We start from the raw sequence: 42,082 nt of genomic DNA on the forward strand, positions 1-42,082 counted from the left end.
CCCGATCGAGACTCCCGTTCGAAACGCATCCCTCAAGATCGGAACGACAACAGCCTCTGAGTGAACGGTCTTTGCCCGGGGGACCCCCTCCTACTTCCGGATCAGCTCGCCTCGGCAGCAGCCCAGCACGTCCGCACGAGGAGGAGTGATTGCCTCGCTCCCCGGTGACCTCGTCGGCAGCCTGGCGAACGGGCGTCGACGATGATCACTGCGGTCCGTCCCCGGTGAAGGAACCGCGTCACCGCACCGTGCTGACCAGAGGCTCCAGCAACTCCAGCGCTTCCTCCCAGCGGAAGCGATCCGCCGCGCCACCGGCCCTCGGCCGGTGCGGTTCGCACGAGCCGATCAGGACGCCCATCCCCTGCAGACGGTCCAGGCTCTGCTGGTAGGCAGGGTGGGCGGCCTGGGCTGAGTTCAGGTAGGGCAGTGCCACGGTCGGGATGCCCATGCCGTACGCCTCGCACAGGATGCCCAGGGCGAGGGTGTCTGAGATCCCGGCGGCCCACTTGTTGATCGTGTTGAACGTGGCGGGAGCGACGGCGATCGCGTCCGCCGGAGGCAGGGGGCGCGGGTCTCCCGGTGATCGCCAGGCGGAGCGGATCGGGTAGCCGGTCTGTGCCTCGATCGCCTTGGCGTCGATGAAGCCGAGTCCCTGCGGTGTGGCGATGGCGCCGACGTCCCAGTGCGCCTCCTGTGCGGTGGTGATGAGCTTGCCGACGTCACGGGCAACACCTGCCGCGCACACGACGACGTACAGGAAGGGCTTCTTGTCCGGAGCGGTCGGCTCGGTCACGCGGGGACTCCCAGTTGGCGGCTGAAGTGGTGCAGTTCCGGCAGGGTACGACGGCGGTCGCGGGCGGCCATGTCGGCGACCAGGTTGCGGACGTCGGGACGGCGGATGTCCTGGGCTGCGGCGTGCTGCTGCTGCTGGTAGCTGGCCGGGGCGCCGCAGGTCGTGAGGAAGACGAGCTTGCCGAAGGTCATGCCGTCTCAAAACCTGATCTTCAGACGCCGTGTCGTCGGGGCAAGTCCGCCCGCGCTGCAGGCTGCTCTACGGGAGGGGACACGCTGGAGGTGGCCTTGGCAAACCGGGCCTGGCGCGAACCCATGCGCTCGTACTCGCGGCAGAGCCCGGACCGTGGGGACGGCCCGTGAGGTGATGCGGCCCCTACCGTGCCGCGCGCCCGTCGAAGCAGCCGCTTCCGGTTGCGGCCGACGTACGGTTGAAGTACCGAGGGCACCACGCACTCCGGCCGCCCCGCCGGGTCGTCCTCGGCGAGAGACGAACCCCGGGCCGCCCCAGTGGTCGGCGCGGAGACGGGTCGGCATCATGTCCGCCGCGGTCGAAGCAACTCCGCGCAAGCTCATCATGGCAGGGGCCGCGCTGAACACCCGTGCAGGTCCGCAACCCCGCCGAGGGGAGGCGTGATGGCCTTTGCCCGGCTGGACATCCATCGGCGGAACCGAGGAGAGCGGACGCTCGTCACGCTTGCCGGCGACATCGGGCCGGCCACGACGCCGCTGCTGCGGGCCGCAGTGGAGCAGTGTCTGCTGGACGGTGTCACCGTGATCGACATCGATATGACCACGGTCGGCTCCTGCGACGCCAGGGGCTTGGACGTCCTCCTGTCGGCATCACGGCGCGCGAGCCGGGTCCACGCTCGCCTGCGGCTGCACCATCCGTGCGCGCAGATCACCCGGCTCCTCGATACCACCGGATCGACTTCGCTGCTCCTTACGGCCCCCGTGAGTCCCGTGCCGCCCGCCGCATCCGGCGACCTCATGAGTACCGCGACGCGGGCGCCCGAGGACCCCGCTCGTCGGCCGGATCAGCCGGTCCTCAGGGACGGGATCCGCCTTCGACGGCTGACCCGCTGGCAGGCAGAAGACATGCGCGAGGACATCGCGGACCTGGCTGCGGAGTCCGTCGCGGGCACCGCCGGCGAGGCGTACCACGACCGTGGAGACTTCCTGCACCGCTTGGCGGTCACCGCCCACCGCCCTGGCTTCGCCCTGCTGGTCGCAGAAACGACGGTGCTGATCGGTTGCGCCTTCGGTTATCCGGTGGACCCTGACGGCTCCGACCGCCGGTGGTTCGACGGAACGCTCCAGGAGATCATCCAGCGGCTCACCTCCCGCGCACGGTTCGTCGTCCTCACCCAGGTCGTGGCCCATCCGCACGCTCAGCACCGTGATATCGCCCGCCGCCTGCAACAGCGTCTGCTCACAGACCTGCGGTCCTCCCTCGGGGTCACCCTGCTGCATCCTGCCGACCAGGCAGGACAAGCCGCCTTCTCGTCCTGGGGCTGGCAGAACATGGGCGAGGTGGTCGGGCTGCCCGGCCCCGTCGCCCCCTGTGTGTTGACCCTGTCTTCCGAAGGGCAGCCCTCGGCACGCCGATGATTCGGCAGAGGAGCGATGAGCCGGCGGTCGTACGCGGCCCGGGCCGCCACGCCACGCGTCGTCCGCCGTACGGACGTGTCTCGACGCGATGGCTGCGCGCCACGCCGCCCGCCACAGCCGGGAGTAGCCTGACAGGTACCGAGAACTGTCGGGCGCACGACCACGGCGGCGCCGTTCCCGGCGAGTGACAGACACGGGCAGCCGGAAACCGCCCGGATCGGGATCGCACGATGAACGCCATCACCAAGTCCGCCAAAGGTACGGCCCCAGGTGACGGACACTCCTACCGGATGCCCTTGCCCCGGCTGCGCCTCACGCCGGATGTCAGCCATGGCCCGCTGGACGGCGCATGGTGGCCGCGCTGCGACGCACTGGAACTGGAGCTGCCCGCGCTGGTCGGCTCCTTGGATCCGAGCATCGGCACCATCACGCGCGTGACCGTGGGTACCGCCGCCTGGCCAGATGCCCCGCAGGAGGTGATGGCACCGGGGCATGTGATCGAGGTGGCCCTGAGCAACGGGGCGGCCGAGATGCATGCCATCACCGTGGACTGCGGCACCGTGGGGCGCTGGGAACTGCTCGTGGTCCCACCGGACGAACCGGCCGGAACGGCAGCCCTGCTGCTGACCGCCGCCTCCGACCCCGAGAACCCCTTGTCCGCCCCGCGCCTGCTGGCACTCGCCGAGAGCGGCCTCGACGGACAGGACACATGGGAGTCGGAAGGAGGAGCCGGACCCAGGTAAGCAGCCCGACCCGGCCTGCCACGCGTACCCGGCGGGCCCGGGCGTCCACGACCCCGTGATGGAGCCATGGCACCGACAGATCCCTTGTCATACCGGCCCGCCCCTGACCATGGCGGGTGAGGGGATGACGGCAGGACGGCGCGCGGACCGCTCCGAGAGCTTCGGAGAAGCTCTCCTCGGAGAGATCCTCGACAGCGCGCACGAATTGCCGCCCCATCTCATCGGGCCCCTGATCGCTGACGTGGTGGACCGGCTCGGTGGCCGCCGACCGCAGGTGCTGTTGCAGGACTACGGCCAGCTGCTGCTCGTACCGCTGCCCGGTGAGGGCCTCACGGGCGGGGAACCTCAGGTGATCGACGACTCCGAGGCGGGCCGCTGCTTCCTCGACGCGGTCCCCGTGGAGGTGCCCCGGGAGGACGGCGTCCGGGTCCACCTGCCCCTGCTGGACGGCGGTGACCAGGTGGGGGTCATGGCCGTGACGCTGGACAGCGTCGACGACCACGACCGCCGCCTGCTGCTCAGAATCTCCGGCCTGGTGGCCGACCTGCTGGTGACCAAGCACGGCTACTCCGACCTGTTCTTCGGCGTCCGACGCGGTGAGGCGATGAGCGTCGCCGCGGAGATCCAGTGGTCCCTGTTGCCACCGCTGGCGATGATCATGCCCCGGGTGGCCGTGGCCGGGATCCTGGAACCCGCCTACGACGTGGGCGGTGACAGCTTCGATTATGCGCTCAACGACGACGTCCTCCACGTGGCCATGATCGACGCGATGGGCCACGGACTGGACGCGGCCACGATGGCCACCGTGGCCATCGGCGCCTACCGCCACGCCCGCCGGGCCGGCATCGGACTGCCGGAGATCTACGACTTCATGGACCGCGCCGTGGCAGAGCAGTTCGGTCCCGAGCACTTCGTCACCGCACAGATGATGCAGCTGGACACGACGACGGGACGGGTGCAGTGGATCAACGCCGGGCACCCGTCGCCGATCCTCGTCCGCGACCACCGCGTCGCACAGCGTCTGGTCGCCCCGACGACCCTTCCCGTCGGCCTGGGTGGTTCGGTGCCTCGGATCAGCGAGCTGGGGCTGGTGCGCGGGGATCGCGTCCTCTGTTTCACCGACGGAGTGGTCGAGGAGCACAAGAGCGGTGGGGAGGAGTTTGGGGAGGACCAGCTGATCGACTGCGTGAACCAACTGGAGAGGACCGGGCGCGGCATCCGGGCGGTGACGCGATCCCTGTCCCACACGCTCAAGCAGGCGAGGGGCGGGCGGACCAGCGATGACGCGACCCTGCTCATGGTGGAGTGGCGCGGCTGACCTCTCACTCCCGCCGTCCGACACCGTTGTGCCGGCCGCGCCCGGCGGCGACGGCCCGTCAGCCCGAAGGACGGGAGCTCCCGGCACGCGCTGACACTGCCGGGAGATCACCCGGCCGGTACTCCACTCCATGTGGCCACTGCTCCGCGCCGCAGCGAAACGCGGAGTAGTGTGGACAGTACCGAGGGCATTTCGCACACCGGCTTCCACGCCGGGTCGTCCCCGGCGAAAGATGAAACCCGGGCCGCCGCAGAGGCGGCCCGGAGACGGGTCCGCATCATGTCGGCGACCTTGTACTCCACTCTGCCGCACCCCGAGTCCGTCGCAGCCCCGGCCGCGCGTCTCGCACTGAAGACCGAGAGCCCCTCCCGCGGACTCCTGGACGGAGCCTGGTGGCCCCGCTCCCGTGATCTGCTGAGCGAACTGCCGGCACTCACCGACGTGTTGGATCCCCTGTGGGGCCGCATCACCCGCATCGCCGTAAACCCGGAACACTGGCCGGTCATCCCCCGCACGGTTCCCGTGGACGGCCACATCGTCAAGGTCGGCTGGTTCACCCCGGAGATCGACCCGCACAAGCTGCTGCTGCTCTCCTACGGCACCGGCCGCTGGGATCTCCTGGTCATCCCGCCCGAGACCGGGGCGGAGTCTGCGGCCCGGCTGATGGCTGCCGCGTCCGACCACGACGGCCCGCCCCTGACCGCGAGCGCGCTCATCGCCGCGGACGAGGCCCGGCACGGCGTCTTGGCGGCCGACCAGCCACTGGACCCGGGCGAGGCATGGGAGTACGAGGGCGGCGCCTCCGCGGTGTCCGTAGCCGTTCCCCCGCAGACCGGTCCGCCCGGCCGGGCCAGCCGGCTGATCATCGGTATGTGAGGTGGCCGCCATGAACGCCTTCCTGACAGCCGCCGCTTTCGTGGTCCTCATCGCAGCGGCGGCGTACGTGATCCACCGGCTCGGCCTCCAGCACGCCGACAGGATCGCCGCGTACCGGTACAGCACCCCCCGGCCCGGCCGCCGCGGCCGCTGCCTGCCGCAGCCGTACCGGGCACCACGAGTGAGCATCCGGGCGCCCCACCGGCCGCCCGGCCGCGCCTCGGTACCGTCGGCTCAGTCCGCGGCGACGCGTGCCCGGGGTGTACACCCGGGCCCCGGACCGGGCGGGAAGCGGCCGGGACCCGTGGACCGAGGCATCTGAGCATCCGAACCGAGGCGTCATGACTCTTCCGCAGCTGAACATCTACCGGCACGACCGGGACAGGCGGGCACTGGTCACCCTGGCCGGTGTGATCGACCCCGCCACCGCGCCCCAGGTGCGCGCCGCTCTGGAGCGGTGCCTGCAGGACGGCATCACCCTCATCGACGTCGATCTGACCACCGTCGACCGCTGTGACAGCAGCGGCCTGCGCGTCTTCCTCGACGTGTCACGGCACGCCGCCGAGACCCACGCGTCCCTGCGGCTGCACCACCCCTCCCCGCAGACCGAACGACTGCTCATGGACACGGGCTCCGACCGTCTGCTCCGTACGACGAGGCCAGGAGGGGCGCGGCCTCAGCGGGCCGGGCGCCGAGGAGATCGCCACACGGAGCGGGCCGCCAGGTAGAGCAGATCGGCGATGAGGAGCAGTACACCGGCGGACGTCAGATAGAGCATGCCGTCGACGCCCGCCCCGATGGCGATCAGAGCGATTCCGGCGACGAGCAGGGTCAGGAACAGGACCATGCGGAATGCCTCCCTGGAGAGAACCGCGGCGTAGATGCCTTAGGGGCAGTCGTGAAGACCTGCCCTGCGAGCCAGACCGGGTCCCCCGTTGGGAGTCAGGCCCTGTGGATCTCAGCCGACGCGTCGTGCGCGGTGGCGGACTTCCTTGAGTCGGACCTTCGAGGGGAGGCGGTCCAAGCCGGCCGAGTCCCGCGCGTGCGTGAGTGTTTCCCGGCTCAGTCGCCCCAGAGTCCACGCTGGATCCGCATGAGGCTCCAGCAACAGCCGCACGCGCGCAGCCGGAGCGGAGCTTCGGCCCGTCAGCCGTGCATGCGCCCCCGAGACCCCGTCCAGGGCCTGCGCCTCTTCCTCGATCACGTCCTCCAGTGTGCCGCCGTCGAGCCGGGCCGCCGCCCCGTCCCCGCTGTCGACGAGGACGCCGCCCAGGCGGCGCCTGCGCTGTGCGAGGAGCCACCACAGCAGCAGGACCAGCAGCACCGCGAGCACCGCGATGACGGTCGGCCACCACCAGCCTTCCTCCCGCCACCGGGTGCGTCCCTCGGTGCCCAGCACCACGTCGTCCGGCCCGCGGAAGGGCCACCAGCCCGGCATGCCGAAGTCCCAGCGGCGCGGCAGGTCCAGCCCGCCCAGCAGCACGCCGCCGCCCAGAGCGAACAGTCCAAGGCCGAGAAGCCCCAGCAGCACCCGGTTCACCGTCCTGAGCATCAGGATCACCTCAGCCCTTCTTCGGACGCCGGACGCGCACGGTCAGCGTGGGTTGCCGGGCGAGTCCCAAGGACGTCACGGCTTGGCCCAGCTCGCTGTCCAGGTCCGCGCGGACGTCCTCGAGTTCGCGGAAATGGGCGCGCGCCCGGGCTTTGACCTTCCGGCGGCCGACAGCGACGCGTGCCGACTGGACACCGGGCACCTGCACGGCCCGGTCGCGCAGAACCAGGGCGGCCGCGCGGCGGTCGAGCCCGGCGCGGACCTCCCCTGTCCCAGGGATACCGGTGGGCTGGCGCATGGGCAGCAGCCTGCGCAGTCCCGGCGTCACCGCCAGCAGGAACAGCCACAGGCCGAGGGCCATCGCCACTGCGGCCCCGACGATCACCCAGATGTCATCCAGTGGCCGTGTGGCCAGTTCCTCGGCGAGCCGCAGCCGCCAGCGCATCGCAGACCGACCTGCCCGGACCGAGACCACGTCGTACAGGAGCAATCCGATGGCCGCGGCGGACAGCAGGGCCACCACGGCCGCGGGAATCCGCCGCGTTGACCAGAAACGGCGCGCCGACCGGCCTGGTTCATCGATCGCCGCCGTCGCGCCCGAGCCCGCCCCCGGGGTGCCGTCGGCGGACGGAGCTGCCTGTCCGGGTTCGGGGGGAAGGTCGCTGTCACCGGTCGGCTGCCGCCAGGTGTTCGCGCTCATCTCACCCTCTCCTGGTCCGTGTGGCGCGTATGCACCGAGTGCAGCCTCTCGACCGACACCGCAAGGTCGGACACCTCCATGCCGGCCCATGTCCTGAGCCGTTCGGTAACCTCCCGACGCACTGCGGCGCACTGCGCCCCGATGTCGGACGGATAGCCGAGCTCGACGGTGATGCGCATCCGTGCCTCGCCGAGCGCCGCCTGCCGTCCGCCGACAGCCTCGGCGCCTCGTCCTGCGGTATCCCGCTCCGGTGCCCGCCGCACGGAAGTGGTCACGCGTGGCATCCGGCGGCCGGGTGGTACGTGGTCGACCGAGTCGGTGAACCGGCTCAGCGCCTCGCGCGCCACGTGGGAAGCGATCTTCGCAACGACCCGGTCGGCGATGGTGATCGCACCACGCTCCCCACGGGGAATGCCCGGACGCCGATTGGCTTCACCGGTCACTGCCGCCAGTCTCCCCGTGCCCGTCGCCGGTCATCTCGGATCCGCTCCTGCCGGTCCCGGCGGCGGACGAAGTCGCCCGGTTCGAGATCGCCTTCCATGAACCGCCCGACCACGAGTCCGACGACACCCAGCCCCAGCACCAGCAGGAAAGCCCAGAAGTCACCGAAATACGCGGCGAAACCCAGCGCCATCCCGGCCATCAAGCCCACCACAGCCCTGCTCATGACGCGCTCCTTCACTCAAGCGGACTGCACCGCCCCGGCTACTGGATCCGCTGCCGCTCCTCCCCTTCGTCCTCATCGTCGGGGAGCTTCACATCGCTGACCATGATGTTGACTTCCACAACTTCCCGCCCCGCCATCCGCTCCACCGCGGCAATCACGTTCTCCCGCACCTCACCGGCCACGTCCGTGATGGAGACGCCGTAATCGACGACGATCTCCAGATCGATGGCCGCCTGCTTCTCTCCGACCTCGACACTGACCCCGCGCGTGGCGGACTTGCCACTGCCGGCACCGGGCATCCGCTCCCGCATGGATCCCATTGAGCGCGCGAATCCGCTGCCCAGGGCATAGACGCCGCGCACCTCGCGAGCCGCCATTCCGGCGATCTTCTCCACCACCACATCGGCGACCGTCGTCCGGCCACGAGAAGCGGGAGCGCCACTGCGCCTTGCGCCGGTGATCTCGGTCTCGGTCATCGGGATATTCCTCCCTCAAGGGCCCATCTAGCCCTCTTTTCTGCACTTATATTCACATTAGAGCGCATTGCCCGAATCTGACACTGCGCCTGCGCGAGGCTCGGACAAGTCGCCTGAGAGAGGGTGCGAGGCCAGTGAAGACCGAAGCAGGGACGCAGGCGGTACGGCACCAGTTCGGCCTGGGCCGACTGCTCCCGCTGGGCGGGCCCGCCGACGGGGCATGGATCACCGAGCAAGCGGCCATCCAGGCCCTCAGGCGGGCCGCGAACGAGATTCCCGGTGTGCGGCTGGAGTCTGTGCGCATCGGGCCGGCGCCGCTCGAATCCGTGTCCGAGCCGGCCGTCCGTCCGCCGGCCAGCGCGCTGCCGCCGAGCCCGCTCAGGATCAAAGCCGCCTTCTCGGCACCACTCGGGGAGCCACTGCCCGAAACCGCCGACCAGTTGAGGAGCAGACTGCTGGACGCGGCCGCTCGACGGCTCGGCCTGGCGACCGTGGCAGCCGACCTGCGCGTCACGGATCTCCATGAGGTCCCGCAGACAGGTCCAGAGACGCGGACCGCTGCGGGATCCATGACGCGCACGCCGCAAAGCACAGCCGTGGCAAGGACCGCGGCCGCACGCAGCTCGCTCCCCGTGACCGGGGCGGGCTCCCCGCGACGGCCCGTCGGGGATCTGGCGGACGTCGCAGCGGGTGTTCCGGGCGTCGCCGGCCTCACCACCGTGCTGGGGAGCCGCCCGGTCAGGATGGAGGACCATGCCGACCCACCCGGCCGGCGTGTCGAGGTCCACCTCGCGGTCGCCCCCGGACACCATCCCCTGGAAGTCGCGCGCGCCGTCCGGGCCGCCGTGGCCAAGGCGGCGACCACCGACGCCCCGGGCCCGGTCACCGTTGCCGTCCTCATCACCGAGACAGCGGCTTGACCGGCCAGGCGTGGAGCACTCATCAGCGATCAGCAGATCCGCTTCACCGGCTGGAGTCGGTTCTGTCTGCCGACATGCACGCGGACCGCTCCGGAGGCCCCGTCTGACACGGTGTGAGACGCCTGCGGCGGGGTACCCGCTAGAAACAGAGGGTCTGCGCAGCAGCCGCTGACGGATGAAGCAGACGCCTCCCAGCTCCGTGGTCGTGTGATGTGTCCCGCAACCACGGAGGACGACAAGCCCTGCCTGCGGCCCGGTCCAGCGGCTCCCGGGGCGGCGCCGGGCCACTCGGCCCTTCTTCGGAGAGAGTTTCACCATCATGAGCAGTAACACCGCGGTCCGCCCCCCGCCCTCGGAGGCGTCCGGAAGTGACTTCGCCCGCCTGTCGAAAAAGATCGCCGCCGCCGGGCTGCTGGGGCGCCGTCCCGGCTACTACGCGCTGCGGACCACGGTGGTGGCCGGGCTCTACGTCAGTGGGTGGGCCGCCGTCGCGCTCATCGGCGACAGTTGGTGGACTCTGGCGGTCGCCGCGTTCCTTGGCGTTGTCTTCGGCCAGGTCGCCCTGCTCGCCCATGACGCGGCGCACCGCCAGGTGTTCCGCCGGCGGCGGGCCAGCGAGGTGTCCGGACGGATCGCCGGTGCCGGTATCGGGATGGGCTACGGCTGGTGGCAGGACAAGCACACCCGCCACCACGCCAACCCCAACCACGAGGAACTCGACCCCGACCTCGACCCCGACCTGCTGGTCTGGTCCCAGGACCAGGCGCGGGCGGCCAAGGGGCTCCCCCGCCTGATCGGCCGCTGGCAGGCGTTCCTGTTCTTCCCGCTCCTGACCCTGGAGGGCTTCAACCTGCACGTGTCGAGCGTGAAGGCACTGGCCAATCGTTCGCTGAAGCACCGCACGCTCGACGGCGTCCTGCTGTTCACGCACTTCGTGCTCTACCTGACCGTGCTGCTGTGGCTGCTGCCGCCCGGCATGGCGATCGCCTTCCTCGCCGTCCACCAGTGCCTGTTCGGCGTCTACCTGGGCTCCCTCTTCGCGCCCAACCACAAGGGCATGCCGATCCTGGCAGGCGAGGACCGCCCGGACTTCCTCCGTCGCCAGGTGCTCACCTCACGCAACGTGCGCGGCGGCATGCTCACCGACATCGCACTGGGCGGGCTGAACCACCAGATCGAGCACCACCTGTTCCCCAGCATGCCCAGCCCCAACCTGCGCAGGGCCCGGACCATCGTGCGGCGCCACTGCCAGGAACTGGGTGTGGACTACGTGGAAACCGGGTTGGTCGCCTCCTACCGGTTGGCCCTCGCCAGTCTCCACCGTGCCGGAGCACCGCTCCGGCAGGCACGTGTCCCCATCTGAGAGACCCTGCCGGAGCCGTCGGAGGCCGTGATGTGGCCACCGTCGACACGCCCCGGTCCGCGCGGAGCACCGCGAAGAGCACGACGGCTGCAGTGGCGCGGCTGACCTCGCCCGCCGTCCGACACCGTTGCGCCGTCGAGCCCGGCGGTGATCCGTCAGCCCGGCGAACCGCGCCCGCTCCCGGTGTCGATGAGGATCTGTTCCGCCTGGCTGATGTTGTCCGCCCGGACCGCCTGGGCCATCGCGGTGCGGGCGGCGTCCGGTGCCGTGTCCGGCGGGACCACCAGGAGCGAGAAGATGTCCCGGTCGCCCCGGGTGATCAGGACCGTGTCGTCACCGACCGGGAAGGAATCGATGTGCACCACGCGGTCGTCCACGAGGATGCGCGTCGGGAGACCTTCCCAAGCTGCGGTGTCCAGCCCCACCCGGGTCACGGGGCCGAGGTGGGCGATGAGGGCACTCAGCAGCGCGGGCAGCTCGGCGCCCATGTCGCGCGAGCGCGGCCACCACGCACCATCGAGGACACCTTCACGTGATGCGGTCGTCTCCAGCCGGAGAAGCGCACAACCCGGCCGCACGGCCTCGTGGACACCGCTGGGCAGACGCCGGGGAACAGGAGGTGTATCCGAGCTGGTCATGAGGACCACCCGTCTGTAGGGCAGGTGCGACAACGGGACCGCCTCGCACCTGCCACGCTACTCTTGGTGCCACGCGCGCCGACGTCTCCGAAATCGCCCTCTACCGACCGGCCCCAGCCGGAACGGATCCAGCACACATGAGGCCGGGAAACCCCGCGAACACACGAGAACTACAGAGGAGTGTTTTCCCAGGCCAGGCGACCTGAAGCGAGCGTTTCAGCAGGTCGCAGGCCCGTTCGGAGAAAACTCCTAAAGCGGGTGTCGCAGGTTCGAATCCTGCCGGGGGCACCATGCCTGAACAGGCACGGAGCATCGAACAGCCCCCTCGGAGTGATCTCCGAGGGGGCTGTTTCATGCCTGGTGGGGACACGGCGTGTGTGCCGTATGTGTGCTGCCTCCCGCCGCAGGCCGGCGACGGTCCGGCTATGCGGCGGGCGCCTCGTCTGCGGCTTCGGGTGCGGCCTCCGCGGGGCCGACCATGGGATGGGCTTCCGCTCCCGGGCGTTCGGCTTAAGCCGGAACACCACATACGAGTTGATCAGGTCCGGCGAGTTCCCGGTACCCGTGCACCCGCACGGCAAGGGCAAGCGCAGGGTGCTGACTTCGGAGCTGTGGGAGGCGCTGGGGGTGCGACCGCCGGAGTAGCCATACCTCGGCGTTTGAAGCCTGCGTCCTCAGCGCAGTCTTCTCACGGTGAGCGCCGGCGGGGAAGCGGTGGGGGATGGCCAGGTCGACAAGGGTGCAGCGGGCCTTGCCCGGACACCCTGTACGCGAAGAAATACGTCCTGGGGCGCGCCGTCCGGACTGGACGCGAGCCGCGGGGCTTGCGGTGGCGTGCGGCAGCGTCGTCCTGGTGACCCTCGTTGTCGTGGTGGCCCCCCGGTACTTGCTGAGTTGGGATGCCCCCTCCACGCCCACTGCGGACCGGGCCAAGGCCATCAACGACATCCGTACGACGCTACTCCAGGGCCTGGCCGGCATCGCCCTGCTGGTCGGCGCGTTCTTCACCTGGCGTCAACTACAGGTCAGCGGCCAAGGACAGATCACCCAGCGCTTCACCGCCGCGGTGGAGCAGTTGGGCAGCCCCAGCCCGGAAGTGCGAGAGCAGCGCCGCAACCTCGTTCAGCTCGTCGTGCGCGAGGTGCGCGTTGGACCGGCGACCGTACGGGGCTCGCGGAAGTTCGACGAGGCCCGCTTCGAGATCTTCTGGCGATGGAAGTGACAACTGGCAAACGGATCAGCGAGGTTCGAGGTGTCAGGCAAGACACTCTCTGTTCGGACATTTGTTTGCACTGACGAGTAACCACGAATACGCTGACGATCTCGCTCTCTGTGGAAGACCTCGTCACCGCTCGTGGTGCGTCCTGGTGACGCTCCCGCAGAAGGCGGTCGGGGCGCAGGGGGGCCGAGACTGCGCCATGGCTCAAGGGGAGGAGCATGAACCGGCGCGACTCGTCGCGGACGGACAGACGGACCGACGGGGACGGGGTGAACCCGGCGACGGACGTCGATCCACCAGGCGAGGACGACTGGCTCGATGGGGAGATCCTCAAGGTCTTGATGGGGGGCGGACGTCGAGTTCGAGCCCGAGGATTTGGGGCTAACATGTGTCGAGGAAGAGTAGAGCCGACTGAGCAAGTCCATTTAGACACGAGCCCTGGCCGTCAACGATAGGCGGCCGGGGCTCACTCGCTTCAACTCCCCGCCGAACAGGGGCAATCCCGGCAACCCGCCACCGAATCACACTTGACGGTCAAGATCGACTGACAATAGTATTTAGTCATCACCTCACAGGAACCCACCCTGCGAGACCGAGAGTGCGAGGAGTCAGCGACATGAACGTCACCGAGGCGAGCATCGAGGTCACCGCGTCGACCGCCTGGTCGTCGCCGTCGACCCGGCCGTCACGACAACGGACACCGCGGACCTGACCGCCTTCACGGTGGCCGGCCGTTCCTACCCACTGGAGCAGATGTACGGCGACCGCCGCCCCCGCGGCTATGTCGTCCACGCCGAGCAGGACCGCCACACCCCTACGGCCGCGATGCGCCGCGCCGCTGCGCTGTACCACGAGCACCAGGCGGACTGCGTGGTCATCGAGGCGAACAACGGCGGCGACTACCTCCCTGCCCTCCTCGCGGAGGTCGACCCGACGGTCCCCTGCCGCGTCGTCCACGCCACCCGCGGGAAGCGCGCCCGCGCGGCTCCGGTCGCGATGCTGTACGAGCAGTCCCGCATCAGCCACGCAGGCTCGCCGCGCACGTTCGCCGTTCTGGAGGAGCAGATGACGACGTACGTCGGTGCATCCGAGGCCGAGGAAAAGTCCCCGGACCTGCTCGACTCCTGCGTCTGGGCGCTGACGGATCTCTTCCTCGACGCCTCGGTGCAAGGCCCACCATCACGACCGGCCGACGGACGTCTCACCGGGCGACGGTAGGGTTGGCTGACCAGCCCCTTCCGCACTCGCGAGTGGTCACAGCTCAGGTACGAACAGAGTGAGCCTCAGCAGCGCGGCGACAGCCAACACCGTTGGGATGGCGTACCACCACTTGCGTAGCCACGCGGCCTTGACGAACACCCACGTCAGCAGCGCCGTGATGACGGACAGGACCAAAGCCAGACCAGAGGCGAAGTTCGAGTGGGCGACAGTCTCGCTGTCCCAGGGGCCAGCGGGCCTGGCCATGTACGCGATAAATGTGACGTAGAGCGCCAGCAGATGCCCCAGGGTCAGGACCAGTCCGCATGCCGCAGAGCCGATCCGGGCCAGAGCGCTCGGTTCCTTGCCTGCCGGTGCCTGGGAAGTCGAAGGGTGGGCGTAGCGGCTCACCGCAGGGCCTCCTTGGCGTCGTCCAGCCGCCGGTCGAAGCCCCGACCATATGCCTGGGCGTTCGGGTCCTCGTAGTAGGGGCCGCCGTTGTAGCGGGCGGCAAGCTCCTGCATCTGCTCGCGAGTCATCTGTTCCGGGGGTACATCGGCGAAGCCGCTCTCCGCCTTGAGCTGGGCAAGGTACTCCGAGGCGACGAAGATGTTCTGGGCAGGATCCTTGATCGCGCCCACGACCTGGTCCCGCTGCGCGTCCGTGAGGTGGTGCGGGTCATAGCCGAGCACCTCGGCGGCACGACGGACCTGGATGGACAGGGGTCCCATCGACGTCTCGTCTGGGTCCTTGGCGAACGGAAGGACCTTGCGGCCTTCGTACGCCAGATCGTCCGCGACGCCGGGATCGCCCATGACCTCCTGCCAGGCGATGCCGGCAACCATCTCGGGAGGCAGGCCCGCGTCGTGTGCGGCGGCCTTGATGAGTTCCCTGTTGGCTGAGATGAACTCGCGGCGCCCTTCGTCGGAGTTCGACGGCAGCCAGTAGTTGTTTCCGTGCCCCTCCGGCAGGCTGTCGACGCGCATCTTGATCCGGTACAGGGTTTCGGTAATCAGCACGTCCTCGCCCACGGTGGGGATGGGCATCGCGTCCACCTTCGGACCCGAACCGGGAAGCTGCGCATAGGGGTTGTCGCTCGCCTGCCGAGCCTCGGCCTGCAACGGCCCCAGGTTCTTCAGGAGCTGTTCCGGATCAGCAATGGGGCTCACGAAGTCGGGCAGGGACCGGTAGGCCGCCTTGACCTCGGCGATACACGTCTCGCGCGCTTCGGACTCCACGCGCAGGGCGTCACCGTAGTGGTCCTTGGTCTGGTGGTAGTAGCGCTCGGCGTCCTCGCGGATCGCGTCGACGTCGACGCCCAGTTCCGCGAACCAGTCCATTACGCCGGTGGTGGCCCGCAGATCCTCCCACTGCCGCAGGGGCTCGGCGGCGCGCGCGGTCGGTGTGATGGCCGTGGCCTCCTTGGACATCACCTCCGACAGCTTGGTCTCGGTGTGCTTGCCGCTCTTGTAGTGGCTCTTGGCCGTGGTGACCGCCTCGGCGTACGCCGTGAGTGCGCTCGCCACCTTGCGGAAGGCGTCCGACAGTGCGTCGGTGAGATCCCTCGCCTCGCTCAGCCGCTTGGCGTAGAGGTCGCGTGCCTCGCTCTGCCAGTCCACCTTCACCGCCTTGCGGAAGGCGTCGTCCGTAGTGTCAATCAACTTGTGTAGACGCGAGAACTCAGCTCCGCTCCGCCCGATGAGCGCCGGGTTGGCATCCTCCAGGAACTTGACGTCCTCGCGGTAGGCCACAGCAGATCACCGGTCCCCGGCTTCGATGTAACGCCCCGATACCAGCACGGAGTTCAACTTCCCGCGCACCACGTCGTCGTAGTCCGCGTATGCGTTGTTCGCGGACTTCAGCTTGCTGGACAGCGCCGCCAGCAGCACGACCGCGTCGGTGTACTGGTCCTGGGCGTAGCGAGCGAAGGTGTCGACGCTGGAGGCGACGTCGGGATGGGAACGGGGTGCACGGCACATGGCCGCGTTCTCGCCGTCCATCCGCCCCTCGTACAGGACTCCTGCGATCTCCAGCAGCAGATGCGAGCTTCCGTCGATGGAGTCCGCACTCACGGAGAACCCGTCTCCGTGGCCACCCGAACCCGTGGAGGAGCCACCGCCTCCGTCAGGCACCACCTGGTTCAGTTGCATGTGCGCCGATTGCTGCTGCCGGGCAAGTGCATCTGCCTTGAGCTGGCCCCATTCCTCTTCCCACGACACCATGCCCGTCCCCCGTCCGGTTGTCGCAATTGCTCGAGCACACGTGCTCATCACCCACAAGTGTGCCATGAACAGGCAAAGAACGATCAAGGCGGAGAGAACTGCCGGCCGTCAACTGGCCTGACTGCCACGAGATTCACGAGCCTCACATCTGACCATCACTTAGGCTGCGCCGCCCCGCAAACGGATCAAGGCCAGGAGAAGTGCGGATGCGGCGATGGCAGAAGCTCCTCATCGACACGTGGGGAGGGCTGGAGTACAAGCCCGCCGTCCGAGCGGCTGCCGACGGCAGGTCGGCGCTGCTGCCTGGGGTTACGGGCACCTCGTGGGTGCCAGTGGCGGATCGACGTCGCCTTGCCGCGTATACGGTGCTCGCGGCCTACGACACCAACCAGGCCACAGCCCTGCTCGGCGAGGACGGCGACGACCGGCGTGAGTACGGCGATGCCGCCCTCGTCGTCGACCAGACGCTGAGCCACCTGCTCGGTGAGACCCAGCAGATAGTGGTCGACGGCTCTGAGGACGACACGCTGGCGCAGGAGCGAGAGGCGCTGCTGCGGGAGTGGGCGCAGAAGGAACAGCTGCGGATGAGCATGCAGTACGCAGAACGCACCGCCGTACTGCTCGGTGACACCGTCTACCTGCTCGCCTGGTCCCGAGCGAAAGGCCGGCCCGTGCTGAAGACGATCGACCCCGGTTTCTACTTCCCCGTCCTGCCGGACGGAGCGCTCGATGGCGACGAGTACCCACAGCGCGTCCACCTGGCCTGGGAGGTGCCGGAGAATGCGGCCACCGGGCAGAAGGGGAGCCTGCGCCGTGTGACGTACGAACTCCGGCCCATCGGCGACGGCAGCACGCGGCGGACCTACCCGTGGTCGAACCAGCCGACCACCGTCACCTGCTACCTCACCGACGCCGAATGGGACCTTGACCAGGTAGACCGGACCGGCGACATCGACGCCCTCTCCCTGTCCCGCGCCCGCTTCCGCACGAACGCCGACGGCCAGATCCTCAACCGCCTCGACCTCCAACTGGACTTCATCCCGCTCGTCCACGTCCCCAACACGATCAACGGTGCCGAACACTACGGCCAGTCCAGCCTGCTGTCCGCCGCGCAGTTGCTCGACGACCTCCCAGAGCGCTGTCGGGCATGGGGCCGGCCGTCCGGGCCCGAACGCGGGCCATCACCCGGCATCACGCCATGCTCCTGCGGGTCCGCATCCAGAAGAACGCCTCCGGGCGACCAGGGCCGAACGTCGTCACCGGGCAGTACCGGGCATCGTGGGACGTGAAGGTGACCGTGGCCGGAGGGCAGGTGAGCGCCATGGTGTTCACCAACGCTCCGCAGTCGCGTCGTCTGGAGTACGGCTTCGTCGGTGTCGACCGGCTGGGTCGCCAGTACCGGCAGCCGCCGTACCCGCACATCGAGCCGGCCTTTTCCGGCAGACCGAACCCGGCTTCCTGGAGGCCCTGCGGAGCGGAGCGCTGCCACGATGAGCCCTCCTCGACTGCCACTGACCCGGGCGCTCATCGACGTGCTCACTACCGGGACCGGGCGGCCCTGCGGGCTCACCGTCCTGCCACGCGCGACGGACGGTGGGCCCGCGGCGTTCCCGTACCTGATCCTCGACAGCCTGCCCGGCGAGTTCTCCGGCCCGTCGTTCGCCAACTGGCACGCGGACGCGACGTGGACGTACCAGGCGACCAGCGTCGGCGAACGGGCGGACCAGGTTCAGTGGCTCGGTGACCGGGTCCGTGCCGCGCTCTTCGACCGTACGCCGGGCGGCTGGCGTACGGACATCCCGATCGCCGGAATGCGCGTCATCGACCGGGAACTGACCTACGACGCCGACGGAGATCCAGTTGACGGTTCGCAGGGCAGTATCGTTACCTACGTGCAGCGGTTCACGATCACAGTGACGCCCGCCGCCTGATCCCTTTCGATCTACGACACCTCACCAAGATTCTCTGGTTGACGAAGGTCGCCTCCGCCGACCTCATCCCGACCCGCGCGGAGATCTCGGCACCGAACGCCACCGACCTGACCGAGGCGATCAGCGACGTCGACGGCTGGTCGTTGACGAACGAGGCGATCGAGACGCCGGACTGGGCCTCGACCTTCTCGTCCTCCATCCCGGGCAACGACAAGGCCGAGAACTCCTCGATCACCTTCTACGAGGACCAGCTCAGCGACACTATCGAGACGCTGCTGCCCAAGGGCGCTGTCGGCTTCGTCGTCTTCCTGCGCAAGGGCGACATCCCCGGGTCGAAGTCGATGGACACCTTCCCGGTCCAGGTGGCGTCCCGCACCGCGCAGTACAACGCCGGCAACGAGGCCGCGAAGTTCCAGGCCGTCTTCTCCATCACCTCTCCGCCGGCGCTCGACGCCGCCGTCCCGGCCGCCGCCTCTGCATCGTCCTCCTCCTCGTCCTCGTCCGGAGGCAGCTGATGGCCGCCGGAAAGGCCCAGGGCGCGGTGACGTGGGAGCAGAAGATGGAGCGGCTGCGCCGCCGCTCGCTGCCAGAGCGCGTTCTGCAGATCTGCGACGACGCAGCGCTGCGGGCAGAGTACGACGAGGCCAGACGAGCCGCCGACCGCGCGCGGATCCTGGCCGAGAGCGACGCGGACAACAGCGTTCTCGCCGAGCGAGCGGCGGAGGCGAGGCGGCGGTACGACGCCGCGGCCAAGGCTCTGCGCGCGGCCTCGATCTACCTCACCTTCCGCGCTCTGCCGCGCCCGGTCCTCGAGGAGCTCCTCCACGCGCATCCGCCCACCGATGAACAGGCCGCCGACGGGGCGGCGTTCAATCCCGACACCTTCCCCGCCGCGCTCATCGCGGCGTCGTCTACGGACGGCATGACCGAGGCCGAGGCCCGCGAGCTGCTGGACGCCTGGTCGGCCCCGGACGCGAACCCCCTGTGGGAGGTCGCCTGGGAGGTGCAGCAGGAGGCCCGTACCGACCAGGCCGATCTGGGAAAAGGCTGAAGGCCGACCTGCGTCTGCGGGCCGAGCTGGAGCTGTGCGAGCAGTACGGCATCCCGCACTCGCAGTTCCTCGGCGGGGACGGCCGCTGGAGCGACCTCGACCTGGCCAAGGCCCTGGCCTGGCAGCAGTGGCAGCGCACGGTGTGCCCGGACTGCCGTACCCGGCTCGACGAGTGGAATCCGTCCGAGGGCGGGCACCGGCACGCGTATGTCACGGACACCTTGCGCTGCCCGGGCTGCGAGCTGATCGCCCAGGAGCGCGATCAGGTGCCCGAAGGGCGGGCCGGTTACGGCATCAAGATCACGCTCCTGCCCCGGTCGGCCTACGAGGCGGTCCAGCGCGGCGGTTCGTCCGGGCGAACCGCCCTGGCGAACGGACGGTGAGCCGTCAGGATGGCCACGTACAACCTCACCGTCCAGCTGACGGCACAGGCCAACAGCCTGATCTCCGGGCTGCGTTCGGCCGCCGACGCTGCCCAGGACCTGGGCCGCCGCACCCGCGAACTCGATCGCCGCCTCGACACACTGGACGCCTCCAGCCGACGCACCGCCCGCCAGATCAACACCCTCGGCGCCCAGGCCCGTACCGCCGCCACCCGACTCGGCACCCTCAGCGCGCGCGGCGGCCAAACCGGCCGCGGCCTGCGTCGGGCGGGCGACGACGCCGGCACGCTGGAGCGCTCCCTCAGGAGCGTCGGCCGCCAGGCCACCACCCTCACCCGCCTCCTTGCCGGAGGCGCCCTCCTCCTCGGCACCGGCCAGCTCGTTGAGGAGGGCAACCGCTACCAGCGTCAGATGAACACCTTCCAGGCGGTGACCGGCGCCACCGCTGGGCAGATGCAGCGCGCCGCCTGGATGGCCAACCGGCTCGGCAACGACCTCACCCTGCCCACCACCACCGCGGCCGACGCCGCCGAGGCCATGGTCGAGCTGGCGAAGGCGGGCTTCCGCACCGACCAGGCCGTCACCGCCACCCGCGCCTGCCTCCAGCTCGCCTCCGCCGCCAACGTCAGCGCGGCCGACTCGGCCCGCTACCTCGGCGACATCATGGATCAGTTCGGACTCGGCGCCGACCAGGCGGCGCGCGCCTCCGACATCCTGGCCGCCACCGCGAACAACGCGTCCGGCGGCATCATCGACATCTACTACGCAATGCGGTACGCCGGGCCGGTCGCCGCCGGCCTCGGTGTGAGCATGGAGGACGCGGCCAGCGCGGTCGGCATGCTCGGCAAGGCCGGCATCCTCGGCCAGACGGCTGGCACCGCGCTGCACGGCATGATGGCCAACCTCGCCGCGCCCACCAAGGAGATGCGCGACGGCCTGCAGGCCCTGGGCATCGAGGCGCTTGGGACGCGCAGGGCCGGTTCAAGAGCCTGCGGTACGTCATCGAGGAGCTGAGCCACGCCCAGCACGAGATGTCCCAGCAGGACTTCACCGCCGCGGTGAAGAAGGCGATGGGCAAGCCCGCCATGTCGGGCGCCATCGCGCTGGCCCACCAGGGCACCGAGTCCTTCGACGCGCTCAGCCAGGCCGTACGGGAGAGTGGCGCTGCCGCGCAGATCACCGCCGCCCGCGGACAAGGGCTCGCGAGCGCGATGACACTGCTGCGCAAGCAGACCCAGCAGAGCGGACTCGCGCTGTACGACGCCATGGCGCCGGGCCTGGAGTACGTCACCCGGCTCCTGACGCGCGGCATGTCCGGCGCGACGCCGTACCTCGTCGCCGCGATCGAGTACGGGCGTGACCTGGCCACCCTCTACGGCCCGGAGCTCAAGGACAGCGCGCGCAGCGGTCTCGGCGAGCTGATCGACGAGGCCGAACAGCTCCTCGGCCCGCTCCAGGCCCTCGGCGAGCACGGCCTGGCCGCCGGGCTGAACCTCCTCATCAACGCTGCCCGCGCCCTCGGCGAGGTCCTCGGCAACGCCGCCGAGGGCGCCGCACCCGTCGCCTCCGCGCTCGGTCTGCTGGGCGACGAGGCCGGCGGAGCCAGCAACAGCCTCGACATCCTCGTCACGACCGCCGACCTCGCCATGTCCGCGGTCGCCGGGCTGTCCGCCGTACTCGTCCCGGTGGGTGAGGTGATCGGGCCCCTGGTGCGGGCGTTCGGGTCGCTGCCCGGGCCCGTACAGACGGCGATCGCCGCCATGTTCCTCGCCCGGCGCCTCACGCCGATGCTGGGCGGGCTCCCCTCGACCGTGAGCGGTCGGCTGACCGGAGCCTGGCAGGGCTTCGGCGCGCAGATGCAGGTGCAGCAGAACCTGGCCGCGCGGGCCGGGGTGTCACTGTCGCGGTACGCGGCGGCGTTCGCCGTACTGGAGACGCGGATCCCTGTGGTGGGTCAGATGGCCGCCGCCTTCCGCAGCGCCCAGGGCCCGACGTCCGGTTTCGCCGGCACGCTCAACGGCGCAGCGCGTGCAGCCGGGGCCGGGCTCCTCGGCGCCGGCCGCGGGCTGGTGGCGTTCATGGCGGCCCATGGGGTGCCGCCATGGTCGCCGCCACCAGGCTGTCGCCGACGCACACGACGACGTCTGGCAGACCAACGAGTTCGGCGACACCTGGCAGGGCTACGACGTCCTGGGACGCAGGGCGCAGGACGCCGCCGATGCCCTGGACGGCGTCAAGGGCGAGATGGAAGAGTCCGTCCAGCGCGCCAAGGACCTCGCCGAGGCGCAGGGCGCCACCGGGCAGGGCGTCACCGCCTACGGCAACCTCAAGGCTGCCGTCGGTGCCTTGGCCGACCGGACAGCAGACGCTGACCAGCGCACTCGCGCCCTGAAGGACGCCCTCGACCTCCTCTCCGGCGGCAGCATCTCCCTCCAGGCCGCCGAGGCCCGTGTCAACAGCGCGGTCCTCGACGTGAACGAGGCTCTGGCCGACGGGATCGACAAGGCTGACGGCTACGGCAAGGCCCTGCTGAACAACAACGGCACCCTGAACACCGCCACCCGCAACGGCCAGCAGCTTTATCAGTCCTTTACCTCGCTGAGCGACGCTGCCGCCGACGCGTCGGTCTCCGCGTACGCCCTCGCCCAGCAGAACGGCCAGCCGCTCACCGAGTCCCTGTCCGCCGCCCGCGCGCAGATGACGAAGGCGAGGGCGGCCGCGGTCGAGGCGGCCCAGGGCTATGGGCTGACGCGCGCGCAGGCCCAAGCGGTGGCCGACAGTCTCGGCCTGCTGCCGGCGAAGGTCTCGCTCCTGCTGGAAACGGAAGGCATGGACTCCACGCTGGCGATCTCCTCGCCGTCCAAGCCGAGTTCGACCGCGTCCCGAAGAAGACCACGATCGAGGTGGACTCCCTCAGTACGGAGGCGCAGAAGGACCTCAAGGACCTGGGCTACAAGGTCGAGACCATCCCGGGCACCCGTCAGATCAGGATCACGGCTCCGACGAAGGACGCCCGCGGTGCGCTCCAAGCGCTCATCGCCGACGCCGACGCCGAACACGGCAACACCCTGTCCGAGCGCGTCCGCGTGTGGTTCCGCGTCCACACCCGCCCGGGCCGCGCCGTCTTCGCCATCGCCTGGGTCGGCTTCGCCACCTGGTTTCTCGTCCACATCCTGAACTGAGCCCTGCGGGGTGGGACCGTTCCACTTCTGCACGACGGTGGCTGTCACTACCTGCCGTTAGGTTGACGGCATGGTGACGACGATCTCCGAACTGCAGCAGCTCTGCGCCGAGCAGGGGCGTCGCTCTCCCCGCACTGCGCCAAGCCGCGGCCGCGGCCGACGGAACACCGGTGTACGCCGGCGAGATCACCGGAACCGACGCCTTCCGTCTGTGGTACGACCTGCGGGCGCTCCAGGGCCGCAGCGGATGGTGGCCTGTGTTGGCAGGAGAGCCCGAGCACCTGCACAACGTCTTCGTGGGCCTGGAACCGGACTTCGCGCCGACGGAGAGGCAGACCGACGACCGTCCGCTGGACGGCCGCGACCTGCTTGCCCACTGGGCCCGTGAGGCCGAGGGCCATCTGTGCGGTCCGGATGAGCGGACCCGGCCCGGTGAAGACCCGTTCGAAGCACCAGGACAGCGCCTCGCCGCTCACGTGGAAAAGGAGCTGGACCTCGACCTCGTCGGCGGCACGCACTTCTCGGCCGTCCGCCAGGAACGCACGGTGGTGTGCCTGGTGCGGGCCCGCAACGGCTACGACGTCCCCGCCCTGCTGAACTGGCTCGACGCCTGCAACTACGGCATAACCGGCGCCGAGCACCAGGCAGTGCTGCGCTACTTCCACGAGGAACACGGCGCCGAGCTGGTCACCCTGGAGGACCAGGTCCTCGAGCTCCTGGTCACCCGGCGCCCCCCGCACGCCCAAGAGCGTCGCCCTCGCCGCACTGGAGCACTACGCCTACTGTTCCGACATCGTCGACCAGGGCACCGGCAGCATCGAGGACCTCGCCGCATCACAACTGCGCGGCAAAAGCAGGTACTTCTGGTGGGACTAGGTCAGCACCTGTCCGCTCTGCGGGTCGTAGCAGACAAGCCCCCATGGACGCGGCAACGTTCGCGGCGTACTCCCTGGCCTCGACCGCCATGCTGTAACTCATCGGGAAGTAGATCAACGGTCCTCTGGCTTCGTTGATGAGCGGACCGGTCGACCAGGGCGAGACGTCGTCCTCGTCCTCTGTCAGGTCGGGCCACCGGTCGAGGATGGCCGCGACGTACGCCGATATGGCGGGGGTCGGTGGAACCTTCTCGTCAACCTCCACGTACTGGTCGTAGAGCGAGTCGAGCAGCTTGCCAGCGGTCTTGTCGTCGGCGGGAGGAGCCCCCTCCCACACCGCGAGGTCGTAACTCATGCCGGCACTCTGTCATTCGGCACCGACAATCGACCGCCACGCCGACGAACGCGGCAGCGCCCCGGGCAGAGTGCGAGTCAGATCCCGGGGCGCTGTTCCACAAAGGAAAGAGGAAACGAGCCTAGAGTGCGGCGCCACATCCGACAACATCGCTTCTGCCGACACTGACCGTGTTGTCAGTGGCACCGGATACCGTCCGGCCATGGCAGACGCGTACACGACCCTGTGGACCAATGACCTGTGCAAGGCCCTCATCGAGGGCGGCTTTGCGGGCGAGCGGCTGAGCGTCCTGTTCGGCGGGCCCCATCAGTCACTGCCCAGCTTCACGCACGCTGGGGTCAGGCCGGGCGATCGGGTCTACCCGATACGGGTCTTCCGCAAGCGGATGTGGGTGCTTGGGTCCATGGAGGTCGGCCGCCTGCTGGAGTACGACACGATCGGTGATCACCTACCCATGGAGGACTACCTCCGGCTGATCCACTGGAAGCCGCTGAAGACCAGCTGTGTCACCGAGGTCGTGGTCGGCCCGCCCGGAACTCCGCTCTCCTTCGACACGCCAGTCCCTGGCGAGGCCCTCTCCCAGCTGACCTATCGGTCACGACGGGGTGAGCGGCGGATCAAGCACGTCGTCGACGGGGAGTTGCTGCGCGCCGTCAGCGTGCACGGGATCTACCGTCTCGCTCCGCGGTCGGCCCAGGCCCTGGAGGCACTCGTCTGCGGCCAGCCGGTCCTGTCGTAGCCGTTGCTGCCCCGATCAAGCCTGTCCGTCTGAGCAACTATGCTTGACGCATCAAGTCCGTTATATCTGCGCAGGCACGGAGGCGTCGTGGCGAAGAAGCGGTTCCCGTATCTCCTGGGGCACGCGGAGATCGCTTTCCTCTACGGAGTGGAGCGGCAGACCTCGCAGCTCTGGAAGACGCGAGGCGTGCTCGGAGAGCCGGACGTCGTCATCTCCGGCAATCCGTACTGGCTGCTGCCCACGGTCCTTGGACTGTCCGAGGACGGCAATCGCGAGTTCGACGCTCAGCGGCTGAAGGAGTACAAGGCCGGCATCGATGGCGGGTACGAGGTCAGTGATGTGGCAGAGCTTCCGGACATCGTCGGCCTGAAGGAGATCCCCTGGGTCTTCGGCAAGAAGTACATGGACGTCTACCAGTGGCGGGTCCGCAGGAGCTTCGCATCCGAGGACGCCGTGATCTCCGGCTCTCCGCTGTGGCTGCTGGACACCGTGCTGGAGGACGCCGAGCAGCGCGGGCGGGCAACTGTTCAGGACGGCATCGACCGCATTCGGGCGGGCGAGCGTGAGCAGATCAAGCCCCGCGGCCGGAAGCCGCCGGTGGAGCCGAAGCCGACACCCCCGCCGCTTCCGGAGGCGCGCACCTTCATGCCGGGCGAGCACACCGTGGAGGACGTGGCCGCGTTCGCCGCCGAGCTCCTGAATTCCGGGTTCTCCATGACCGTGCGGCCCAAGCGGTAGGACTGCGTCCCGACGCGGAGAGGGACGACGGGCGCAGCTTCTCGCGCACATCCAGGCGGATCGTCTCGCACACAGCGCACTTTGCCCATCACCTTTAAGATCATGGCTCACATGTGTTGCGACAGATCTAGGTCCTCCAGGGAGAGCAATGCGCACACGCGAACAGACAGAGCTGCCGCTGGAGATACCAGAGCCAGACCACGCTCACCTTCACGACGAGCCAACCATCGACGAGCGCTTCGAGGACTTCCATGCCGCACACCGCAACATGTGTTGCGACAGTTGAAGTCCAAGTGAGGGGACCACGATGCATGGAGGGGATGTGGCCGACGCTCCGGTCACCTGGCTCGCGATCCGCGAGGACCAGAAGGCGTTCGAGGACCAGCAGTTGCGCGCGCTGCGCGCAGCATTCCCGGATCTGGCGGAGGCCAGTCCGGCTCAGCTGGGGATCTTCTTCCACTACTGCAAGGCGTCGGGGCTCGACCCGTTCGGTCGGCAGATCTACATGATCAAGCGCAAGTCGCGCGGCGAGATCCGCTGGACGATCCAGACCGGCATCGACGGCTACCGGCTCATCGCACGCCGGGCCGCCGACCGGGCCGGACAGTCCATCGCGTACGAGGACTTCGTCTGGTTCGACGCCGAGGGCGGCGAGCACACGGTGTGGCTGCGCGACGAACCGCCGGCTGCCTGCCGTGTCGTCGTCTGGCGCGGCGACTCACGCTTCCCCGCCGTTGCCCACTGGCGGGAGTACGCGCCCAAGGTGTGGGACTACGAAGCCCAGGAGTACAAGCTCGGCGGGCTGTGGCCGCAAATGCCTGCAGTCAACTGAGCAAGGTCGCCGAGGCCCTGGCCCTCCGCCGGGCCTGCCCGGCGGACCTGTCCGGCCTGCACGTCGACGAGGAGATGCACGCGGCCGATGCGGCGGAGTCCCGCGAGCGAGTCCAGGCCGCCGCCGCGCGACTGCGGAGCGAAAAGGCAGAGCGACCGGACGAGACCCAGCGGAACGTAGAAGCGCCCTCGTCCGGAGACGTGGTCGAAGGCGAAATCGTCGAAACCCGTGGCGTCGAGGAGACTACGGACGCGATGTCGGCGCAGGAGATCGAGACGCCGCCACCGGCCGATCCTCGCGCCGAACTGGATCAGGCACGCAGGGAGGTCCAGGAACTCGCCGGCCGCCTTGGCATGGGCTTCGACACCGTCAACGAGCGGTGCGTCGACGACTTCGGCGTCTCCTACCAGGACGCCAGCCCCGAACAGCTGCGCGTCCTCCTCAACACCTTGCAGCCGGATGACGGCGAGACCGGCGAGGACGCCTCCGCCAAGTCCGACCCGACGGCAGGTACCTCACCCACGCGCCGACGCGCCTCGGCCAAGAAGGCGGCACCGCGCAAGGCCGCGGCGAAGACCACGACGCGCAAGAGCACCGCGGAGAAGCCGACGGCCCGGAAGTCCTCCCGGAGCAAGGCCACCGCCCGCTCGGCCCAATAGCCCCTCCTGCCCGTCAGGCGAAGGGGAAGAACACCCAACAGAGTGCGAGATCACCATGACCACCGACAGCATCGTCGACGACCTCGGCGTCCCGGTCCCCGACCTGTGGAAGGGCGCACACCGCGACGACCGCGCCAGACCGCGCTCCCGCCAGCGCCTCCTCGGCCCCTCCTCGATCACGAAAGATCGAGGCTAGCGCACAGGTCGGTTTTCAGTCGCCGTCGCCGTCGCCGTCACCATCCTGCCGCTTTTTGTGAATCGCTGAATCAGCAGTGTTAGAAACAGCCTTGATGCCGAAGTAGGCAGTAGTTATGGCGGTAATGCCGGTGAACGCGCTGGTGAGCAGCGCCACATGCTGGCCATTGTCAGGTGTGTGAGCGATCCCCAATGCCGCTGCTGCCGCTATGGCGCCGTCGCTTGCCATTACAGCGAACAGACCAGCGAGCGACCGCACCTGCTCCGTCCGGTGACGCCCGTCCTCCTTTTTCCCCCTCACTACGGCGACTATAAAAGTCATGACAGCCATAGCGAATGCTAGAGAGGCGATTAATATGGCGATCGTTGGGGCATCCATGGTGGCCCCCGTGGTGTAGTTCCTAAGGTGACTACGAGCGGACCCTTACCCATTATCGCGCTACGACCCTCCTGACGCATGTGCCAGCTCGGCTGACCTCAGCGACCTACCCGTCCGGGGTTCGCACCAAGGAAGACACCGCAGCACCTCCAACGACGTCGGTCGCGGACCGGGACGCCTCCGCAGCAGCCGGTCCCGGTGGTGGCGGCATGGTCCGAGGGCGAGCAGCTGCCTCCAGATTGTGGCGCCGACGCAAGGTCGCGATGCATCCGCGATCGAGAAAGATCAGCTCACACGATACTTGCCGAGCACGTGCAACACCCCTGCGATCAGGGACTTTCCGCGGCCGCCCAGCACCCCGTAGATCTCGACATAAACGTCTCTCGAATCGGGCACCGCCGCGATCCGCAAGGTGAACGTGCGTCGGCCCGCCAGCCGGTGGCTGTACCACGTATCCCGCTCGATGTCCGTTCCCTCCACGGCCCCATCGACGACCTCCCATTCGGAGTCCCCGAAGTCGTGCTCGGCGAAGTGCGCCAGCACCTCGCACAGCGGCCGTAGGTTCTCGCGGTGCATCCGGCGCTTGTCCATGGCCCGGGTCTCGCCGGCGGAATGGGCGTGGACACCGTCCCAGACTCCCAGACGCACGAGGCGGCGCTGGCGGCCCCTTTCGATCCGGGCGAACACCACCTGCACTCCGCCGAGCAGCACGCCGATGCCCAACGCGGGCAGAACCTTGCCCTCGAGGAGGATGAGGAAGAGGCCCCACCACACGATCCCTGCCACAAGCCAGACGGCGAGTGGCCGTCTTGCTGCGAACATCTGCGCTCTGGTCGGGGGTCGTTGACCTCCGAGGGCGCGATCGAGAGCCCAGTAGGCGCGCGCCAGCCCTCCACCTCTGCCCGGCATGGCGTGATCGTAGCCGTCCCCCGCTACGCAACAGGCTCCGGCCTCCGCATCGACGGGTCAGTCCGAGACCCGTCTCCACAAGGTGCGCTGCGAGGGCTGTGGCAATACGGGGGCGAGTGGCGTCGGGTACGAGGGTGTCAGGCAGGTCGGCCTCTAGCCGCCACTCCGTGTTGAACGTGACTGCCATGCCTGATGGGAGCAGGCGATACACCGCTGGATGCCCTCGCAGGATCCCGGCTATGACAAGCCCCCTTGGGCCCGACGATCACATCGACGATCGTGAGGCTTTCAGTGCCTTCCTGGCGCACCTTCGCGCGGACTACGCAGTCAACGGCCGGCACTGGGAGAACGCAACACTGGACAGATTTCTGGCTGGCTTGGAAGCCTGGGTCACTGCCTCTCCGGGGTGGTACCGGAACTTCGGGCACGACCTGCCGGCTGACGGCGACCTGGACCTTCTTCGCGCGCGCCCTGACCGCCGCTCGAGTTTACGCATAGCCTTGCCGGAGGCGTCCTATGAGCACGGGGAACTGCATGGTCAGGCGGCGGTACGTCGCGCTCGGAGTGCCTGGCGGTTACCGGATCTGGGTAACACGGCTGAAGTGGTAGTCAGGCGACGTGGTGCCAGCCTCTCGCGGTGTGCCCTCCGGCATTCCGGGACTCATAGTTTTCCCCACACGCGCACCACCCGGTGTCCCTCGAGCACTTGGGCGAAGTCGGCCAGGAAGCGAGGGGTGAACTCGGGCCAGTTCCAGAACTCGGAGCCGAGGTAGGCGAAGGCGTAGTAGTCGTCGGCCCATTTCCAGGCGCGGAGGTCGGAGGCCGAGGCGCAGTGGGAGCAGGTGACGGTGGCCTTCCCGGTCTTGTGCCAGGTGTTGATGGCTTCGAAGAACGCGTCGTCGGCCCCGTCTATCGGCTCCCAGGTCTCGGTGAAGAAGTCGGTTCGGGCGGCGCACTTCGGGCAGATGGCGTACTGGGCGCCGCCTTGTCCACCGTGGAAGACCGTGCGGCCGGTCTCCACCGCGAGGCCGTCCGTCGGCTCCCAGTCCGGGTCGATGACTGCCTTTGCCCAGTGTTCGCCGGGCGGGTGGCCTGCCGGTGCTCCGAGCACACACGTGGTCTGCTGGGCAAGGACGATCCCCTCGCTCACCAGCCAGTGGAGGGCGCGGTCCGCGAGGGCCTCGGCCTCGGCCGGCGTGGCGTCGAGGTCGACGATGGTCTGGAAGTGGTCACCCATGGCGCCGACGATAGGGGCTGCCAGTGACAGTCCACGTCGGTCGATCTCGACCGGCGACGGCTGGAGCGCGCACCTGGCAGGCCAGTCGTGCGCACCGCTCCCGGCGAGGCGGTCGCCGGGAGCGGTGTCCGTGATGGTGGAGTGAGGCCCGGGGGGCTGGACCCTTCGGTGTCGGGCTCAGCCGAGGTCGGCGTCGGCGGCTCGGGTGCCGCGTCCCCCAGCTGCAGGGGCCGTGTCGCGGACGGTGAGGAAGAGGGTCATGACGGCGCTGGCCGAGTAGAGGGGCGGCGAAGGTCCACAAGGCGCCCTGGACGCCGAAGGGGCCGAGGAAGAGGCCGACGATGGCGGGGCCCACGGACGTGCCGGCGCCGGCGCCGAGGTTGAGGGCCGGCATCGCCTGGCGCCGGTGTTCGGGGGCAGGGACGGCATCAGGGCGTAGAGCGGGACGTAGCCGGCGAGGGTGGCGCCAGGCCGACCAGAACCATGGCCAGGGGGTAGTTGTCGCCCGCGGACAGGGTGCCGTAGTAGAGCAGCAGCGTGGTGACGGCGCGGCCGACGGGCCGCCCACGAGCACCTACCGCACCACACTGTGAGGTCGATGCTCAGGGCTTCCTCAAATCCGTTGTCATCGGGACATGTTCACCACAAGATCGGTACGGCCACGTTGATCAACGACCGCCTGACCAGCACTCATGTGACGCGACGCAGCTGCATGCCCGACCAGCATGCTGAACGACAACGGAACATCAGGGGGAGACGTGACCACGTCATTCATCGCCGCTGAGCACTCGGCCAGAAGCAGCAGTGACCAGTGGCGCAAGAGGTCCGCGACGTCGCGGCCCTCACGGCGGCCGCGGTGGCCCTGGGCGTAGCGGCTCCGCTGGCGAACGCCACGGGCGCGGAGCGAGCCGCCTCGGAGATGCCTTCGGTGAGCATGGCGGCGGAGACGGGTGCCGGCCTGGGCGCGCTGGAGAGCCTGGACGAGGAGGCCGCCTTCGCCGGTCTGGAGGAGGCGCTCCGCGCCGTCAGCGAGATCCCGGACGACGTGCTGCAGCAGGGGCAGGAAGCCACCGAGCAGTGGCTCGAGGCGCGCCTCGGGGAGAGGGCCGGCGAGGGCCGTATCCAGGCATTCAAGTTCAACGCCGGTGGCTGCGCCCGGGGCATTCTGCTGGCCGTCGGCTCGAACCTGCTGGCCATCGGGAAGATCTACAAGGTCAAGAAGGCCATCGACAAGCTCGGCGGCGTCAAGAAGGTCGTCAAGAAGATCCAGGACAAGAAGAAGCGCGGCAAGAAGAGCTTCAAGAAGGCGATCATGGAGGTCTTCGAGGAGGCCGGAACCGGCATGGGAGCCCTCGCGGCCGAAGTCCTGGGCGTCGACCAGGTCATCAAGAACTGCTGGTAGGACGGCCGGAGAAGGAGGAGACGGACGATGCACACGGTCGCGGCGGTCCTGCAGTGGGCCTTTCTCGTCGTCGGCTTCGCCGTCCTGGGTGCCGCGCTGGTGAGTTCGGTGCGGATGAAGCTGGCGGGGGCCGGTTTCGGCAAGGTCGTCGAGCACCTCGAGGACCGCTGGTTCGGCGCCGGTCCGGTGCTGCTGGCGCTCCTCGCCGGGACGCTGGCGATGACGGGTGCCGGGCGGTTGTCCGGGCACGCTGTCGGAATCGACCAGGCGGCCCTGGTCGTCTTCCCGCTCGCCCTGGTCGCGGCCTTCGCGGTGCGCAGGCTCACGGCGGGCGGCGGGAGCGGGACCGCCGTGCGGGCCTCGGGGCTGGTGATCGCCCCTGCCCTCCTCGGCGCCGTCATGTCGGCTGCCGGCTGATGTGAGAAGCGCGCCCGGCTGCATGCGACGCATGTCCGGCCGGCATGCGGTACGCGTCCGGCCGACGTCGGCTCGCCGCGGCAGAGGCGAGCCGACGCCACCCGGACGGCAGTGCGGCGCCACCGCGTTCGCCTGGCTCCGGCCTTCTTCCGTGCACAACTAGCGGTGTCAAGGGCCAAGTTCACGTAGGTTGGTGGGCTGGTGCACCGGTCGCCGTTCACTCACAGGAGGCTCAGCCGTGTCGGAGGACATCGCTCAGGACAGTGCCGGTTTCGAGACGCGGGCGCGGATCGACACGTCCAGGCCGCACTCGGCGCGGTTCTGGAACTACTTCATCGGCGGCAAGGACAACTACAAGATCGACCGCGAGGTCGGGGACCAGATCAAGGAGATCTTCCCGGGGCTCGTGGACGTGGCGGTCTCCAGCCGCAAGTTCCTCGGGCGGGCCGTGCGGTATCTCGCCGGTGAGCAGGGGATCCGGCAGTTCCTGGACATCGGCACGGGGCTGCCGACCGCCGACAACACGCACGAGGTGGCGCAGCGGGTCGCCCCGGACTCGCGGATCGTGTACGTGGACAACGACCCGATCGTGCTGGCGCACGCCCAGGCCCTGCTGACCAGCACGCCCGAGGGCAAGACCGCGTACATCGACGCCGACATGCACGACCCGGACAAGGTGCTGCGGGCCGCCGCCGAGACGCTCGACTTCTCGAAGCCGGTCGGGCTCATGATCCTCAACACGCTCGGCCATGTGGACCCGTACGAGGACGCGCGCGCCCTGGTGCAGCGGCTGATGGCGCGGCTGCCGTCCGGGAGCTACCTGGTGATCTCCGACAGTACGGCCACCAGCGAGCCCATGATCGCGGCCGCGGAGGCGTACCGGAAGAGCGGGGCGGTGCCGTACTACGTGCGCGCCGTCGAGGAGATCGCCGGGTACTTCGACGGGCTGAAGCTGGTGGAGCCGGGCGTCGTGCGGGTGCCGGAGTGGCGGCCCGAGGACGGGGAGAGCGGTCCGGCCGACCTGGATGCGTTCTGCGGCGTGGCGCTGAAGGAGTAGCCCCGCGGCGGGTACGTACGCGACGGTTCACGGTGTGCGGCGACTCCGGCCCGCTGCGGGGCCTCACCCGTCCGCCCCGCCGTCTCCGCAGGTCGGCGGGGTGCGGGCGATAATCGGGGCATGGCCTCAGCGGGACCGGTTGCCGGGACGAACGCCGTGCACGAGCGGCTGCGGGCGGATCTGCTCGCCGTCGGCGCGCCGTACGGGCTGGTGCTGGCGGGGGGCGACGCGGTGCGGGCGCACGGGCTGGTGGAGCGGGTCAGCCGGGGCGTGGACCTGGCCACCGAGGACGCCGCGCCGATGGGTGAGATCGCCGACGCGGTGCGAGCGGGGCTGGAGGCCCGTGGGTGGGTCGTCGGGGAGGTGCAGGCGGACCCGCTGGCGGCGCGGCTGGTGGTGCGCGAGGCGGCGGACGGCGACGAGTGCCCCGTGGACCTGCGCAAGGAGATGCTGTGGCGGCCGCCGGTGATGACGGAGGCGGGGCCGGTGCTCTCCCTCGAGGACCTCGTCGGTACGAAGGTCAGGGCGCTGGCCGACCGGGGGCTGCCCCGCGACCTCGTCGACGTCCACGCCGTGGCCGACCGCTGGAGCCATCTGGAGCTCGAGGAACTCGGCCGCCGCCATGCCCCCGACACCTTCGACCTCGCCGAACTCCAGTCCCGCCTCACCGGCACCGACTGGCTGGACGACAGCGAGTTCCGCAGACAGGGCCTCGACTTCCCCGCCGTCGACGAACTCCGTCGCTGGGCTCAGCAGTGGGCCGACGACATCGCAGAACGCCTCCTGGAGGGCGAACCTCCGGAGGAGGGGCAGGAGAACGCGGAAGAGGCCCAGGATTCGGACTGACCCCGACTGGCTGACCGACCGACTGCCCGACTGACCGGCACCCGACCGCGCGCAGATGGTCGTACCCCCACCTGAAGCAACGTCTCTGCAGGTCAGCACACTGGTGTCGTGATCACCTGACGTGGTGAAACGGCCGGAAGCCCGGCAACCTCCGGTTTTCGATCACGGTTGCCCCTGGTGTTCGCAGAAAGACGCGAGACATCAGGAGGGGATCCCCTTGCTCTGGTCCTACGGCGCGCGCCTGACCACCGCGCTCGCCGCCGCAGCCACGCTCACCGTCTCGGGCCCGCTCGCCGCGCATGCCTCCGCAGTCGGCTCGACGCCGGTCCGCACCTTCGAGTACAGCATCGGCGGGGCGACGATGAAGATCCCGACGGGGTGCATGTTCACCCACATCATCCGCGGGCAGAGCCGGAAGATCACGTATCAGAACGCCGGCCTCGACTGCGGCTTCGTGGGCGCGCTCAACAGCGGTTTCTGCAACTGGCGCATCGACTTCGCCTACGCCGACACGAACAACCGCACCTACCGGACCTCCCGAGGCCGGACGCACCGGGAATGGGGCGGGCGCGGGCCCGGGTGCTGGTGCTGCTGGCCTCGCCCATGAGTACGAGCCAGCTTGTCGCCGTGACCGGGCAGGGGCTGGGTTCGGTGGGCCGGCATCTGCGGGTGCTGCTGGAGGCGGGGCTGGTGCGGCGCTGGGGCAGGGCGGGGCGGTCGGTGCTGTATGTGCGTACGGCGGCGGGGGATGTGGTGGTGCAGGCGTCGGAATCGGAATCCGGGCTCGGGGAGGGGCCGGGGGCCGGGGGTGACCTGAACGCGCGGGGGCGTCCATCTCGCGCGGCTAGGGGTGCGGACACCCCTTAGCATCCGGGCATGACGAATGCCATGACGCATGCGGAGAACGGCGAGAACAGCGGTGCCTCTCCCCTCGATGTCGAGATCGGTGCGCTCACCGGTGGTCCGGCCGAGCTCGGGCAGTACGCCGGGCGGGTCGTGCTGGTGGTGAACGTGGCCTCCAAGTGCGGGCTGACGCCCCAGTACGAGGGGCTGGAGCGGCTGCACGAGCGGTATGCCGAGCGGGGGTTCACCGTGCTCGGGGTGCCCTGCAACCAGTTCCTCGGGCAGGAGCCGGGCAGTGCGGAGGAGATCGCCGACTTCTGCTCGGCGACGTACGGGGTGACCTTCCCGATGACCGAGAAGATCGAGGTCAACGGGGCTGGCCGGCACCCGCTGTACGAGCGGCTGGTCGGTCACGCCGACGCCGGGGGGCACAGCGGGGACATCCGCTGGAACTTCGAGAAGTTCCTGATCGGCCGGGACGGCCAAGTCGTCGCCCGGTTCGCGCCGCAGACCGAGCCGGAGTCGGCCGAGGTCGTGGCGGCGGTGGAGAAGGCTCTGGGGTGACGCCTCGGGACGTCCCTTGACCTTGCCCCTGGGGCAGGGGCGAGCGTCCTTGTCGCCGGGCGGAGAGGCCGTCCGGTGACGGAGGATGACGGCGTGGACGAGGAGCTGCTGAGCATCGGGGCGTTCGCCGCGCGGGCGCGGCTGTCGGCGAAGGCGCTGCGCCTGTACGACCGGCTGGGCCTGCTGGTGCCCGCGCAGGTCGACCCGGCCACCGGTTACCGGTACTACGCGGCGGGCCAGGTGGAGCACGCCCGGCTGGTGGCGCTGCTACGGCAGCTGGACATGCCGCTCGCCCGGATCGCCGAGGTCCTCGACGCCGGCGACGGTGGGGTGGCGGCCGATCGGCTCGCCGCCTACTGGGCCGGTGTCGAGACCCGGGTCGCCGGGCAGCGGGCGCTCGCCGAGTACCTCCGTGGACGACTGTCGGGGAGGAGCTCCGAGATGCACGGGAAGTTCGCGGTCGAGATGGTGGATGTGCCGGAGCAGGTGGTGATCACCGAGAAGCGGCACACACTGGCCCCTGAGCTGCCGGCCTGGATCGGGGCGTCGCTGGGGCGGCTGGCGGCGGCGGCCGAGAAGTGCGGGGGTGTGACGGGGGTGCCGTTCGTGGCGTACCACGCCGAGGTGTCGATGGAGAGCGACGGACCGGCGGAGGCATGTGTTCCGGTCGCCGACGAGGCGGCGGCACGGGCGTGGGCCGAACAGCGGGGCCGGGCCTGGGAGACGACGGTGCGGGTGGAGCCGGCCCGCAGGCTGGCGTACACCCGGATCTCCAAGGCCCAGGTGGCCCATCCGCAGATCCTGGCGGCGTTCGAGGCGGTGGAGGAGTGGATCGCTGCCGAGGGGCTGAGCCAGGCGGGGCCGTGCCGGGAGGTGTACTTCGCGGACTGGGACGCGGCGGGAGCCGAGGATCCGGTGTGTGACGTGGCCTTTCCGGTGAAGTGAGCTGAGGGCTTGCGCCCACAAGCCGAGCCCTCTCGGCAAGGACGGCGAACTCGTCGAGAGGGCTCTGTCGGTGGTGCTTGAGGGTCTTTCGCCGCCCGGGCTAGGACTTGACCGCGGCCACGAACGCGCTCCACGCGTCCGCGGGGAACGCCAGCTTCGGACCCTCGGGGATCTTGGTGTCGCCGAGCTCCAGCGCTTCCTCGGTGGTCGACCTGACCATCACGCACGCGCCGTTGTTGTTGGTGTAGGAGGACGTCGTCCACGTTTCCGTGGCGCCCAGACGAATTGCCATGTTCGCTCCGTAGCCAGTTGCTGAGTTGCGTCACCGGGCTGCGCATTCCGGCAAGGACCCGCAGAACGGATTGCGCCAACCTCGACTCGTGGTTGGCGTGATCGACGCTACTCGCCACCCTCCTCTTGCGGAGCAGTCCTTCACTCAACTAGGGACATATTCCAGGTGAGTCTTCCATTTTGACATGGTGAGGATATAAAATTCGCCGCGCACTGCCCGGCAGACGTCAGTTGCGCCCGGCAGACGTCAGTTGCGCCCGGCAGACGTGAGTGGCGGCCGGTCGGCAAGGTCAGCGCGCGTACTCCTTCGCGATCCTCTCCACGAGCCGGCGCGAGGCCTCCACGTTCAGCGACTGGGCCCTCAAGTGCTCGTACATCACGGTGTACTTCTGCACGTCGTGCGGCTTCTCCAGGTACAGGTCGCTGGTCACGCCCTCGATGTAGACCACGCTCGAGTCGGCCGCGTCGGCGAACTCCAGGATCGAGTACTGGCCGTTGATGCCGGCGTGCGCGCCGACCTCGAACGGCAGCACCTGCACGGTGATGTGCGGCAGCCGGCTCATCTCCAGGACGTGCTCCAGCTGTTCGCGCATCACCTGGCGGCTGCCGACCATCCGGTGCAGCGCCGCCTCGTCCAGCACCACCCACAGCCGCAGCGGGTCCTTCTCGGCGGTGATACGGCTCTGCCGGCGCAGCCGGACCTCGACCCGCTTGTCGTTCTCCTGCTCCGAGGCCTCCGGCGAACCGCCCTGGATGATGGCCTCCGCGTAGGCGCGGGTCTGCAACAGGCCGGTGATGATCTGGGGTTCGTAGACCCGGAGCGACTCCGCGTCGGTCTCCAGGCCGATGTAGACGCTGTACGGGATGTCGCCGAAGGCGTGCCACCAGCCCTGCTGACGCGAGTCCTTGGCCATCTGCATCAGGGACTCGACGATGCGCTGGTCCTCCACCTCGTAGACATTGCACAGGTCGCGGACGTCGCGCTGGCTGATGCTGCGCCGCCCGTTCTCCAGACGACTGATCTTCGACTGCGACACCAGCAGCCGCTCCGCCACTTCCTCCGCCGTCATGCCCTTGAGCTCTCGGAGCCTGCGCAACTCCTGGCCCAGCCGGCGTCGCCTGACGGTGGGATTGACATTGGACGCCACGGGACGTGCACCTCCGGCTGCGTGCCTCGTACTCGTAGTACTCGTACTCGCCACTTCGTACTTCTTGTGCTTGCTCTGCCACTTTGCGTATCTGCTGTTGAGCAGATTGCCACCAAGAGGTCCGCCGCCGCTGGGAAACGGTCGATATTCGACGAGTACACGCCAGTTCACAGGGCCGGCCGCACGCGGGACCGTAGCCTGCGGGCACGCCGAGCGGGGCGGAGAGAATCCGTGCATTCTCTCCGCCCCGCTCGGGCAGCGGCTCCCGTGACCGGGTCTGTGCTGCCGTGCCTCAGTGGGCCGCGGCTCGCGCCATGGATCCGCGGCGCGGTTGTGTGGGAACACCTCGTGCAGGGTCCGCCGTGCCCCGCCGGCCGCCCGGGGCGGGCTGCCTGCCGGCGGCGGGGCTGCGGCGCGGCTGCGAGGCCACACCGTTCTGGACGTCCATCACGGCGTGCGCCACGAGGCCGCCCATGGGGTCGTGCCGGATCAGATCCCGCAGCCGGGAGCGGGACGAACGTCCCTCGTTCCCCGGATACAGGTGTTTGCCGAGGCCGACCGCGTGGGCCAGGGCAGCCAGCGCCGCGGTCCGCGGGTCCGGCGGCACACCGGTACGGATGGCGGCGTCCAGCCGGGCCCTGATCTCCCGGCTGATCTCGGTGTCCGTCGCCTGGTAGCGAGTCGTCGGCAGCACCCCGCACATCTGTCCGGCCACGGCCTGCACCATGCCGCACCGCTCCAGATGCGAGAGGTAGGTCTGGCGGAGCCCGAGACGCGGCCCGCCGATCCAGTGGACCGCGCGCACCGGGGCGCCGCGCCTTCGCAGCAACTCCAGTGCGTGGTCCAGTGTCGGATCTCCTGTCGGCCGTGGTACCACCACGGCGATACGATCCCCGTCTGGGGCTATCCGTCCGGCCAGCGCCAGCTCCACTAGCTGTGCTCCGGCCAGACCGAGGTCGAGCGACTGCGGCTGTGCAGTGGTACCCGTGGCCGGGTCCAGTGCCAGCAGCAGAAGCTCCTCCGGAAGTGTTCTGCGGCTCCTGCCCATCCATGCCTCCCCGCGTGGATGAATGACAGGGTGACCCCTCTCACATTGGTCTGTCGAGGGTGCGTGACCGGTTCGTAAGGGAACCGGTAGGTATGTCGTTCTCGTCTACCGCGTGGGGTAGGCCCGCACCCAGGACACTGGTACATGGTTCGGACAGCGCTCCGAGGCGTTGCCGGGCGGGCGGTTCACGGTTCGGTTGGCGCACGCGTGCGTGCGGCACATGGAGGAGGCATCGGTGGCGGGCGAGTCCCCCGACAAGTCGAAGCAGCGCGAGTCGTCGGCAGGAACGACGTCGGGGAGCGCGGGTCCGGTTCCCGAGGCGAGAAGCTCCACGCAGGCGCGTGACCCGCGCCTGGCGGTCGCCCGCGAGGCCGCTGCTCCCGCCAAGTCCGCCCATTCCGCGAATTCCGCCCAGTCCGCTGAGCCGGCCGAGGCGCGGCCCAGGGTCGACACGGCCACCCAGGTGCTGTCGGTACGGCCGCGTAAGGGCTCCGACGCCGATACGGGCGACGGTGCGCAGAAGGCCGGTGACGCGGACGCGGGGGCTGCGAAGCCGCCGTCGAGCGAGGAGCAGCACGAGGCTGCGGCCAAGAGTGACGGGCGCCTGCGGGACGCGGTCGCGGCGTGGGTCCGGGGGGCGGACTCTGGGGAGTCGCCGTCCGGGGCTTCTGGGGACTCTGGGACCTCTGAGGCGTTTGGGGCGTCTGAGGGGGGGGACGGTGCGTCCGCTGACGCCGGTGCGGACAGCGAGAAGAGCAAGGGCCGGGCGGCCGACGAGGACACCGGGGCCGCAGCATCCGTAAACGACGCCGAGGAGTCGGCCGCCACCAGCAGCGCCGCGAACGACGGCGTTGAGGGCGATGCAGCCGACGACGCCGAGTGGTCGGCTGCCCCCCAGGCGAACGACTCCGTCGGCGGCGACTCCGACGCCTCGCACGCAGAGGGCGCCGCAGGCGGGGACCGCGAGCGCACGGCATCCGACAAGGCGGGACGGGCCACCACCCCGTCCGGGAGCGACGCGTCCGGCGAGACGGCCAAGGCTGCCGATGCCGGAGCGCAGGACGCGAAGGGCGCCAAGGACGCACCGGACGTGGACCGCGCCGATGCCACCGACGCACCGGGCTCCGCGGACAACGGCGGCTGGCGCGCCGCCTCCGGCACGGCGGGCCGTGCCACCGCTCCAACCGGGCGCAAGGCACCCGGCGAGGCAGACGCCGAGGCTGCCGATGCCGGAGCGAAGGGCGCCACGGATGCGAAGGACTCCGCGGAAGCCAAGAACGCCAAGGGCGACAACGACGCCACGGGCGCACCGGGCTCCGCGGACAACGGCGGCTGGCGCGCCGCCTCCGGCACGGCGGGCCGTGCCACCACTCCGACCGGGCGCAAGGCACCCGGCGAGGCAGACGCCGAGGCTGCCGATGCCGCAGCGAAGGGCGCCACGGATGCGAAGGACTCCGCGGAAGCCAAGAACGCCAAGGGCGACAACGACGCCACGGGCGCACCGGGCTCCGCGGACAACGGCGGCTGGCGCGCCGCCTCCGGCACGGCGGGCCGTGCCACCACTCCGACCGGGCGCAAGGCACCCGGCGAGGCGGACGCCGAGGCTGCCGATGCCGCAGCGAAGAGCGCTACGGATGCCAAGAACGCCGGGCCTGACAACGACGCCAAGGGCGCGCCCGGCGCCGACCGTACCGGCGCCAAAGACGCGCCCCTCGCCGACCGTACCGGCGCCAAAGACGCCACCCCGGCCAGGGACGACGCATCCGGCAAGGCGAAGGCAGCCGGCCGCGACGTCGAGGCCAAGGCCAAGTCCGAGCGCGACGAGGACGGCGGCCCCAAGGGCGCCCTTGACCAGAGCTCCGGCTCCCCCGGCGCACCCGCACCCAACGGCACCCCCGCCCAGGGCACCCGCTCCTCCGCCGCGCCCGCACCCAACGGCACTCCGGGCAAGGGCGGCGGTGTAGCCGAGGGCAAGGGCAGCCCGAAGGGCGACTCGGGGGGCAAGGGCGGCGGCGCTGACAAGGCCAAGGCCGGCGATGCTGCCAAGGGTGACCCGAAGGGTGACTCGTCCGGCAAGGGCGGGAAGGCCGAGCGGCCCGTCGATCAGCCGACCGCCGTGTTCAAGACCGTCCGTTCGGGGCCGGCGCTGGACCAGGCCACCACCATGCTCCGGGTCGACCGCTCCGATCAGAGCCAGGCCGAGCGTGCCTCGAAGCCGGAGCAGAAGCCGGATCAGAGGCCGGATCAGAAGCCGGAGTCGAAGCCGCAGTCGGGCTCGAAGCCGGGGTCCGGGTCCGGGGCCGGGGCCGAGTCCGAGCGGACCAGCAAGTTCGTCGCGCTGAAGTCGCTGGACGACCCCGGCGTCCGCAAGCCCGCCCGCGCCGAGCCGTCCGCCGCCGAGGCGACCACCGCGCTGCCGCAGATCGGGCCCGAGCGCACCGCGCAGCAGCCGCTGCCGCCGAAGCCGCCGCTGGATCTGCTCGCCGAGCTGACCAACACCCCGCCGCCGCCGGACACTCCGCTGCGCACGGCCGTGCGGCGGGTGAAGATCTGGACGCCGCTGGTCCTGCTGCTGGTGATCATCTTTGCGGTCGCGCAGGCCGTGCGCCCGCTGCCGGAACCCACGCTGACCGTCACCGCGGAGCCCTATGTGTTCGAGGGCGACAAGGTGCGGCTGCCGTGGCCGGGCGAGGGCCAGGGCTGGATGCATGTCGACGGGGTCGGCTCGATGGACCACTTCGGCGAGCAGAAGCCGGTGGCCATCGGTTCGGTCGCCAAGACCATGACCGCGTACGTCATCCTGCGGGACCACCCCCTCAAGCCAGGGGAGGAAGGCCCGAAGATCGAGATCGACGAGACGGCGGAGAAGGAAGGCGGCTACAACAAGGACGGCGAATCCACGCTGGACACCGTCAAGGCCGGCGACAAGCTCACGCTGAAGCAGGCCCTGTCCGCCGTCATGATCCCCTCCGCCAACAACATCGCCCGGCTGCTGGCCCGCTGGGACGCGGGCTCCGAGGCGGCGTTCGTCAAGAAGATGAACGACACCGCCAAGGAGCTCGGGATGAGCGACACCCGCTACACCGACCCCTCGGGCCTGAAGGAGACCACCGTCTCCACGGCCGAGGACCAGGTGAAGCTGGGGCGTGCGGTGGTCAAGAACCCTGCCCTGGTGGCCATCACCAGCGCGGCGAGCTGGACCGACCCCTCCGGCAAGTACTGGACGAACTACAACGAGCTGCCGTACCGGATGGGCGCCATCGGCATCAAGACCGGCAGCACCACGAAGGCCGGCGGCAACCTGCTCTTCGCCTCCCGCGAGGAGGTCGACGGGCGGACGGTGACGGTCGTGGGCGCGATCCTCGGCCAGCACAAGCCGAAGATCCTCGAGACGGCCAACCGGGTCAGCCAGACGGCGCTGGAGGCCGCCGAGGATGCGCTGATCTCGGCGAAGGTCGTGAAGAAGGGCACCGTGGTCGGCTATGTGGACGACCAGCTCGGTGGCCGTACGCCGGTCGTGGTCACCAAGGACGTCTCCGCCGTCGGCTGGGCGGGCCTGAAGGTGAAGATGTCCTTCGCCCCCGGCTCCGTGCCGCACAGCGCCGAGGCCGGCACCGAGGTCGGCACGCTGACCGTCGGTGACGGGTCGAGCAGCGCGGTGAAGGTGCCGGTGGCGCTGAAGGAGGATCTCGTGGAGCCCGGCTTCACGGACAAGCTGACGCGCATCGCCTGATCCGTGCCGTGACCTGCGCTCTCCTGCTG

General features: G+C 69.6%; 51 protein-coding genes and 2 pseudogenes. 34 read left to right on the top strand and 19 right to left on the bottom strand.

Translation table 11 applies throughout. The features are described from left to right. Window positions 1-238 precede the first annotated feature (238 nt). Together ABD207_RS20675 and ABD207_RS32145 are read right to left on the bottom strand one after the other, a co-directional pair. A complete protein-coding gene (locus tag ABD207_RS20675; protein WP_055539106.1) occupies window positions 239-793 on the bottom strand; it encodes a flavoprotein in 555 nt (184 codons plus the stop codon). Further along, window positions 790-984: a hypothetical protein gene (locus ABD207_RS32145; RefSeq protein WP_425580781.1), complete on the bottom strand. Its 195-nt coding sequence runs from the start codon at window positions 982-984 to the stop codon at window positions 790-792. The genes ABD207_RS20675 and ABD207_RS32145 overlap by 4 nt, the downstream gene beginning before the upstream one ends. A 444-nt stretch (window positions 985-1,428) precedes the next feature. On the opposite strand from ABD207_RS32145, the gene ABD207_RS20685 reads away from it, so the two are divergent. The 5 genes from ABD207_RS20685 to ABD207_RS20705 all read left to right on the top strand — a co-directional run bounded on the left by ABD207_RS20685 (window position 1,429) and on the right by ABD207_RS20705 (window position 6,068). Further along, entirely contained in the window at window positions 1,429-2,403 is a 975-nt protein-coding gene (locus tag ABD207_RS20685; RefSeq protein ID WP_107463573.1) for an STAS domain-containing protein, read from the top strand. 230 nt (window positions 2,404-2,633) lie between these two features. Beyond that, window positions 2,634-3,146: a DUF5994 family protein gene (locus ABD207_RS20690; protein WP_228473096.1), complete on the top strand. Its 513-nt coding sequence runs from the start codon at window positions 2,634-2,636 to the stop codon at window positions 3,144-3,146. A gap of 124 nt (window positions 3,147-3,270) precedes the next feature. Next, the gene (locus tag ABD207_RS20695) at window positions 3,271-4,464 is read left to right on the top strand and encodes a PP2C family protein-serine/threonine phosphatase (RefSeq protein ID WP_261718635.1); all 1,194 of its coding nucleotides are present in this window, start codon (window positions 3,271-3,273) and stop codon (window positions 4,462-4,464) included. A gap of 171 nt (window positions 4,465-4,635) precedes the next feature. After that, window positions 4,636-5,340 carry a DUF5994 family protein gene (locus ABD207_RS20700; RefSeq protein ID WP_055539108.1) on the top strand — a complete coding sequence of 235 codons (705 nt, stop codon included), beginning with the start codon at window positions 4,636-4,638 and terminating at the stop codon, window positions 5,338-5,340. Window positions 5,341-5,681: 341 nt separating this feature from the next. Continuing rightward, window positions 5,682-6,068: an STAS domain-containing protein gene (locus ABD207_RS20705; protein WP_344014587.1), complete on the top strand. Its 387-nt coding sequence runs from the start codon at window positions 5,682-5,684 to the stop codon at window positions 6,066-6,068. On the opposite strand, the gene ABD207_RS20710 is transcribed toward ABD207_RS20705, so the two are convergent. The 6 genes from ABD207_RS20710 to ABD207_RS20735 form a co-directional block, all read right to left on the bottom strand. Then, on the bottom strand, window positions 6,017-6,187 hold the full coding sequence (locus tag ABD207_RS20710; RefSeq protein WP_167404007.1) for a hypothetical protein: 171 nt from the start codon (window positions 6,185-6,187) through the stop codon (window positions 6,017-6,019). The two genes, ABD207_RS20705 and ABD207_RS20710, sit on opposite strands and share 52 nt — an antisense overlap. Before the next feature lie 111 nt (window positions 6,188-6,298). After that, window positions 6,299-6,892, bottom strand: coding sequence for an alkaline shock response membrane anchor protein AmaP (gene amaP / locus ABD207_RS20715; protein WP_242782222.1), 594 nt, complete (start codon window positions 6,890-6,892; stop codon window positions 6,299-6,301). 10 nt (window positions 6,893-6,902) lie between these two features. Beyond that, window positions 6,903-7,592: a DUF6286 domain-containing protein gene (locus tag ABD207_RS20720; protein WP_055539111.1), complete on the bottom strand. Its 690-nt coding sequence runs from the start codon at window positions 7,590-7,592 to the stop codon at window positions 6,903-6,905. Beyond that, complete coding sequence (locus ABD207_RS20725; protein ID WP_242782221.1) at window positions 7,589-8,035, bottom strand: Asp23/Gls24 family envelope stress response protein; 447 nt, start codon at window positions 8,033-8,035, stop codon at window positions 7,589-7,591. The genes ABD207_RS20720 and ABD207_RS20725 overlap by 4 nt, the downstream gene beginning before the upstream one ends. Further along, window positions 8,032-8,259 (bottom strand): hypothetical protein, encoded by a 228-nt coding sequence (locus tag ABD207_RS20730; protein WP_055539113.1) that lies wholly within the window; start codon window positions 8,257-8,259, stop codon window positions 8,032-8,034. Before ABD207_RS20730 ends, ABD207_RS20725 begins: the two co-directional genes overlap by 4 nt. 38 nt (window positions 8,260-8,297) lie before the next feature. Continuing rightward, entirely contained in the window at window positions 8,298-8,735 is a 438-nt protein-coding gene (locus tag ABD207_RS20735; RefSeq protein ID WP_242782219.1) for an Asp23/Gls24 family envelope stress response protein, read from the bottom strand. Window positions 8,736-8,869: 134 nt separating this feature from the next. On the opposite strand from ABD207_RS20735, the gene ABD207_RS20740 reads away from it, so the two are divergent. Then, on the top strand, window positions 8,870-9,655 hold the full coding sequence (locus tag ABD207_RS20740; RefSeq protein WP_242782218.1) for a hypothetical protein: 786 nt from the start codon (window positions 8,870-8,872) through the stop codon (window positions 9,653-9,655). Between the two features lie 319 nt (window positions 9,656-9,974). Beyond that, a complete protein-coding gene (locus ABD207_RS20745; protein WP_285516157.1) occupies window positions 9,975-11,018 on the top strand; it encodes a fatty acid desaturase family protein in 1,044 nt (347 codons plus the stop codon). A 155-nt stretch (window positions 11,019-11,173) separates the two neighbouring features. Here the strand turns inward: ABD207_RS20745 and ABD207_RS20750 are convergent, their stop codons facing one another. Beyond that, a complete protein-coding gene (locus ABD207_RS20750) occupies window positions 11,174-11,656 on the bottom strand; it encodes a DUF5994 family protein (protein WP_264928770.1) in 483 nt (160 codons plus the stop codon). 853 nt (window positions 11,657-12,509) lie between these two features. Between ABD207_RS20750 and ABD207_RS20755 the strand changes: the two genes are divergently transcribed. After that, entirely contained in the window at window positions 12,510-12,878 is a 369-nt protein-coding gene (locus ABD207_RS20755; protein ID WP_344014588.1) for a hypothetical protein, read from the top strand. A 720-nt stretch (window positions 12,879-13,598) separates the two neighbouring features. Beyond that, window positions 13,599-14,093 (top strand): phage terminase large subunit family protein, encoded by a 495-nt coding sequence (locus ABD207_RS20760; protein WP_344014589.1) that lies wholly within the window; start codon window positions 13,599-13,601, stop codon window positions 14,091-14,093. A 36-nt stretch (window positions 14,094-14,129) separates the two neighbouring features. Here ABD207_RS20760 and ABD207_RS20765 read toward each other — a convergent pair whose 3' ends face one another. Genes ABD207_RS20765 through ABD207_RS20775 form a run of 3 tightly spaced genes read right to left on the bottom strand, consistent with a single transcriptional unit; the run spans window position 14,130 to window position 16,144 of the window. Beyond that, window positions 14,130-14,483, bottom strand: a complete 354-nt coding sequence (locus ABD207_RS20765; protein WP_190057014.1) for a hypothetical protein — start codon at window positions 14,481-14,483, stop codon at window positions 14,130-14,132. Next, window positions 14,480-15,823, bottom strand: a complete 1,344-nt coding sequence (locus ABD207_RS20770) for a hypothetical protein (RefSeq protein ID WP_344014590.1) — start codon at window positions 15,821-15,823, stop codon at window positions 14,480-14,482. Before ABD207_RS20770 ends, ABD207_RS20765 begins: the two co-directional genes overlap by 4 nt. A gap of 6 nt (window positions 15,824-15,829) precedes the next feature. Beyond that, entirely contained in the window at window positions 15,830-16,144 is a 315-nt protein-coding gene (locus ABD207_RS20775) for a hypothetical protein (protein ID WP_344014591.1), read from the bottom strand. A gap of 356 nt (window positions 16,145-16,500) precedes the next feature. On the opposite strand from ABD207_RS20775, the gene ABD207_RS20780 reads away from it, so the two are divergent. From ABD207_RS20780 to ABD207_RS32160, 10 genes and pseudogenes are all read left to right on the top strand, one after another. Then, window positions 16,501-17,583, top strand: a complete 1,083-nt coding sequence (locus ABD207_RS20780; protein WP_344014592.1) for a hypothetical protein — start codon at window positions 16,501-16,503, stop codon at window positions 17,581-17,583. Beyond that, window positions 17,493-18,038 carry a hypothetical protein gene (locus ABD207_RS32150; RefSeq protein ID WP_425580769.1) on the top strand — a complete coding sequence of 182 codons (546 nt, stop codon included), beginning with the start codon at window positions 17,493-17,495 and terminating at the stop codon, window positions 18,036-18,038. The genes ABD207_RS20780 and ABD207_RS32150 overlap by 91 nt, the downstream gene beginning before the upstream one ends. 216 nt (window positions 18,039-18,254) lie before the next feature. Further along, a complete protein-coding gene (locus ABD207_RS20790; RefSeq protein WP_486388836.1) occupies window positions 18,255-18,740 on the top strand; it encodes a phage tail tube protein in 486 nt (161 codons plus the stop codon). Next, on the top strand, window positions 18,740-19,276 hold the full coding sequence (locus ABD207_RS20795; RefSeq protein ID WP_344014595.1) for a hypothetical protein: 537 nt from the start codon (window positions 18,740-18,742) through the stop codon (window positions 19,274-19,276). The genes ABD207_RS20790 and ABD207_RS20795 overlap by 1 nt, the downstream gene beginning before the upstream one ends. Beyond that, on the top strand, window positions 19,210-19,659 hold the full coding sequence (locus tag ABD207_RS20800) for a hypothetical protein (RefSeq protein ID WP_344014596.1): 450 nt from the start codon (window positions 19,210-19,212) through the stop codon (window positions 19,657-19,659). The genes ABD207_RS20795 and ABD207_RS20800 overlap by 67 nt, the downstream gene beginning before the upstream one ends. 9 nt (window positions 19,660-19,668) lie before the next feature. Beyond that, entirely contained in the window at window positions 19,669-20,673 is a 1,005-nt protein-coding gene (locus tag ABD207_RS20805; RefSeq protein ID WP_344014597.1) for a phage tail tape measure protein, read from the top strand. Between the two features lie 17 nt (window positions 20,674-20,690). Beyond that, entirely contained in the window at window positions 20,691-22,031 is a 1,341-nt protein-coding gene (locus ABD207_RS20810; protein WP_344014598.1) for a hypothetical protein, read from the top strand. 531 nt (window positions 22,032-22,562) lie between these two features. Further along, complete coding sequence (locus ABD207_RS20815; RefSeq protein WP_344014599.1) at window positions 22,563-22,841, top strand: hypothetical protein; 279 nt, start codon at window positions 22,563-22,565, stop codon at window positions 22,839-22,841. A 557-nt stretch (window positions 22,842-23,398) separates the two neighbouring features. After that, window positions 23,399-23,557, top strand: a pseudogene (locus tag ABD207_RS32155) (DUF4253 domain-containing protein); the annotation flags it as partial. Between the two features lie 49 nt (window positions 23,558-23,606). After that, on the top strand, window positions 23,607-23,717 hold the full coding sequence (locus tag ABD207_RS32160; RefSeq protein WP_425580779.1) for a DUF4253 domain-containing protein: 111 nt from the start codon (window positions 23,607-23,609) through the stop codon (window positions 23,715-23,717). On the opposite strand, the gene ABD207_RS20820 is transcribed toward ABD207_RS32160, so the two are convergent. Continuing rightward, window positions 23,676-24,071 (bottom strand): hypothetical protein, encoded by a 396-nt coding sequence (locus tag ABD207_RS20820; protein ID WP_344014600.1) that lies wholly within the window; start codon window positions 24,069-24,071, stop codon window positions 23,676-23,678. The genes ABD207_RS32160 and ABD207_RS20820 overlap by 42 nt on opposite strands. Before the next feature lie 202 nt (window positions 24,072-24,273). Here ABD207_RS20820 and ABD207_RS20825 point away from each other — a divergent pair, with 202 nt between their 5' ends. From ABD207_RS20825 to ABD207_RS20845, 5 genes are all read left to right on the top strand, one after another. Continuing rightward, window positions 24,274-24,810, top strand: coding sequence for a hypothetical protein (locus ABD207_RS20825; protein ID WP_344014601.1), 537 nt, complete (start codon window positions 24,274-24,276; stop codon window positions 24,808-24,810). Window positions 24,811-24,897: 87 nt separating this feature from the next. Further along, on the top strand, window positions 24,898-25,548 hold the full coding sequence (locus ABD207_RS20830) for a hypothetical protein (protein ID WP_344014602.1): 651 nt from the start codon (window positions 24,898-24,900) through the stop codon (window positions 25,546-25,548). A gap of 322 nt (window positions 25,549-25,870) precedes the next feature. Beyond that, a complete protein-coding gene (locus ABD207_RS20835; protein ID WP_344014603.1) occupies window positions 25,871-26,380 on the top strand; it encodes a recombinase RecT in 510 nt (169 codons plus the stop codon). Beyond that, on the top strand, window positions 26,353-27,039 hold the full coding sequence (locus ABD207_RS20840; protein WP_344014604.1) for a hypothetical protein: 687 nt from the start codon (window positions 26,353-26,355) through the stop codon (window positions 27,037-27,039). Before ABD207_RS20835 ends, ABD207_RS20840 begins: the two co-directional genes overlap by 28 nt. A gap of 55 nt (window positions 27,040-27,094) precedes the next feature. After that, window positions 27,095-27,235 (top strand): hypothetical protein, encoded by a 141-nt coding sequence (locus ABD207_RS20845; protein ID WP_344014605.1) that lies wholly within the window; start codon window positions 27,095-27,097, stop codon window positions 27,233-27,235. Window positions 27,236-27,250: 15 nt separating this feature from the next. Here the strand turns inward: ABD207_RS20845 and ABD207_RS20850 are convergent, their stop codons facing one another. Together ABD207_RS20850 and ABD207_RS20855 are read right to left on the bottom strand one after the other, a co-directional pair. Continuing rightward, the gene (locus ABD207_RS20850) at window positions 27,251-27,613 is read right to left on the bottom strand and encodes a hypothetical protein (protein ID WP_344014606.1); all 363 of its coding nucleotides are present in this window, start codon (window positions 27,611-27,613) and stop codon (window positions 27,251-27,253) included. 285 nt (window positions 27,614-27,898) lie between these two features. After that, window positions 27,899-28,399, bottom strand: a complete 501-nt coding sequence (locus ABD207_RS20855) for a hypothetical protein (protein ID WP_344014607.1) — start codon at window positions 28,397-28,399, stop codon at window positions 27,899-27,901. Window positions 28,400-28,761: 362 nt separating this feature from the next. Between ABD207_RS20855 and ABD207_RS32165 the strand changes: the two genes are divergently transcribed. Further along, window positions 28,762-29,295, top strand: coding sequence for a DUF7660 family protein (locus ABD207_RS32165; RefSeq protein WP_425580773.1), 534 nt, complete (start codon window positions 28,762-28,764; stop codon window positions 29,293-29,295). Here the strand turns inward: ABD207_RS32165 and ABD207_RS20860 are convergent. Beyond that, window positions 29,184-29,759, bottom strand: coding sequence for a hypothetical protein (locus ABD207_RS20860; RefSeq protein ID WP_344014608.1), 576 nt, complete (start codon window positions 29,757-29,759; stop codon window positions 29,184-29,186). The genes ABD207_RS32165 and ABD207_RS20860 overlap by 112 nt on opposite strands. 811 nt (window positions 29,760-30,570) lie before the next feature. On the opposite strand from ABD207_RS20860, the gene ABD207_RS20865 reads away from it, so the two are divergent. The 8 genes and pseudogenes from ABD207_RS20865 (at window position 30,571) to ABD207_RS20900 (ending at window position 35,833) form a co-directional block, all read left to right on the top strand. Next, entirely contained in the window at window positions 30,571-31,161 is a 591-nt protein-coding gene (locus tag ABD207_RS20865; protein ID WP_344014609.1) for a hypothetical protein, read from the top strand. A gap of 27 nt (window positions 31,162-31,188) precedes the next feature. Next, on the top strand, window positions 31,189-31,578 hold the full coding sequence (locus ABD207_RS20870) for a hypothetical protein (RefSeq protein ID WP_344014610.1): 390 nt from the start codon (window positions 31,189-31,191) through the stop codon (window positions 31,576-31,578). 238 nt (window positions 31,579-31,816) lie between these two features. After that, entirely contained in the window at window positions 31,817-32,635 is an 819-nt protein-coding gene (locus ABD207_RS20875) for an SAM-dependent methyltransferase (protein ID WP_344014611.1), read from the top strand. A gap of 120 nt (window positions 32,636-32,755) precedes the next feature. Continuing rightward, window positions 32,756-33,481, top strand: a complete 726-nt coding sequence (locus tag ABD207_RS20880) for a nucleotidyl transferase AbiEii/AbiGii toxin family protein (protein ID WP_344014612.1) — start codon at window positions 32,756-32,758, stop codon at window positions 33,479-33,481. 217 nt (window positions 33,482-33,698) lie between these two features. Beyond that, window positions 33,699-34,088 carry a hypothetical protein gene (locus ABD207_RS20885; protein WP_344014613.1) on the top strand — a complete coding sequence of 130 codons (390 nt, stop codon included), beginning with the start codon at window positions 33,699-33,701 and terminating at the stop codon, window positions 34,086-34,088. Continuing rightward, window positions 34,040-34,348, top strand: a pseudogene (locus tag ABD207_RS20890) (ArsR/SmtB family transcription factor); the annotation flags it as partial. The gene ABD207_RS20885 and the pseudogene ABD207_RS20890, both read left to right, overlap by 49 nt. 9 nt (window positions 34,349-34,357) lie before the next feature. After that, a complete protein-coding gene (locus tag ABD207_RS20895) occupies window positions 34,358-34,888 on the top strand; it encodes a glutathione peroxidase (protein WP_344014614.1) in 531 nt (176 codons plus the stop codon). A gap of 75 nt (window positions 34,889-34,963) precedes the next feature. Beyond that, window positions 34,964-35,833, top strand: a complete 870-nt coding sequence (locus tag ABD207_RS20900; protein ID WP_344014615.1) for a MerR family transcriptional regulator — start codon at window positions 34,964-34,966, stop codon at window positions 35,831-35,833. 100 nt (window positions 35,834-35,933) lie between these two features. On the opposite strand, the gene ABD207_RS20905 is transcribed toward ABD207_RS20900, so the two are convergent. The 3 genes from ABD207_RS20905 to ABD207_RS20915 form a co-directional block, all read right to left on the bottom strand. Further along, a complete protein-coding gene (locus ABD207_RS20905; RefSeq protein WP_167996147.1) occupies window positions 35,934-36,125 on the bottom strand; it encodes a DUF397 domain-containing protein in 192 nt (63 codons plus the stop codon). A gap of 289 nt (window positions 36,126-36,414) precedes the next feature. After that, the gene (locus tag ABD207_RS20910) at window positions 36,415-37,272 is read right to left on the bottom strand and encodes a helix-turn-helix domain-containing protein (RefSeq protein ID WP_344014616.1); all 858 of its coding nucleotides are present in this window, start codon (window positions 37,270-37,272) and stop codon (window positions 36,415-36,417) included. A gap of 292 nt (window positions 37,273-37,564) precedes the next feature. Further along, the gene (locus tag ABD207_RS20915; RefSeq protein ID WP_344002493.1) at window positions 37,565-38,320 is read right to left on the bottom strand and encodes a GOLPH3/VPS74 family protein; all 756 of its coding nucleotides are present in this window, start codon (window positions 38,318-38,320) and stop codon (window positions 37,565-37,567) included. Between the two features lie 1,090 nt (window positions 38,321-39,410). Here ABD207_RS20915 and ABD207_RS20920 point away from each other — a divergent pair. Continuing rightward, complete coding sequence (locus tag ABD207_RS20920) at window positions 39,411-42,053, top strand: serine hydrolase (RefSeq protein WP_425580780.1); 2,643 nt, start codon at window positions 39,411-39,413, stop codon at window positions 42,051-42,053. Window positions 42,054-42,082: the final 29 nt, after the last annotated feature.

This window comes from Streptomyces thermospinosisporus, assembly GCF_039526425.1.
Classification (GTDB): domain Bacteria; phylum Actinomycetota; class Actinomycetes; order Streptomycetales; family Streptomycetaceae; genus Streptomyces; species Streptomyces thermocarboxydovorans.

Bases quoted from the DNA above. Each gene is read 5' to 3' on its own strand.
- ABD207_RS32145 (WP_425580781.1), bottom strand. From the start codon at position 984: ATGACCTTCGGCAAGCTCGTCTTCCTCACGACCTGCGGCGCCCCGGCC.
- ABD207_RS20685 (WP_107463573.1), top strand. From the start codon at position 1,429: ATGGCCTTTGCCCGGCTGGACATCCATCGGCGGAACCGAGGAGAGCGG.
- ABD207_RS20690 (WP_228473096.1), top strand. From the start codon at position 2,634: ATGAACGCCATCACCAAGTCCGCCAAAGGTACGGCCCCAGGTGACGGA.
- ABD207_RS20695 (WP_261718635.1), top strand. From the start codon at position 3,271: ATGACGGCAGGACGGCGCGCGGACCGCTCCGAGAGCTTCGGAGAAGCT.
- ABD207_RS20705 (WP_344014587.1), top strand. From the start codon at position 5,682: ATGACTCTTCCGCAGCTGAACATCTACCGGCACGACCGGGACAGGCGG.
- ABD207_RS20710 (WP_167404007.1), bottom strand. From the start codon at position 6,187: ATGGTCCTGTTCCTGACCCTGCTCGTCGCCGGAATCGCTCTGATCGCC.
- amaP (WP_242782222.1), bottom strand. From the start codon at position 6,892: ATGCTCAGGACGGTGAACCGGGTGCTGCTGGGGCTTCTCGGCCTTGGA.
- ABD207_RS20720 (WP_055539111.1), bottom strand. From the start codon at position 7,592: ATGAGCGCGAACACCTGGCGGCAGCCGACCGGTGACAGCGACCTTCCC.
- ABD207_RS20730 (WP_055539113.1), bottom strand. From the start codon at position 8,259: ATGAGCAGGGCTGTGGTGGGCTTGATGGCCGGGATGGCGCTGGGTTTC.
- ABD207_RS20735 (WP_242782219.1), bottom strand. From the start codon at position 8,735: ATGACCGAGACCGAGATCACCGGCGCAAGGCGCAGTGGCGCTCCCGCT.
- ABD207_RS20745 (WP_285516157.1), top strand. From the start codon at position 9,975: ATGAGCAGTAACACCGCGGTCCGCCCCCCGCCCTCGGAGGCGTCCGGA.
- ABD207_RS20750 (WP_264928770.1), bottom strand. From the start codon at position 11,656: ATGACCAGCTCGGATACACCTCCTGTTCCCCGGCGTCTGCCCAGCGGT.
- ABD207_RS20780 (WP_344014592.1), top strand. From the start codon at position 16,501: ATGCGGCGATGGCAGAAGCTCCTCATCGACACGTGGGGAGGGCTGGAG.
- ABD207_RS32150 (WP_425580769.1), top strand. From the start codon at position 17,493: ATGCTCCTGCGGGTCCGCATCCAGAAGAACGCCTCCGGGCGACCAGGG.
- ABD207_RS20795 (WP_344014595.1), top strand. From the start codon at position 18,740: ATGGCCGCCGGAAAGGCCCAGGGCGCGGTGACGTGGGAGCAGAAGATG.
- ABD207_RS20805 (WP_344014597.1), top strand. From the start codon at position 19,669: ATGGCCACGTACAACCTCACCGTCCAGCTGACGGCACAGGCCAACAGC.
- ABD207_RS20810 (WP_344014598.1), top strand. From the start codon at position 20,691: ATGTCCCAGCAGGACTTCACCGCCGCGGTGAAGAAGGCGATGGGCAAG.
- ABD207_RS20820 (WP_344014600.1), bottom strand. From the start codon at position 24,071: ATGAGTTACGACCTCGCGGTGTGGGAGGGGGCTCCTCCCGCCGACGAC.
- ABD207_RS20825 (WP_344014601.1), top strand. From the start codon at position 24,274: ATGGCAGACGCGTACACGACCCTGTGGACCAATGACCTGTGCAAGGCC.
- ABD207_RS20845 (WP_344014605.1), top strand. From the start codon at position 27,095: ATGACCACCGACAGCATCGTCGACGACCTCGGCGTCCCGGTCCCCGAC.
- ABD207_RS20850 (WP_344014606.1), bottom strand. From the start codon at position 27,613: ATGGATGCCCCAACGATCGCCATATTAATCGCCTCTCTAGCATTCGCT.
- ABD207_RS32165 (WP_425580773.1), top strand. From the start codon at position 28,762: ATGACAAGCCCCCTTGGGCCCGACGATCACATCGACGATCGTGAGGCT.
- ABD207_RS20860 (WP_344014608.1), bottom strand. From the start codon at position 29,759: ATGGGTGACCACTTCCAGACCATCGTCGACCTCGACGCCACGCCGGCC.
- ABD207_RS20870 (WP_344014610.1), top strand. From the start codon at position 31,189: ATGCACACGGTCGCGGCGGTCCTGCAGTGGGCCTTTCTCGTCGTCGGC.
- ABD207_RS20880 (WP_344014612.1), top strand. From the start codon at position 32,756: ATGGCCTCAGCGGGACCGGTTGCCGGGACGAACGCCGTGCACGAGCGG.
- ABD207_RS20895 (WP_344014614.1), top strand. From the start codon at position 34,358: ATGACGAATGCCATGACGCATGCGGAGAACGGCGAGAACAGCGGTGCC.
- ABD207_RS20905 (WP_167996147.1), bottom strand. From the start codon at position 36,125: ATGGCAATTCGTCTGGGCGCCACGGAAACGTGGACGACGTCCTCCTAC.
- ABD207_RS20915 (WP_344002493.1), bottom strand. From the start codon at position 38,320: ATGGGCAGGAGCCGCAGAACACTTCCGGAGGAGCTTCTGCTGCTGGCA.